Origin of the sequence: Klebsiella sp. (genome assembly GCF_027492335.1) — a bacterium.
Taxonomy (GTDB): domain Bacteria; phylum Pseudomonadota; class Gammaproteobacteria; order Enterobacterales; family Enterobacteriaceae; genus Klebsiella; species Klebsiella huaxiensis.
The window spans coordinates 1-42,080 of sequence record NZ_JAPUEW010000081.1 but is presented as its reverse complement, the minus strand read 5'-3'; the positions used below and the strand labels follow the sequence as shown (position 1 = coordinate 42,080).

Sequence of the window (42,080 nt, the reverse complement as noted above, 5' to 3'; positions counted from 1 at the left end):
CTTTCTGACGGAGTCATCATACAAGCCCGGACAGATGCGCAGCATCGCCTCCGGGGAAAGCATCTGTACAAACAGACCCTCTTTAGCGCAGCGACCACCACTCCCGCAGGCAGGCCTTGCCTTCCGGACAGCTTTTGCAGCTTCCGGAAAGACAGCCATCAGCATCTTCGGTCACTTTTACTGCTTTACCCATCGCCTCCAGGCGGCCCAGCATGGCGTCGATCATCGGCTGAGGCGTACGCAGGCGGGCGCTCAACTGCGCGGCCTCCATCCGCCCTTGCAGGGCCAGCATATCGCGAACCTCAATTAACGACGCCATCATCGCTCCTTAGTGGCAATCGCCAGCCGGACTCTGGCAACAGGACGACGGCGTTTTGCGCGTTGCCAGCAGCGAGACGTCCACCCGGCTACGCGCCCTGCGCAGCAGACCAAAGACCAGAATATTGAACAACACCACCGCCAGAATGCACACCAGGCTATAGCGCGGATGCTGGCTGAAGCTGACGGTCTGGTAATACAGCGTAGAGAGTGAATAGGCGATATTCAGGCCCCACAGGATAGAGAAGGACATCCAACCGCGGCTCGACTCGCGGGCAATCGCCCCCATCACCGAAATGCAGGGAATATAGAGCAGAACGAAAATCAGGTAGCTGTACGCCGCTGCGGCGCTGCCGAATTTGCTGCCCATTACGCCCATCGCGCCGGTTTCCATTTCGCCATCGCCTTTGCTGGCTTCAATGGGGTTCGCCAGTACGCTCAGGCTGAAGGTATCTTTCAGGCTTTGCCAGGTCTCATCCACCGCGGCCAGCAGTTCGTCGCCAAGGTGGAACTCCTGCGGATTAAACGCTTCATTCTGGATATCTTCAGCGGTGTAGAGCGTGTTCAACGTACCAACCACCACCTCTTTCGCCATCGCGCCGGTAAACAGGCCGACGGTCGCCTGCCAGTTATCCTCATGCACGCCAATCGGTTTAAACACCGGGGTAATCACGCGGCTGACTGATGCCAGCGCCGAATCGTTGATGTTATCGACGATCTTCCCGCTCAGCGAGAAGCTGTTCAGCGCGCTGAGGAAGATACTGACGATGACGATCACTTTACCGGCACGCAGCACGAAACCTTTCAGACGCTGCCAGGTCTGGATAATCAGACTCTTAATATGCGGGACGTGGTACACCGGCAGCTCCATCACGAACGGCGAAGCTTCGCCGCGCATAATTGTGTGCTTGAGCATCAGGCCGGTGAGGATCGCCATGACGATACCTAACAGGTATAGCGAGAAGACCGCCAGCGCGCCGTTCTGGCCGAAAAAGGCGGCGGCAAAAACAGCAAAGATTGCCAGCCGCGCGCCGCAGGACATAAACGGCGCCATCATGATGGTCATCAGGCGCTCGCGCGGCGCATCAAGGGTACGTGCGCCCATCACCGACGGCACGTTACAGCCAAAACCAACAATCAACGGCACGAAGGATTTCCCCGGCAGCCCCAGCGCTTGCATCAGGCGGTCCATCACAAACGCCGCCCGCGCCATGTAGCCGGAGTCTTCAAGGAAGGAGAGGAACAGGTACATCATGCCGATTTGCGGCACCAGCGGCAGCACGGTATTAATACCGCCGCCGATTCCCTGGGCGAGGAAAATGGTTAGCCAGTCCGGGAAATGCAGGGTATAGCCGATCCACTGAATGCCGTGGATAAAGATAGCCACAGAACCGCCATCAAAGATTGGCTGCAGTGCACCACCGATGTTGATCGCCAGTAAGAACATCAGGTACATGACGAATAGAAAGACCGGCAGCCCAAGGAAACGGTTGAGGATAATTTTATCCATCGCCGCAGTGAAACGACTTGGCTCGGAGGTCAACGTGTTGCTGACCGCATCACAAATGGCGGCAATGCTTTGGTAACGCGCATCGGCAATATGCAGCGCCGGGTCGTCCAGCTCTTCGCTCAGATGCGCCAGCGCACTGTCCAGCTTGTGGGCGGCGTCACCAGCATAGGCACGGCTGTAAATATCGCCTTCCAGCATCTGCAAACCCAGCCAGCTACGCTGACGTGGCGGGATGTTCTGCGCCATCGCTTGCGCCAGCTTGTCCGCTTCGCGCAGCAGCGGCTGCGGATAGTGCACCAGCTCAATAGATTGGTTTTCCTGATGACGGTCGATAGCCATTTTTAAGGCTTCGATACCGCGTCCACGGGTGGAAACCAGCGGAATAACCGGGCAACCGAGGCGCGCTGCCAGCGCATCGACATCAATACGGATTTTTTGTTTTTCCGCGATATCAAGCATGTTCAACGCGACTACGCAGGGAATGCCTAGTTCCAGCAGTTGCAGGGTCAGGTAGAGGTTACGTTCCAGATTGGATGCATCAACCACGTTAATCAGCATGTCGGCATCACCGCTGAGGATGTAGTGGCAGGCAATTTGCTCATCCAGCGAGGTTTGCGAAGAGATAGTGGTCAGGGAATAGGTGCCAGGAAGGTCGACCAGCGTGACTTGATGATCGGTGGTGTTGAAACCACCCTCTTTACGCTCAACGGTGACTCCGGCCCAGTTGCCCACACGCTGACGCGCGCCGGTGAGTTGGTTGAATAGCGTCGTCTTACCGGAATTAGGATTACCAATTAAACCAATGGTTAATTTTTTCATATTCATGCTCTTAGTGCCGGTCAGGCGTTATTGTGCAACTGCTTCCAGCTCAATTAACGCTAAATCCTTTTTGCGTAATACCAGGCTCACACGTCGGGTTTCAATGTGAATAGGATCGCCAAGCGGCGCCACGCGAACCACATTAAAAGAAGAGCCGGGCAGCATCCCGAGGGACAGAAGTTTCTGCCGATAAGCCGGGCTAATATCGCGGGAGAAACCAGTGATTTTCCACGCACTATCAGGTGTGAATTGCATAGGACCTACTTGTATATCGCTAACTGAAAGAGAGTTTTCCGTATGCGCCGGAGGTGAAGCGCCTGGGACCGTAGCCAACGAAGAATAATAAATACTCACTGAGAATAATGATAATGAGAATAGTTTTTATCATCAATACATATAATGCGATAGATTCTATGTTTAGCCGGAAAATTGAGCTTTTGTTGATATTGAGCAAAGTCGATTTTGTTATCGCCACTGAGATAATAATTATTCTTATTTCTTAATGTTTAATTAAGGTTTCGTTAGTTAACAAAATGAAAATATTAATCTCAGAAATTCAATTCACGCTTATTAAGAAGTTATAAGAAAATACTGATGCTTGTTTGCGCAATATGGCGAATGGCCGAGGAGAAGCGGCCCCTCAGCAAGAGGGGCCGAAAAGGGGGGCTAGCGTTTTTTACCCATTGCTGCGGCCAGCGCGTCCATCATCGCGCTGTTGCCCGCAGGCTGTGCGTCACGACCGCGTGGTGGCTTAGCCGCTTTTGCCGCCGGGCGATTGCCCTGAGGGCGATCGTTATTCCCGCCGCCGCGACGGGCATTGGTTTCGCCAGGCTGTTCGTCCAGGCGCATCGTCAGGGCGATACGCTTACGCTGTAGGTCAACTTCCATCACTTTGACCTTCACGATATCGCCCGCTTTGACCACGGTGTGCGGGTCTTCAACGAACTTATTCGACAGCGAAGAGATGTGCACCAGACCGTCCTGATGCACGCCGATATCAACAAACGCGCCGAAGTTGGTGACGTTGGTGACCGCGCCTTCGAGGATCATCCCCGGCAGCAGGTCGTTCATCGTTTCGACGCCATCGGCGAACTGGGCGGTTTTAAACTCAGGACGCGGGTCGCGACCCGGTTTTTCCAGCTCTTTGATGATGTCGGAAACCGTCGGCACACCGAATTTGTCATCGGTGAAATCAACGGCTCGTAGGTTGCGTAATTCGCTGCTGTTACCCATCAGATCTTGCAGCGCCTGCTGCGTCGCCGCCAGAATTCGCTCAACCACCGGATACGCTTCCGGGTGCACGGTTGAGGCGTCCAGCGGGTTGTCGCCGTGGTTGATACGCAGGAAGCCCGCGCACTGTTCAAACGCTTTTGGCCCCAGACGGCTGACTTTAAGCAGTTGCTGGCGGTTCTGGAACTGACCGTTTTCATCACGCCAGGCGACAACATTTTGCGCCATCATGCGGGTCAGACCGGCAACGCGGGTGAGCAGTGGTACCGATGCCGTGTTGAGGTCCACGCCAACGGCGTTCACGCAGTCTTCAACCACCGCATCCAGCTTACGCGCCAGCTGCGACTGGCTGACATCATGCTGATACTGGCCAACCCCGATGGATTTCGGGTCGATTTTCACCAGTTCGGCAAGCGGATCCTGAAGACGGCGGGCGATAGAAACCGCGCCGCGCAGGGAAACGTCGAGGTCCGGGAACTCCAGCGCCGCCAGTTCTGAGGCGGAATAGACGGAAGCGCCCGCTTCGCTGACGATCACCTTCTGCGCGGTCACTTTCGGGAACTGTTGCTGCACGTCGAGGAAGAAGCGTTCGGTTTCACGCGAGGCGGTACCGTTGCCGATCGCCACCAGTTCAACATTGTGTTTTTCACACAACGCAGCTACCGCCACCGCCGCTTTGGCGGCCTGCCCGGTATGCGGGTAAATGGTATCGGTGGCGACCAGTTTGCCGGTGCCGTCGACAACCGCCACCTTCACGCCGGTACGCAGGCCGGGATCGAGACCCATAGTAGCGCGTAGCCCGGCCGGGGCCGCCATCAGCAGGTCATGCAGGTTGCGGGCGAAAACGTTGATCGCTTCGTCTTCCGCACGTTCGCGCACGGTGCCCATCAGCTCGGTTTCGAGGTGCATCAGCACCTTGATACGCCACGTCCAGCTCACCACGCCTTTACGCCAGCTATCCGCAGGAGCGTTATTCAAGCGCAGGCCGAGATGGTTGATAATAATTTGCTCGCCATGGCTCTCTTTCGGTGGCTCGTCAAACTGCGGATCGGCATTCAGAGAGAGTTGCAGCACGCCTTCGTTGCGGCCGCGGAACATGGCCAGAGCACGATGTGACGGCACGGTAGAAATCGGTTCGTGGTGATCGAAGTAGTCGCGGAATTTCGCCCCTTCCTCTTCTTTCCCACTTACCACGGTCGCGACCAGGTGGGCGTTCTTCCACAGATAATCACGCACTTTAGCCAGCAGCCCGGCATCTTCAGCGAAACGCTCTATCAGGATATAGCGCGCACCATCGAGAGCGGCTTTGCTATCCGCGACGCCTTTATCGGCGTCGATATATTTGACGGCTTCGGTTTCTGGATCGTGGGACGGTTCGTTCCACAGCAGTTCAGCCAGCGGCTCCAGTCCGGCTTCAATGGCGATTTGCCCACGCGTGCGGCGTTTTTGTTTGTACGGCAGATAGAGGTCTTCAAGCTCGGTTTTACTCAACGTACCGTTGATGGCTTTTTCCAGCGCCTCGGTCAGTTTGCCTTGTTCGCCGATGGACTTGAGGATCGTCTGGCGGCGGTCTTCGAGTTCACGCAGATAACCCAGGCGGGTTTCCAGATTACGCAGCTGCGTGTCATCCAGACCGCCGGTGACTTCTTTACGATAGCGTGCGATAAACGGCACGGTGTTCCCTTCATCAAGCAGGCGAACGGCAGCTTCTACCTGTTCAGCCCTGGCCTGAAGTTCACCCGCAATAATGCGGCAGAGCGAATCATTCATCATGGGTTTAATTCATCTTTAGGATCAAAAATCAGGGGGATAGTTATACGGACTGACACAGCAAAATGCCAGCCACGACCAAAGCCTCTCGGAATGTTCCAGGGCTTAGAGCCTATCTCAGTAGGCGTAATTGGCGAAGACAGTTTGAACACGGACAGCGCGGAAGAACCGGAGCGTACACGTAGTACGTGAGGATTCTGAGCACTGCCCAGGTTCAAAATGGCAAGCAAAATAGCCCTAATGGGATAGGCTCTTATTTGACGTATTCAATCTCATTCACGTACCAGGCGGCTTCCCCCGCAGGTGTGTTAACGATAGCCAGGTCGCCGACCTCTTTTTTCAGCAGCGCGCGCGCCATTGGCGAATCAATTGAGATGTAGTCGTTGCGCCCGAAGATTTCATCGTAGCCGACGATGCGAAAGCGCTTGGTATCGCCATCATCGTTTTCAATCTCCACCCACGCGCCGAAGAACACCTTGCCTTCCTGCTGCGGGGAGTAATCCACGATTTTCAGATGCTCAAGGCATTTGGTCAGATAGCGCACCCGGCGGTCGATTTCGCGCAGGCGTTTTTTGTTGTACTGGTAGTCGGCGTTCTCGCTGCGGTCGCCGAGGCTCGCCGCCCAGGTCACTTTTTTTGTGACTTCCGGGCGCTCTTCGCGCCACAGATAATCCATCTCTTTTTTAAGTTTTTCATACCCTTCACGGGTGATCAGCGGCGTTTTCATCGAGAGTCCTGGTTCCTGTTACACATCTTTGTGCGATGGTGCGCACAATTCGTCGCACGTAATAATACCGACAGGATAAATAATGTGTCTTATGCTTAAATGTATACTTAAGCTGCTGTTAAATATGCTTTGTAACAATTTAGCCTGGAATATATACCAGATTTCGCTGGTGAGCGACCCGGGCTTTTTTGAGAATACGCACTGACAAATGCAGTGAACCTTTGGGAGTATAAACAATGCAAGAGAATTATAAGATTCTGGTTGTCGATGACGACATGCGCCTGCGTGCGCTACTCGAACGTTATCTGACCGAGCAGGGCTTCCAGGTTCGTAGCGTGGCGAACGCTGAACAGATGGATCGCCTGCTGACCCGTGAATCCTTCCACCTGATGGTGTTGGATCTCATGCTACCTGGCGAAGATGGCCTGTCCATTTGCCGTCGCCTGCGTAGCCAAAGCAACCCGATGCCGATCATTATGGTGACGGCAAAAGGGGAAGAGGTTGATCGTATCGTTGGCCTGGAAATCGGCGCTGACGACTACATTCCAAAACCGTTTAACCCACGTGAACTGCTGGCCCGTATCCGCGCCGTGCTGCGCCGCCAGGCCAACGAATTGCCGGGTGCGCCGTCACAAGAAGAAGCGGTTATCGCCTTCGGTAAGTTCAAACTGAACCTCGGCACTCGCGAGATGTTCCGTGAAGATGAGCCAATGCCGCTGACCAGCGGTGAATTCGCGGTGCTGAAAGCGCTGGTTAGCCACCCGCGTGAGCCGCTGTCCCGCGATAAGCTGATGAACCTCGCCCGTGGCCGTGAGTACTCGGCAATGGAGCGTTCCATCGACGTACAAATCTCCCGCCTGCGCCGCATGGTGGAAGAAGATCCAGCACATCCACGCTATATCCAGACCGTTTGGGGCCTGGGCTACGTCTTCGTACCGGACGGCGCTAAGGCATGAAACGCGTGCGCTTTTCGCCGCGAAGCTCATTTGCCCGCACCCTGCTACTGATTGTCACCTTGCTGTTCGTCAGTCTGGTGACGACCTATTTAGTGGTGCTGAATTTCGCGATCCTGCCGAGTCTTCAGCAGTTTAATAAGGTTCTGGCCTACGAAGTCCGTATGCTGATGACCGATAAGCTGCAACTGGAAGATGGCACCCAACTGGTGGTGCCGCCGGCGTTTCGGCGCGAGATTTACCGCGAGCTGGGCATTTCGCTTTATTCCAATGAAGCGGCGGAAGACGCAGGCCTGCGCTGGGCGCAGCATTACGAATTCTTAAGTCAGCAGATGGCGCATCAGCTGGGCGGGCCGACCGAGGTGCGGGTTGAGGTGAACAAAAGCTCCCCCGTGGTCTGGCTGAAAACCTGGCTCTCGCCCAATATCTGGGTGCGCGTCCCGCTGACCGAAATCCATCAGGGCGACTTCTCGCCGCTGTTCCGCTATACCCTGGCGATTATGCTGTTGGCGATTGGCGGCGCCTGGCTCTTTATTCGAATTCAGAACCGACCTCTTGTCGACCTGGAGCACGCAGCGCTTCAGGTCGGGCGAGGCATTATTCCTCCACCGTTGCGCGAATACGGCGCATCGGAAGTTCGTTCGGTAACCCGAGCCTTTAACCATATGGCGGCGGGCGTCAAACAGCTAGCGGATGACCGTACGCTGCTGATGGCCGGGGTGAGTCATGATCTGCGTACGCCGCTGACGCGCATCCGTCTGGCGACGGAGATGATGAGCGAAGAGGACGGTTACCTTGCCGAGTCGATTAATAAAGATATTGAAGAGTGCAACGCCATCATCGAGCAGTTTATCGACTACCTGCGCACTGGCCAGGAGATGCCGATGGAGCTGGCGGACCTTAACTCGGTGTTGGGTGAAGTGATTGCGGCCGAAAGCGGCTACGAGCGTGAAATCGCCACCGACCTGCAGGCAGGTGAAATTCCGCTGCGGATACATCCGCTGTCTATCAAGCGCGCGTTGGCCAATATGGTCGTGAACGCCGCCCGCTATGGTAACGGCTGGATTAAAGTCAGCAGCGGGAGCGAAGGTGGTCGGGCATGGTTTCAGGTTGAGGATGACGGTCCGGGCATTAAACCAGAGCAACGCGAGCATCTGTTCCAGCCGTTCGTTCGTGGTGACAGTGCCCGCACCATCAGCGGAACGGGCCTGGGGTTAGCTATCGTTCAGCGTATTGTCGATAACCATAATGGCAAGCTGGAGCTGGGCTCCAGCGAGCGCGGTGGGTTATTGATTCGTGCCTGGTTTCCGGTTCCGGTGAATCGCGCCCTGCCGCCAATAAAACCGACCAAAGAGAGTTAAGTCTGCAACAACCCGGCGCGCCCGGTTTTGTCGCCCGGGCAAATCCGCGCGATATTTCAGTCATAGATATCCCCGGATTGCGGCTGACGCCTTATCCGGGCTACCAGATCGCGGAGGTTCGTGGCTTCCCGGGGGCGGTGCTGCGCACCTGCCCGGGCTACAAAACCCCATGAACCCGTAGCCCGGGCAAGGCGCGTTAAGCGTCGCCCCCGGGAAAGCGCGCACGAAATTTCAGTCAGAGACATCCACGGATTGCCGGGCGTTAGTTTTGCCCGTAATAGGCATTCGCGCCGTGTTTACGCAGATAGTGTTTATCGAGCAGTTCAGACTGCATATCCGGCAACTGCGGGGCCAGCTGGCGTGAGAACAGACCCATATAGGCGCACTCCTCAAGGACCACGGCGTTGTGCACGGCGTCAGCGGCATTTTTACCCCAGGCGAACGGGCCGTGTGAATGAACTAATACCGCCGGGATTTGCGCCGGATCGAGACCGCGCTGTTCAAAGGTTTTAATAATCACCTCGCCGGTCTGATACTCGTACTCGCCGTTAATTTCCTCAACGGTCATCAGTCGGGTACAGGGGATCGCGCCATAGAAATAGTCGGCGTGGGTGGTGCCCCAGGCGGGCAGGTCGAGCCCGGCCTGCGACCAGATCGTCGCATGGCGGGAATGGGTATGCACGATCCCACCGATCTGTGGATAGCGGCGATAGAGCACCAGATGGGTCGCGGTATCGGACGACGGTTTTTTGTTGCCTTCAACGACCTTACCGCTGGCGATCTCTACTACCACCATATCGTCGGCGGTCATCACCTCATATTCAACGCCGGAAGGCTTGATGACCATCAGTTTGCGCGTCTCATCGACCGCGCTGACGTTGCCCCAGGTAAAGGTGACCAGTCCGTGCGCCGGAAGCGCCAGGTTTGCCGCCAGCACCTCGGCTTTCAGTTGCTCTAACATGTGAAACCTCCTTCCTGCATTCGTGATTCAATCCAGCGTCGCGCCTGGATAATTTCCAGCACCGGCTCGCTGGCTTTCTCCGTCCACATCTCAATCAAAAATGAACCGCGATAGTTCAGTTCATGCAGCGTTTTAAAAATGCCGACAAAATCAACACAACCTTCGCCAAACGGCACGTCGCGGAACTGTCCGGGGCTATCGCCGGTCACCGGCAGCGTGTCTTTCAGGTGGATTGCGGCGATACGGTCGATGCCCAGCTTCAGTTCGGCAGTCACGTCGTTTCCCCAGGCGCTGAGGTTGCCGACGTCTGGATAAACGGTGAACCACGGTGACGAAAGCATCTCGTCCCACTTTTTCCACTTACTGATGGAGTTCATAAACGCGGTATCCATGATCTCCACCGCCAGCATCACTTGAGCCGCTGCGGCTTGTTCCACCGCCCAGGCCAGCCCTTCGGCGAAACGTTGCTGGGTGCCTTCGTCGTGTTCTTCGTAATAGACGTCGTAACCTGCCAGCTGGATGGTGCGGATACCGAGATCGCGCGCCAGGCGAATGGCTTTGGCCATGATTTCACGCGCCCGCTCGCGAACCGCTTCATCGCGGCTGCCGAAAGGGAAGCGACGATGGGCGGACAGGCACATGGATGGGATGGCGACGCCGCTTTCCAGCATCGCGCTCACCAGCGATGCACGCTGGGCCGGCGTCCACTCCAGACGAGACAAGCGTTCATCAGTTTCGTCCACCGACATCTCGACAAAATCAAAGCCGCAGCTTTTTGCCAGCACCAGCCGCTCCGGCCAACTGAGGTCTTTCGCCAGTGCTTTCTCGTAAATACCTAATGGATGATTACGCATGCTTTTTTCCCCAGATGGCGTCAATTTGGGCGTGGAATTCGGCGGCGACCTGTGCCGGATGGGCGGCTCCTGCCAGCGCCCGTCCGGCGATAAACGCCTTGACGTTAATGTCGCGGAACAGCGGCAGATCCGCTGGGGTAATACCGCCGGTAATCGATAGTTCAAGGCCGATGTCGGACAACGCTTTCATACGCGTCAGATCCGCTTCGCCCCACAGCTGCCCGCTGGCCTGCGCATCGCGTCCGCGGTGATAAATCGCCTGGCGAACCCCGACGCGATACCAGTCTCGGGCGTCGTCCAGCGTCCAGTTACCGAACAGTTCCATTTGAATTTCACCGCCGCAGGACTTGGCAACGGCGTGGCCTTTCTCGATCGTGGCGAGCGGTGCGGCGCAGATGATAGTCATCCAGTTAGCGCCAGCGCCAAAAGCCTGCTGCGCCAGGGTTTCGCCAGCATCGGCCACCTTCCAGTCGGCAACGATGATTTTTTCCGGGCACTGTGCTCGCAGGGCGTTCACCGCGCTAAGGCCTTCGGTTAAACAAAGGATGGTGCCCGCTTCAACGATATCGACATGGTCCTGTAGCAGGGCAACATCGCGGCTTGCGGCCTCCAGATTGGTGTGGTCGAGCGCCAGTTGCAGTAGGGGTCGGCTCATAATGTGTGCTCCTTAATACGGGCGTGATAGCCCTGTAGTGCTTCAATCAAATCTTGGTATTGGCGGTATTTGCGCTGATAGAGGGTGTGTGCGGTCATGTCAGGTAGCAGCGTGCGCACCGGGTGCTGGAGAGCGCGTTGGGCATCGCTGAAATTGCGATATACGCCGGTGCCGACGCGAGACGCGAGGGCCGCGCCAAAGCAGCCGGTCTCCTCCACCTGCGGCAGCTCAATGCGTAAACCGCTGACGTCCGCCAGCATCTGCATCCAGACGTCGGAGTGCGCCGGGCCGCCGGTGACGCGCAGGGTGTGAACCTCGGTAAAGCGCTCACGCATGCGGTTGAGGTGGGTCATATGGCTGAACACCACGCCTTCATAGAGCGCCTGTAGCAGGTGCGCGCGGGTGTGCAGTGCCTGCATGCCGTAAAAACCGCAGGTCATCTCCAGCCCGGCGTTGCTGCCGTAGAGAAACGGGAGAAAAAAGAGGTCGCTACCGGCTTTCGGCAGGCTGGCAACGGCCTGATTAATTTCATCGAAAGAGATCTCCCCCCACTGGGCGGTGAACCACTCCAGATTGCCGGAAGAGGTCGGGCTGGCTTCGTGAACGATGTACTGCCCGTCATTGACGTAGCGGCCATAGACGTAAGGATGCGCCTCATGGTCGCGCAGACCGTGAGCGATACCGCTGGTGACGGCCCAGGTACCCATTACTGCATTGAGGGTGTATTCATCTTCAATACCGGCGCAGAGTGCGGTGGAAACCACGTCAAACAGGCCGCCGACGACGGGGGTGCCCGCCGCCAGACCAGTGATGGCGGCTGCCTGAGCGGTGATTTCCCCGCATATTTCTGCTGAGCCGACGATGGGGGGCAGTGCGCCGTTGATTTCGCTGATGCCCAGCCATTCGGTCAGGCGAGGGTCGTACTGACCCGTCGCCATGTTGTAGAGATTGGACTCGGAGATATTGCTCTCTTCGCAGCCCTTCATGCCGGTTAAGCACCAGCGCAGATAGTCATGCGTCATCATCACGCAGCCTATCTGCGCGTAGCGCTGCGGCTCATTCTCTTTTACCCAGCGTAAAAGGGAGACCGGATGCCCGGTCCAGAGGGTTTGCCGAGTCAGCGGGTAGAGTTTTTGGGGAATCTCCTCTTTTTGCCAGCGCTGGACGATTTCCATGGCGCGACGATCGGAAGAGAGCATCGCTTTACCTAATGGCCGATCGCTTTTATCTAACAGAAACAGGCCCTTCCCCTGAGCTGAAATACCCAGACCACGGATTTGTGAACCATTCACCCCCGTGTGCGCCAGCAGTTTGCTGATGACCGAAGCGCACTGCTGCCACAACTCGGTCATATCGCGTTCAACCCAGCCTGGCTGCGGGCTTAAAGCGTGCAGCGGCAGGCGTTGCACAGCTACTTCCCGGCCTGCGCCATCGTACAATCCGGCTTTTAGCCAACTCCCACCACAATCTAACCCCAGCCAGTAATTGCTCATGACTTATTGCACCTCATCCACGGCTTTCAGAAGGTCGGCGCCCTGCGGGTTGTCTTTCAGGAACATATCGCGTACCTGCGTACCGAGTGCGTCACTAAAGGCTTTACGGTCGATGTCGGTCAGGACTTCAACGCCAGCTTCTTTCATGCCATCGATAATTTTTTGCTGATCTTCGGCGACCAGTTTTCGCTGGTAGTCACCCGCTTCTTTGGCAGAACTCAGCAGCGCTTGCTGGATATTCGGGCTCAGGGAGTCGAATTTAGATTTATTGATCACGACCAGCAGAGGTGAATATGCGTGATGGGTGAGGGAGAGGTATTTCTGTACCTCATAGAATTTTGCTGACCACACGACGTTGATAGGGTGTTCCTGGGCATCAATCGTACGGGTTTCGAGGCCGGTATAGACTTCGGCAAATGGCATAGGAATGGGATTAGCGCCGAAGATTCTAAATGCGGCAATATTCATTGGGCTGTTGTTGGTCCGGATTTTTAATCCTTTCAAATCAGCCGGCGTTTTCACCGGCGCACGAGAGTTGGTGACATCGCGCCAACCGTTTTCCCAGTAGGCCAGCACTTTTAATCCCTTGGGTTCGAGATCTTTTTTCAGCTCATCACCGACTTTTCCATCAAGCGTTTTGTGCGCGTGCGCGGTATCGCGGAACAGGAAAGGGACGTCCAGCAGATTCATCACCGGAGCCAGACCGGCAAAGTTATTTGAGCCGGACATTTCCATGTCGATCATGCCGCCACGCACGCCGCTGATCATCGCCTGCGCATTACCCAGCGTACTGTCAGGAAAGAGTTTTAAAACCAACTCGCCATTGGTTTTTTCTTTTAAGAGCTCATTGAATTTTTTCGCCGCAATATGCTGCGAGTCTGTTTGTGAGGTTTCATAACCAAAACGTAAGGATTGTGCTGCCTGAGATGACATAGTAAATGTAACCAGACCAGCCATTAATAATGTGTAGGTAACAGAACGTAGTTTCATTATATTTTCCTTTTTAGCTCATCCATTTGAGAGGGGTGGTAATCAACTCTGGAATAAAAATAAATAGACCCAGAAGCATGAACAAAACCATGACGTAAGGCGCAACGCCTTTTACAGCATCATCAAATTTGAGTTTTGCAACGCCGCAGATAACGTTGAGGACGTTACCGACGGGAGGAGTAATAAGAGAAATAGAACAGTTGATAATAAACATGATGCCAAAATAGATAGGGTCTATTCCGGCTTCTCTGACTAGCGGCATTAATACCGGCGTAAGAATTAAAACGGTTGGGGTCAGGTCCATTACGGTACTTATCATCATAATAGCCAGCATAATGACGATAAATAACAGTCGCGGAGAATCCACTAACGGCTGTAGCAAATCAGAGACCATCATTGGAAGTTCTGCGATGGTAATAAGCCATGCGGAAACGGCGGCGGCGGCAACTAAAAACATAACAACAGAAGTGGTTTTAGCGGCACCAACCAGAACACGATAAAGTGTAGCGAAGGTCATTTCGCGGTAGATAACGACGGCAACAAATAGGGCGTAGAAGGCTGCGACAGCACCGGCTTCTGTTGGGGTGAATAAACCTGAACGGAAACCGCCAATAATGATCACGGGTAAGAATAGCGCCCAAATCCCCGATTTTAATGACTGCCAAACTTCCTGCATGGAGGCTTTTGGCTGACGGGGAAGGTTTAGCCGACTGGCCTGCCACCACCAGGTAAGCATTAGCGCCGCGCCCATCATGATGCCCGGCGCTATTCCGGCCATAAACAGCTTACTGATAGACAGGCCGCTGGAAACGCCGAAGATAATTAACGGGATGGATGGCGGGATAATCGCGGCGATAATCCCGCCAGAACCGATAAGCCCCGCGGCGCGGTTTACCGGATAGTTGGCCTGGCGCATCATGGGAATCAGTAGCGCAGCGACGGCGGCGGTATCCGCTACCGCAGAGCCGGAAAGGCTCGCCATGATCATCGCGGCTAATACGCCGACATAGCCCAGACCACCGGCTTTATGTCCAACCAGCTTCATCGGGAGATCGACAATGCGCTGCGACAGGCCGCCTGCATTCATTATCTCGCCGGCCAGTATAAAAAAGGGAATCGCCAGCAGAGAGAAGCTGTCAGCACCGTTGACCAACGTCTGGGCGAGGATTTGTACGTCAAAAATATCCATCCAGAGCATCAGCGCCACGCCGCACAGCAGCAGGGACCACGCAATCGGCACACCAATCGCAATTGAGCCTAACAAGCTGACAAGAAATATCACTACGGTCATTATCAGACTCCTTGCGGCGGCTGCTGGGTTGGGGAGGCGCGCGTTATCAGGCGATATAAATGCCGAATTTCAAGCAGCGCGATAACCAGGCTGGTGGGAAGGGTTGCGGCATACATCAAACCAACCGGTAAACTCAGAATTGGGGAGAGGTCGCTCCAGTCCTGAAGCGTTTTTTTCGTGGTCCCCACAGCAAGCGCAAGGCAGAGGAGTAAGACGAGCGAGTGGGTTAATATCGCCATGCGCCGCTGATTATTCGGCGAGAGCTTTTCGACCAGAAAGGAAACCTGCACATGGCTGCCATCCATAAAGGCCACTATCGCACCAATAAAGGTCAGCCAGACGAACAGAAAACGAGATAATTCATCTACTGATAATATGCTGGTGTGAAAGCCATAGCGTAAAATTATATTAATAAAAACAATGCATGATAGCACTGCAATTATGAGTGCGAGAATGGCTTCGAGTATTCTCTTCATTAGCGTTCCTTCAGACTATATTTCTGTTAATGAAAATGTGCATTAAAGTTTTTAGATGGCAAAGTTAAGAGCTCTCTTGATATGCTTTTTCCATTAAAGAAATACCATCGCGTAATATCTCTATACGATGCTGGATATCAGCATTAGCATCTATTTCCAACAGCTTAATACCGGAAAAATGTAATGCGGATGGCGGCGCTATATTCAATAATTCTTTAACATGGTCGAGCGTCATGATGCTTTCCGGGCAGAAAGGGGCAAAGGGAGCATGAAGATCTTGCCATTCACCGTAATCCCCCGTTTGCGTGGTACCGGAGAACATCAGGCCACGCAATTTACCTGCGCGTTGGGCGCTTAATGCATGCTGTCGCGGCAGCGATGTATTCCGGCCTTCAATCGCTGAACGCGCCCAGTTAATACAGACGCCGATGTCATAGTCAGCGATGACTTCCAGCACGTTTTCTAATGGCAGGAATCCCTTACGGGGAGTGGTGCCGGTCATGGCATCGCAATGTTCCAGCACCAGATCGCAGGACCAGTCCCAACCGGCAATCTCTTTCAGTGAACGGGCAAAGGCATCGGTGGCCTGAGCCACGTTCGGATTACCTGCCAGCGGTGCGGCATGCAGTTCAAGGGCGATGACCTTCCCGGCGCTGTTGGCATTGAGCTTATTAATCTTCTGATACAGGTGGCGATAGTAATCGACACAGGTTTTACGCTGGGTTTCATCGCTGGAGGCAAGGCCAAAACTGCCGTTTTCGCCGCGACGGCGCATGGTTTCCATAATCGCAGTCACCACAATTTGCCATTCAGCCGGGGTGTGGCGTAATAACCACTCATCACCGTAGGGGTGAAGATTTTCCAGGCACGGCTGTTCCAGGCCGCGGATATGCGGCGTGTCAGCAAGCTGTCGCCAGAATTCCATCTCCAGCTTTTCATTTTGTTGGTGAAATGAGGGCGCACAGGGGTACGCACCGATTATAAAACCGGTATGATTCATTTTCATTTACCGCTCCTGAATAGAAGTTGTATTAACTCAGCGCAGTTAGCGCTATTTTGACCACAACTTTCCTTATTTCCGTTGCTTCTTTTTTATTACACCCTGGGCGATGCACATCTTGTGGAAAAAAGATGGCATAGCTGCCCGGTATCATTTCAAAAAATGATTCATGTTCACTGTCGTGGTAGTAAATAATGTCGCGTTGTTCCAGCAGCGACTCGCTAATTTCGTTATTCCCGGTATCGATAGCCAGCCCGATCTTTTCCTCACCCCACGCCATAAATTGAACATCCAGATATCGGCGATGTACTTCAGGCAATATTTCCGTATAGGGCCGGGTGGTGAGATCGAGTATTTGCGCGTAAATAGTCCTTCCTTCAATTTCAACCACTCCAGGTTCCAGCGTTTGAAAGTCGGTGGTACGCAGGAAGTCGAGTGCTTTTTCAATCGCTGCCGGAAGTCGGCAGGGATTCGGTTGTGAAATATGACCAAAAATCATAATGTTTCCCTCTACAATGATTTGATCTTCGCCCATACGCTGTCATCAACGGTGATACCGTTGCGGCGATTCTCCTCTAACAAGCGAGTGAACTCATGGCCTGGGAGGCGGACTGCGACGTTTTCATCTGCGCGTTCGGCAGTGGTGATAAAGTCCATGATGCGTTGTAGCTTGGCGTCGCGGGTCGCGCCGTCAATTAACTTATCAACTTCGATAGCGATGAAAATCTGCGAGATGCCGTATTCATCGCTGTTATCTTCGGTAACCTCAGCAACCGATGCGCCATCGGAGAGCAGCGTCGCTATCATGTCCAGCACGATGGACATACCGGAGCCTTTCCAGTATCCCATTGGCAGAATGCGCCTGTTTTTTTCAATTACGCCAGGTTCTTTGGTTAAGTTGCCATCGTCATCAAAGCCCCCGTCAACCGGAAGTTTACGACCAGCGAGACGGTTAACTTCCAGCATGCCGTAGGAGAACATCGACATCGACATATCAACCATGGTGATTGGCGTTGACGGGATGGCAACGATCAGCGGGTTGGTACCGATGCGACACTCTTTCGCTCCCCACGGTGGCATCACCGCAATGGAGTTGGTCCAGCAAATGCCAATGTAGCCTTTTTCTGCCGCCTGCCAGCCATAGCTGCCGCCGCGCATCCAGTGGTTGGCATTGCGTACCGCGACCAGCCCAATACCGTGGCTGGAGGCCAGTTCGATGGCTCTGTCCATCATCTTTTGGGCGGTGAGGTTACCGATCGAACGCTGGGCATCCCACTGTTCTATCGCGCCCAGCGTGGTGATGCGTTCTGGCTGCGCGTCAGGAATAATATCGCCGTTTTCCAGTTGCTGAATAAAGCGCGGGAAGCGGTTTACGCCATGGGAATAGACGCCTGACTCGGTGGTGCGTGCGAACATCTCCGCGCAGGCGTCAGCGGTTTCGGCTGCTACGCCCCGGGCCGTCAGGACGCGGGCAAACTCATTCTTCAGGTCTGCAAAGCTAAGTAACATACGTCGTCTCCGTTGGGTTTTGTTTGTTTCACATAGTGAAATCTGGTTCCAAAAATATTATTCAGGGGCAAAAAAAAGCTGACAGAAGCGCTGTCGGCATGCATTTTGCTGATTTATTACCGTGCTTTAGCTGCGTTGATCGCTACGCGATAGAGCGATGTGGTCGCCGTAATGTACAGCTCACTATTGTCCTTTCCACCAAAAGTGCAGTTTGATACGCGCTCTGGAATGGCGATTTTTTCCAGCAGAGATCCTTGTGCTGAAAGGATAAGAACGCCATTTTCACAACTGCAGTAGATATTGCCCGCCCGGTCGACACAAAAACCGTCCGGAATACCGGGGGCAATCTGGGCGACAACGTGTGAAAACAGGGCGTTATCACCCGTCAGCCTATAAGCTCGTATCTCGCGGCGACCCTGCTGCGGGAAATCAATCACCGACATATCAGCGATATAAAGCCAGCGGTCATCAGGCGAAAAGGCTATCCCGTTTGGTCGCTGTGTGTCGCAAATGGCGATGGCAACCTGCCCGCAGTCCGGATCAAATCGGTACACATAACAGCCAATGACCTGACTCTCAGCGCGATACCCCTCTTCGTTGCTGGTAATGCCGTAGGGGGGATCGGTGAACCAAATCGAGCCATCCTGACGGATAGCGACATCGTTGGGGGAATTAAACCGACGCCCTTCGATTTTATCGACCAGCATCGAGCAGGTGCCGTCGGCGTCAGTACGGCTGATACCGCGGCGACCATGCTCACAGGTAATGATTCTTCCTTGCCCATCAAGCGCGTTCCCATTGGCAAAATGGGACTCGGCGCGAAACAGACTGACGCCATGTCGGTCATCCCAACTGAACATCCGGTTGCCTTTAACATCGCTGAAAATCAGACGCTGCTGCGTTGGAAGCCAGACCGGTCCTTCAGCCCAGATGGCGGGAGAGCAGAGGCGCTCCACGCTATCTGGGGTGTGGAAGGTATACGCCGTCATTTATTTCACGCCCCATATTGCTTTGTAATGCGTGCGGTAATCATTGCCCGGGTCAAATTCGTTTTTCTGGCCACCGTCGGCATTTATATTCTCTTTGGTGACCAGATGCGCTGGGGTGATATAGCCTGAGGGCTTTTCCCCGGCAAATGCACGGTTGAACTCATCCAGTAATTGCCAACCATGCAGTTTTAATGGCTCGGGTACGGTAGCAATCTGGCTTCTGTCATCCCGCACGCGCTGGTAAGCGGTAACTGAGCCATCCCCGGCAGAGATGTTGAACGGTGGCGTGCCCTTGCTGCCTTTGTTGGTGCTTTGCAGTGCCGGGACCATAAAGTCAAAATAGAGGTCGTTTATTGCCAGTGAATACTGAAAATCATCGCCATATTTTTGTATCAGGCTATAGGTCATACCGGGCATACGATTTGACGTATCGGCAAGCGGCGTATCAATAAACTCCACGACTTTACAGCCCTGGCACTGGTTGATGACCTCTTTCATGGCATTCGCCTTATCCAGCGCGATTTGGTAGAGAGAATCCGTGAAGATCAGCACTTTTGCCGTGCCGTTTGATTGCGCAACGGCATACAAAGCAGCCATGCGCGACACTTCGTTAGAATCAGAAGTGACATTATAAAAAATGTTGTACGAAGGCACCGGACCGGGGGCAGGTACGGCGTGCCAGGCGGTAAGAATAATGCCTTCTCTTACGGCTTTCTTCAGCGGAATTTTTGCTACGTTAGGGTTCCATCCGCCGATGACGATGCCATCAGGTTTACGGGCAATGGCCTGATTTAATGCCGCCAACTGGTCTTTAACTGAGCCCGCACCATCCAGAACATCCAGCGACCAGCCTGCGGCACTGGCGGCTTCGGCTAAGCCCTCTTTCACACCAAGTACGCCGCCATTTTTCATGTCCGAAGCAATAAAAATGATCTTTTTATTTGCCTGCAATTTCGGCCCCTGCGTCGGCCCGTCCCACTCAGTGACCGGAGAGGTTGCTTTGGCAATAGCGGCTTTGGCCTGCTCAACGAAGGCGTCTTCAGCAAGCGTTGCGCCGGAGGTGATTAACAGACCCGTAGCCAGGAGATAAGAAACTATTTTTTTGTTCATTTTCAGTTCCTTCAGTGTGTGATTTTTTCGCCAACTGTGGACTCAGGGTCCGGTTGTGGTCGCTGGATTAATTTTTTGCTCTGAGCACGGCGGCGCTGCGCATAACCTGCCAGGGTGATGGAGAAGAGTAGCGTTGCGCCGTTAAACAGCGGCTCGACCCAGAATGCGCCGCCAAATTGCTGAATACCGGCAATACCGATCGCCAGCACGGCAATCCCCACCACCGTTCCCCAGACGTTAACGCGTCCAGGACGAATCGTGGTGCTGCCAAGGAAGGCGCCGACCAGAGCAGGAAGCAGATAGTCCATTCCGACGCTGGCCTGTCCAACACCCTGTTCGGCAGCGATGATCACGCCGGTGAACCCGGTGAGCGTGCTGGAGGCGATGAATGCCCCGATGGTGTAGCGGTTAACGGCAATTCCATTGAGCGCTGCTGCGACAGGGTTACCGCCTACGGCGTACATGCATCGCCCGATCGGGGTGTGTTCCGTGACTATCCACAACACAATGGCAGCGAATAGCACATAAAACGCGACAATGGGGATACCAAACACATCTGTGTGATGAAGGGCAATAAACGCATCCGGAAGATCACCGACGATTTGCCGTCCGCCGGAGTGCCAAAGCGCAATGGCGTAAAGCACCGTCCCGGATCCGAGCGTTGCGACAAAACTGTCGATATCCGCCAGCGCAACCAGAATGCCGTTCAGTAAGCCATAGAGTGCGGAAAGGACCAGCACGATGAGCACCGCCATCGGCCAGGAAAAACCGTATTCCACTTGCAGCGTGATCGCGAGGATATGCCAGAGCACGATTCCGAAGCCGACATTCAGGTCTATTTTGCCCACAATCATGGGGATTGTGGCGGCCAGCGCGAGCAGGGCTATTTTGGATTTACTGTCGAGAATAGCCTGAAGCGTTAATAACGACGCGAAGGAGGGCGTTGTCAGAGAAAACAGGGCAATCAGTAAAATACAAATCACCGGTAGTCCGTAACGGGTTGAGAACTGACCCAGCCACGGTAAAAAGCCGTGCTCTTGTAATGAGACGCGAGATTCAAGCGCCGTTGATTTCATTGATGTTTTAGCCATGATTCACACCCTGGTTAATGTGCTGTGCCGCTGCCGGAGGCAAGCTCCAGTAATTTTGCGAAGGTGACATCCTGATTAATGAGTTCACCGACAATTTTGCCGCGATTAAATACCAGCGCGCGGTTACAGATATGGGCCACTTCTTCCAGGTCGTTAGAGATAACCAGGATAGCGACGCCTTTTTCTAAGGCTGCATTAAGTAAATCGTAGATTTCAGCGCGAGCACCAACGTCAACCCCGGCTGAGGGATCTTCCAGAATCAGTAGCGGCGCATTTAATGACAGCCAGCGTGCCATAACGACCTTCTGCTGATTCCCGCCTGACAGGGCGCTAATCTCAATATTGATTTGTGCCGGGCGCACATCGAACTGAGCTATTTTTTCCCAACTTAGCGGCGCTTCTCGTTGTTCGTTATAGCGAGACCAGGATGAATGCCCGTGTTTGCAGGGATTAAGAAACAAGTTTTCGCGCACCATCATGCCGGGGACCAGGCTTTCGCCAAGACGATCGCCCGCCACGAAGGAGACGCCTGCCGACATCGCTTCTCCTGGCGTTGATGCGTGGTATGGCGTATTGCAGAGTTCAATTGTGCCCTGGCTTGCAGTGCGGCAGGCAAAGAGTAAGCGACCGATTTCTTCCTGGCCTGCGCCGCGTAATCCCGCTAAAGCGACCATTTCACCTGCGCGCAGGGAAAAGGACACCGGGCCGGTATCGCCGACGCAGACGTTTTCCAGTTTCAACAGCGTCGGGGCCGTGCTGTCAGGCAGAGGTAAACGCTGCTTATCACGTAATGCTTCGCCAACAATCAGTTCCACCAGGCTGCGCAATGTGTAATGGGCAATGTCTCCACCGCCGGCATAGCAACCATCGCGCATGGCACAGACGCTATCGGCCATCTCCATGACTTCATCCAGACGGTGGGTGATGTAAATCATACCGACCTGCTTTTCCCGCAGTACGTTCATGACGCGAAAAAGGTGACGAACATCATCGGCAGGCAGTGATGCAGTGGGTTCATCGAGGACTAAGACGGAGGCTTCAACGGCAACCGCACGTGCAATTGCCAGCAGCGATTTCTCCGTGCGTGATAGGTCGAATACGCGATCGTCAGGATCAAGATCGATACCGATCCCTTCCAGCGCCGCTTTGGCCTGCTCACGCGTTTTTTGCCAGTCGATCAAGCCAAAGCGGCGCGGAAAGCCCATCACCATGGCCATGTTTTCGGCGACGGTCATCCACTCAACCAGCCCTAAATCCTGGTGAATAAAGGCGATCGGCTGTTGATTGCCTTTTTTAATTGCGGCGGCAGAGTCGATAGGCGCGCCGTTAAATTTAATTTCGCCGCTGTCGCGTGAGTAGACTCCGGCCAGAATTTTGATAAACGTTGATTTCCCCGCACCGTTTTCACCTAACAAGGCAACGACCTGGCCTGGGTAGATGTCCAGGCTGACATCATTAACGGCGACATTACCGCCAAAGCGTTTGACGATATGGCGCATAGATAACAGGGGCGGTATGGCCGTTTTTTCCATCATCATAATGAGCTCCCGGCACGTTCTTGGAGTACTTATTGAACTTTAAATTTCAATATACGAAATCTGATTTCAAATATAACGATAGGTTTTTCACAAAGCAATCTGTCCATTGATTTAAAAAATATTATAAAATCAAATGATTATAAATTATCTGTCGAGATCGTGAACTGAAACACACTTTGCGTTACCATCAGAGCGCGACGAAAAAGTGGAGCGGAAGCGATGGTCACAAAAGAGTGCGAAATGACGCAAGATAAAGAGAGGCCTGCGGGAAGTCAGAGTCTGTTCCGCGGGTTGATGCTGATTGAGATCCTCAGTAATTACCCGAATGGTTGCCCGCTGGCGCACCTGTCGGAGTTGGCAGGGTTGAACAAAAGTACTGTCCATCGTTTATTGCAGGGGCTGCAATCTTGCGGATACGTGACGCCGGCCCCGGCTGCTGGGAGCTATCGCCTGACAACGAAGTTTATTGCTGTCGGTCAGAAGGCCTTGTCATCGCTCAATATCATCCACGTCGCGGCACCACACCTTGAGTCGCTCAACCTGGCGACCGGTGAGACGGTGAACTTTTCCAGCCGTGAAGATGACCATGCGATTTTGATTTATAAGCTGGAACCGACGACCGGTATGCTGCGCACTCGCGCCTACATTGGTCAGCACATGCCGTTGTACTGCTCGGCGATGGGCAAGATCTACATGGCATTTGGTCATCCTGATTATGTTGAGAGCTATTGGAATACTCATCAGGACATTATTCAGCCGTTGACCCGCAATACCATTACCGGCTTGCCTGCGATGCATGATGAACTGGCGCAGATCCGCGAGCGTAATATGGCAATGGACAGGGAAGAGAATGAGTTAGGCGTTTCCTGCCTGGCGGTGCCGGTTTTCGATATTCATCGACGGGTGCCTTACGCTATCTCCATTTCTCTATCGACATCGCGCCTTAAGCAGGTGGGGGAAAAAAATTTACTCAAACCGCTGCGCGATACGGCAGAGGCTATTTCCCGTGAGTTGGGGTTTACCGTGCGCGAAAACTAAGGCAAATGCCCAGATCGTTGCGGATATTTGATAAAAAAGCCGCTGACTCCATTCAGGATCAAGGCGCGAGACCGGCTTTTTCTGGCAACCTGCATTTTTATCCCCAATGGAGCAAGGATGAACCGGTTTATTATCGCAGATGCGCAAAAATGCATTGGCTGCCGTACCTGTGAAGTCGCCTGCGTGGTGTCCCATCAGCAGGACCAGGACTGTTCTGGCGTCTCCGCCACGCGCTTTGCGCCGCGGATCCGCGTGGTGAAAAATGACGATATCTCGACGGCAACGCTGTGCCGCCAGTGCGAGGATGCACCCTGCGCGAATGTTTGTCCTGAAGGCGCTATCCGCCGTGAAAACTCAGTCTGGCGTGTGGATCAGCGGCGCTGCATCGGATGCAAAAGCTGCATGATAGCGTGTCCCTACGGCGCAATGACCGTGATGCTGGTGGATGATAGCGTACAGGCGTTGAAGTGCGATTTGTGCAGCCATCGCGAAGAGGGGCCTGCCTGCGTGGCGGCGTGCCCGACTCAGGCGCTGCATTGCATGGAGCCGGTGGAACTGGAAAGAATAAGCGCCGAGCGCCGTCGACGGACGGCGTTGGCGATGTAGCGTGTTCCCCGGAGGCGGTGCTGGCGCACCTGCCCGGGCTACCGAACCACAAACCGCACGGTCCCGCCCGGACTCGTAGCCCGGGCAAGGCGCATCAAGCGCCGCCCCCGGGGAATATCCCTCAATGTCGGGTCGCCTGACGCGTCATTACGCGTCCTGCTCACCCCAGGCGCGTTCAACTTCTTCGGCAAGAATCTTCACGCCGGCTTCAATTTTCTCCGGGTCCGGAACGTAATTCATGCGCATGCATTGATGCGTGTGTGGCCAGGGTTTATCCAGCCCAGGGAAGAAGTAATCGCCCGGCACCATCAGAACGCCGCGCTTTTTCAGGCGCTGGTACAGCAGCTCGGTGGAAATCGGCAGATCCTTAAACCACAGCCAGAGGAAAATCGCCCCTTCCGGCTTGTGGATCAGGCAGCGCTCTTCCGGCAGGTAGCGGCGAATAATGGCGATAGTTTCCTGTACGCGCTGGAAATAGAACGGTTTAATCACGGTTTCCGACAGGCGCAGCAGGTCGTTGCGTTTAATCATCTCACACATCATGGCTGGCCCCATCCCGCCTGGGGCGAGGCTGATAATGCCGTTCATATTGCTGATGGCGGTGATGATTTTCTCGTTGGCGATGATAATCCCGCAGCGGCTGCCCGGCAGGCCGAGCTTGGAGAGGCTCATGCACAGGACGATATTCGGATTCCACAGCGGTCTGGCGTCACTGAAAATAATCCCCGGGAACGGAACGCCGTAGGCATTATCAATAACCAGAGGGATGCCATGCTGATTGGCCAGCGCATCCAGCTTGATTAGCTCGTCGTCGGTAATAACGTTGCCGGTCGGGTTGGTGGGGCGAGAAACGCAGATCATCCCCGTCTCTTCCGTTACCTGCAAATGCTCGAAATCCACGTGATACTTAAACTGGCCTTCCGGTAGCAACTCAATGTTTGGACGTGTGGCGACAAACAGATCTTCTTCGAGGCCGGAATCGGCATAGCCGATGTACTCAGGCGTCAACGGAAACAGCACCTTACGGGTAGTTCCATCCGCACGACGGCCTGCGAAGAGGTTAAACAAGTAGAAAAACGCGCTCTGACTGCCATTTGTCAGTGCAATATTCTGTGGCTCGATCTCCCAGCCCAGTTCATCACGTAGCATTTTCGCCAGCAGGACCAGCAGCTCGCTTTTACCCTGCGGGCCGTCATAATTACAAAGCGCATCAAGGGCTTTGCCGCTATTCAGCATGTCGGCTAGCAGGCTATGGAAGTAATCATTCATTTCCGGAATCTGTGCGGGATTACCGCCGCCCAGCATGATGGCGCCCGGCGTGCGCAGGCCGTCATTAAGGTCTTCCATCAAGCGGGTGATGCCCGAATGACGGGTAAATTTGTCGCCAAAAAGTGAAAATGTCATCGCGATTAATCTGTCGGTATCCCAGGAAAGTGGGTAACCATAACGCCAGCGCAGACAGGGTGCAAATCGAGGGACTGGAAGGATATTTCTGTTTTGTGCTGCCAGAGAAGTCTTTTTTGGATATTTATCCTGAAAACGCTCCCCTGATAATCAGGGGAGCGTGCTGTTATGTGATTACTGCTGGCCCGCCCACACCACCATCACCTTGTCGTCGCCGCTCTCGCGGATAAAAGCGTAGCCTTTTGGCATCGATAGCGTGGTTTGTTTGCCCATGCCAATCGCCGGATGGCGGGCGCGGAACTGGCCCAGTTTCTCCCAGTGGGTGACGCTGCGTGCGGCTTTACCGCTGACATCCTGCCAGTTCATATCCGAACGCGTGCCTTGCAATGGGTCTGACCCGGTTGGACCAAACGGCCGTGAGGATTCATCACCGTAGAATATTTGCACGGCTCCTGGCGCGAGCAGCAGCAGCTCTGCCGCCGTACTGCCGCCTTCACGGAACAGACTGGTATCGTGCGAGGAGAGATAGCTTAAAACGTTGAAGCCTTGAAGTTTCTCTGCCATTTGTTGCCAGGTCAGATCCATAGTGGACATACAGCTTGCCGCTTTCGACGCCTGATCCTGATAATCGAAGTTCAGCATCGCGTCAAAACCGTGGCGATAGTAATCGCTCTGCATTACGCCGTGGCCCCACGCCTCGCCGGTCATCCAGAATGGCGCGTTATCCAGCGCTTTTTCCGGGTTGGCCTTTTTCCATTCTGCCAGCGCTTGCGTGGCCTGAGTTTTTAACTGCTGCCAGGCGGCTTGTTCAACGTGTTTGGCGGTATCGACGCGGAAACCATCAATACCGTAATCACGCACCCATTGGCTCAGCCAGTGGGTCAGATAATCGCGTGGCGTGTAGCCAGGGATCTCTTTGGCTGCGGTATCTGGTTTATGGCGATAGAAGTTTGGCAGGCCGGAAGGCTCCGTGGATTCGGTTTTCAGGTCCGGCAGGAAAGCCAGCGACATGGTGAGATCGTCAAACCCGGGGTTGTCGTAGTCGCCGATATCGGTGCGGATCCATTTTTTACCCCACCATTTCTCCCATCCGGCTTTATCGCTGAAGTTGATGTAGTCGTTAAAGCTGTGCCAGCTCTGGCCTGCTCGAGGTTTCCAGTCGGTCCAGCGCTCGCCTAAAGTTTTTTTCAGTTCGTCACCCTGGATGTACAGCGAGCCAAACTGGAACTCCTGCATATCGGCCAGAGTGGCATAGCCAGTATGGTTCATCACCACGTCGAACAGGATGCGGATCCCACGCTTGTGGGCCTCATCAACCAGGCGGCGCAGATCGTCTTCTGTCCCCATATTGGCATCGAGCTTCGTCCAGTCCTGGGTGTAATAACCGTGATAGGCGTAATGCGGGAAATCGCCCTTAGTGCCGCCGCCAACCCAGCCGTGGATTTGCTCCAGCGGTGAGCTGATCCACAGCGCGTTGACGCCGAGCTGCTGGAGATAATCAAGTTTACTGGTCAAGCCTTGCAGGTCGCCGCCGTGGAAGGTACCGATTTCTTGCATACCGTCTTTGTGGCGGCCATAGCTATTGTCGTTGGCCGGATTGCCGTTGACAAAGCGGTCGGTGAGGACGAAATAGACGGTGGCGTTGTGCCAGTTAAATGGTGCGGCAGCTTGAGTCTCCGCACGTTCAAGCAACAGCAGACCATTGCTGTTAAACGCCGGCTGTAGGGTGATTTTGCCGCTGCTGACGGTGGCGATATTGCCGCTGTAGAAGTCGCGAACTTTACTGCCTTCGGCGAAGGATTTGCTGACGTCGATGGTCAACGGTTTGCCATCCCATTTCGGACACTGCTTCAGCTGCGGCGCAGTGGCGGCGGCAGTCTGTTTCTCCTCCAGGGAAACCATCAGGGTTGGCGTACCCGAGCGGGTATCGACTTCCAGGGTATAGCGACCATCGCGGAATATGCGCCACTGCGCAGCCGGGTCACGGCAGGGCTCCATGGAAAGCATCTGGTTGAGTTTGATGATGCCAGCGGGCTGCCAGCACTGTTGGTCAAAATTAATTCGCAGAGGGCGCGTACCCTTTGCTACCTCGTTTTGACTGATAAATCTGCCGGTGCCTTCTTCGGTAAAGGCGGGGAAATCTGCGGTGGTCCAGGCGGCGAAGGCCATCCCAGGCAACAGCAGCGACGCAAGCGCAGCGAGTTTCATTCCGGAGTCCTGTGTGCGGTGTTTTGTTCAGTTTGCGCGTCTGCTTATCTAATGAACTCATCCCGTCTGTGCTTTTCCAGGGAGGATGGATAAGGGTGAGTGATCGCGCTCAAAAAATGGACAAAAAATGAGATGACACTCGCATTTTCACCTCTTTGTGATGGTGCGGAAACCGATTTTAGATGACAGCTTTTAGGAATTGGACTATTTCTGTGGGTGCGTCATCTGGGTATTTTTGATACTATTCGCGATTCAACTATCGATTTTTTGTGAAAAACAAGGCGTTGGAATGATTGCATCCGACCAGGAGACCTAATGATATCGACTCCCATGCGACGATATGGGGCTGCGATACTCATGTTACTTACCTGTTTATTTTCAGGTAGTGTGCTGGCAACAACACACACAGCAACAACGAGTCATAAAGCCTCAGAAGTTAAGAAGAAAAGTACGGTTAAAGTAAGCAAGGTAAGCAGTAAACAAGAGTATTCTCGCAATAGTGTAAAGAGCAGTTCACTTCCTGATTTGCGAAAATACCCTTCCGGGACACCAAGGAAAAAAGCGTTTCTCCGGACGGTAATGCCTTATATTACGAAACAGAATCAGGTGATTACCGCCGATCGTAACTGGCTTGTAACTAAGCAGTACGATGCACGCTGGTCGCCGAGCGAGCGTGCGCGCCTGAAAGAGATTGCCTCACGCTATAAAGTGAAATGGTCTGGCAATACTCGCCATATTCCATGGAATTCGCTGCTTGAGCGCGTCGACATTATCCCGAACAGCATGGTGGCTACTATGGCGGCGGCGGAAAGCGGCTGGGGAACCTCGAAACTGGCGCGGGTGAACAACAATCTGTTTGGTATGAAGTGTGGCGGTGGAAACTGTCGCGGCGCGGTGAAAGGCTACTCACAGTTTGATTCTGTGGAAGAGTCCGTTCAGGCTTACGTAAGAAACCTGAATACGCATCCGGCTTATTCATCGTTCCGTAAATCGCGTGCGCAGATGCGCAAGGCCGATCAGGAACTGACCGCCAGCACGATGATTCACAAGCTGAAGGGCTATTCGACCAAAGGGTCGAGCTATAACAACTATCTCTTCGCGATGTATCAGGATAACCAGCGGTTAATTGCCGCACACATGTAATTGCTCATACATGTCGTCTAATGCCCGGTGCGCAAGCCCGGGCATTTTTCTTTGCCTTCTACATCATCACTTCACTGTGCCGGTCGCGGTACTCCTTCGGCGTCACGTCGTACTCTTTCTTAAATACTGAGTAGAAATATTGCAGCGACGGATAGCCGCACATCTGAGATATTTCGTTAATCGACAGCGTCGTCGACACTAGCAGACTGCGCGCTTTTTCTAGCTTCTCGCTGTGGATCACCGTGTGAATCGTCTCACCCACTTCCTCTTTGAAGCGCTTTTCAAGGTTGGAGCGCGAGATGCCGACGGCGTCCAGTACCTGTTCGACCTTAATCCCTTTGCAGGCGTTATTGCGGATATAGTGCATCGCCTGAATCACTGATGGGTCGGTTAGCGAGCGGTAGTCGGTGGAACGGCGTTCTACCACGCGCATCGGAGGGATAAGCTGACGCTGAAGCGGTAGGTCTTCATTTTCCAGCAGACGATGCAGCAGCTTTGCTGCCTGGTAGCCCATTTGACGGGTCCCCTGGGCCACGGACGATAGCGCCACGCGCGACAGGTAGCGTGTAAGCTCTTCGTTATCAATGCCGATAACGCACAGCTTTTCCGGCACCGGGATATGTAGCCGTTCGCAGGCCTGTAATACGTGGCGCGCGCGCGCATCGGTGACGGCGATAATACCGGTTTGCGGCGGTAGGGTTTGCAGCCAGTCAGCGAGGCGATTTTGCGCATGCTGCCAGTTCTCCGGGGCCGTTTCGAGGCCCTGATACACCACGCCGCGATATTTCTCCCTGGCGACAAGCTGGCAAAACGCATGTTCACGCTCGGCTGCCCAGCCTTTGCAACTGGTTGTGGGCAGGCCGTAAAAAGCGAAGCGATTGATGCCTTTTTCCTTCAGATGAAGGAAGGCGCTTTCAACCAGCGCAGCGTTGTCGGTGGCGATATAGTGAACCGGCGGATAGCATTCCGGGCGATGAAAAGAGCCGCCGACGCCGACGATAGGGACGTCAACGTCGATCAGCAGATTTTCAATTTCCGGGTCGTCGTAATCGGCAATAACGCCGTCGCCTAACCACTCCTTAATGTTTTCAATTCGCGCCCGGAAATCTTCTTCAATGAAGATGTCCCATTCCAATTGCGATGCCTGTAAATATTCGCCAACGCCTTCAACAACCTGGCGGTCGTAGGCTTTGTTGGCGTTGAATAACAGCGTAATACGGTGACGCTTTTCAAACATAGTGTTGTTCCTGGTCTCTTTCGCTGGCCGTACAATACCGACCAATGCCCGAATTATTTCAAGCTACTTGTGCCTAAGTTTGGCGGTAGCGCAAATAATTCGAGCATATTTGTTTTCAATACCATCAGCTTCGACGTTTAGTTGCTGAATCCATCCGCACCGCCAGCAGTAAAATGATGCCTTAAGTTCAGCAATCTTCCCGACTGAAGAGGAACCTACGTTCCAGAAGTGAGTTGAGAATCAGTCCGGTGAGGGCTGCCATCGGCATGCTGTCTTTAGGTACCATAGCACGCTGGCCAGCCCGACAATCAATCGTTATCTGATGACTGTATCGACTCTGTTTTGAGCCTGCACTTCATCGAATTTCTCGTTAGTTAGATGAAATATAAAAATTAGCTCCAGCGTTATCGTTCAGATGGTCGTTAGCGTAAACTGTCATTCCTTCTCATTATGCCCATTTAATATTGTTATCGTTATATGGAATAATAACCAGAATGTCGATGCGGCGATTTTTTCTGTTTTCAGTTTGTGATATTTGCGTTTCTTCATTTCCATTAGCTGACTGGATAAATATATTTACACCTGGTGATTCAGCTTTATTAACAAAAATATCGTTATCTTTTTTCCATCGTTCGAGTCGCAGGGCATCAATAGCCATACCTATTTTAACGTCCTTCTCGATACCCGGCAGGCTGGTCAGGAGGCATGAGGCGCAGAACGTGAGGCAAAGGTTTTTTATCTTCATAATAATAACACCTTTTTTTTAAAGTGAAGGATAAGAAGTGCGATGAAAATAAACGACCTGATACATAGAAGATTTTTAACTCGGAAACGGGCGATAGCAATTATCTATGCTTATTTTACGGTTATGAAATTTTGTTTATTTGTGAATTTATGACCGCGATCGTACTTTAATAATCAATTATCATCGTATTTCATTGATCTCTCATCATGTAAGCAGCGAAATTAGGTGTTTTACGTATTATTTTTGCGACCTGGCGCACGTTTGTGAATTCTCTCAATTGCGGTGTGAAATAACGTAATTGAGGAAAGTAAAAGGAGAATTCTATATTGGATTATGACTTATTACTCGCCGCACCCCTGAATATGGAGTTCATTATGCAGACCTATTTCGATCAACTTGATCGCGTTCGTTATGAAGGCCCGAAATCCGCTAACCCATTGGCTTTCCGTCATTACAATCCGGATGAGCTGGTGCTGGGCAAACGCATGGAAGATCACCTGCGCTTTGCGGCCTGCTACTGGCACACCTTCTGCTGGAATGGTGCTGACATGTTCGGTGTGGGTTCCTTTAATCGTCCCTGGCAGCAGCCGGGCGAAGCACTGGAAATGGCGAAGCGTAAAGCCGATGTTGCTTTTGAATTTTTCCACAAGCTGAACGTGCCTTATTACTGCTTCCACGATATCGACGTCTCTCCGGAAGGCGCGTCCCTGAAAGAATATGCCAATAACTTCGCGCAGATGGTTGATGTGCTGGCAGAAAAACAGCAGCAGAGCGGTGTCAAGCTGCTGTGGGGCACGGCGAACTGCTTTACTAACCCACGTTACGGCGCAGGTGCGGCAACGAATCCGGATCCGGAAGTATTCAGTTGGGCGGCGACTCAGGTGGTTACTGCGATGGATGCGACCCATAAACTGGGCGGCGAAAACTACGTTCTGTGGGGCGGTCGTGAAGGTTATGAAACCTTACTGAATACCGACCTGCGCCAGGAACGCGAGCAGATTGGCCGCTTTATGCAGCTGGTCGTTGAGCACAAACACAAAATTGGCTTCCAGGGCACGCTGTTGATCGAGCCAAAACCGCAGGAGCCGACAAAGCATCAGTACGATTACGACGCGTCTACCGTGTACGGTTTCCTCAAGCAGTTCGGTCTGGAAAAAGAGATTAAGCTGAACATCGAAGCGAACCACGCAACTCTCGCTGGCCACACTTTCCATCACGAAATTGCTACCGCCATCGCTCTTGGCCTGTTTGGCTCCGTTGATGCTAACCGTGGTGACCCGCAGCTGGGTTGGGATACCGACCAGTTCCCGAATAGCGTTGAAGAAAACGCGCTGGTGATGTACGAAATCCTTAAAGCGGGCGGCTTCACCACCGGTGGGCTGAACTTTGATGCCAAAGTCCGTCGTCAAAGCACAGACAAATACGATCTGTTCTACGGCCACATTGGCGCGATGGACACTATGGCGCTGGCCTTAAAAGTGGCAGCACGTATGATTGAAGGCGGTGACCTGGATAAACGCGTTGCCAAACGTTATGCCGGTTGGAACGGTGAACTGGGCCAGCAAATCCTGAAAGGGCAGATGAATCTGACTGAAATCGCTCAGTATGCGACTCAACATAACCTGGCTCCGCAGCATCAAAGCGGCCATCAGGAGCTGCTGGAAAACGTTGTTAATCGCTATCTGTTTGATAATTAATGATGATGCCCGGCTAGCCCGGGCATTGGCTATAGCAGATGCTTATTCGCGCCAGTAAGGAGAGACTGTATGTATATCGGGATTGATCTGGGCACCTCGGGTGTTAAGGCCATTTTGCTCAACGAGCAGGGCGAGGTCGTGGCTTCACATACCGAAAAGCTCGACGTATCGCGTCCGCACCCTCTATGGTCTGAACAAGATCCTGAACACTGGTGGCAGGCAACGGACTGCGCAATGAAAGCGCTGGGCGCGCAACACTCTCTGCGCGAGGTCAAAGCCTTAGGCATTGCCGGGCAGATGCACGGTGCAACGCTGCTGGATAAACAACAGCGCGTTCTGCGCCCGGCGATTTTATGGAATGACGGACGCTGTGGCGAAGAGTGCGCGCTGCTGGAAGAGAAAGTCAGCCGTTCGCGGGAGATAACCGGCAATCTGATGATGCCTGGATTTACCGCACCGAAGCTGTTGTGGGTTCAGCGCCACGAATCTGAAGTCTTCCGCCAGGTTGATAAAGTTTTACTGCCAAAAGATTATTTACGTTTACGTATGACCGGTGAGTTTGCCAGCGATATGTCTGATGCTGCTGGTACGATGTGGATGGACGTGGCACGACGCGACTGGAGTGATGAAATGCTCACGGCTTGCGGGCTGAGCCGCGACAGCATGCCTGCTCTGTTCGAAGGTTGTGAAGTTACCGGCGCGCTTCGCCCGGCTATCGCCCAATCCTGGAATATGCCGGAAGCGCTGGTGGTGGCCGGTGGTGGCGATAACGCGGCGGGGGCCGTTGGCGTGGGCATGGCGGATGCCGGTCAGGCGATGCTGTCGCTGGGAACATCGGGCGTCTATTTTGCCGTCAGCGACGGTTTTCTTAGCAAACCGGAAAGCGCCGTTCACAGTTTCTGTCACGCGCTACCCGGACGCTGGCATCTGATGTCGGTGATGCTGAGCGCGGCGTCTTGCCTCGATTGGGCGGCGAAATTAACCGGTCTCGGTACGGTTCCTGCGCTGATTACAGCGGCGGAATCGGCTAACGACGATGTCGATCCGGTCTGGTTTTTGCCCTACTTATCCGGAGAACGTACGCCGCATAACAATCCGCAGGCGAAAGGCGTCTTTTTCGGCCTGACTCATCAGCACGGCCCGGCCGAACTGGCTCGAGCGGTATTGGAGGGCGTCGGTTACGCTCTGGCGGATGGTATGGATGTGGTTCACGCCTGCGGCGTTAAGCCAGAGAGCGTGACGCTGATTGGCGGCGGCGCGCGCAGCGCGTACTGGCGTCAAATGCTGGCGGATATTAGCGGTCAGCAGCTTGATTTCCGCACTGGTGGCGATGTCGGACCGGCGCTCGGCGCGGCGAGACTGGCTCAGCTGGCGCTGCATAAAAATGTCGCATTCTCTGATCTACTCCCGCAACTCCCGTTGGAACAGGCTCATCGTCCGGATGCCGAACGTTTTGCCCGTTATGCCCCTCGTCGGGAAACCTTCCGGCAGATTTATCAGCAGCTTTTACCGTTGATGTCCTGATAAATTCGCCCCAGTTGATGGGGCGAATCCATTCTTTGAATATGTCCTGATTTATTCATTCGTTATGTGTATTTATATATTCCGAATTTGTCGTTTCGGATGCGAAAAGTACCGATAATCACGTTTCATCAGTACATACTGGGGACTGTTTTTTGCCGTGGAGTCCCTATGAAAAATAATATTATTCCAAGGCTATTAATGGCCATTGGGGCGCTGATTTATCTGGTGGGTATCTGGCGTACCTGTCCGTTATTTAGCGGTAAAGGTTACTTCCTCGGGGTTCTGGTCATGGGCATGTTTGCCATGTTGGCCCACCAACGTACGATGCGAGAAGAACGCAAGAATGACGATGGTTTTGCTTCGCTATGTCGCCTGGTGCTTCTGCTATCAGTCGGTTTATTAATGGTCGGAGCCATGTTTGTGCCTGCCGCCTGGAATGAGAAGGCAATCTACGTGGTAGCATGGTTTGTTTGCATTTATGGCGCATCAGCAGTTCCATGCAAAACTGCACCATCGCGTGAAACGCAGCAAGGTCCCATTGAGTAAACTCAGCTCACTAAACGGCGAGAGTCAAATCGCTGAACCAGAACCGATAGCAGTAAACTCCCCAGTAGCGCCGCGCTGAATATCCAGGCAATATCCAATAGCGGCCAGCGGGCTAGCTCCAGCCCGCTGGCGCGCAGCGCATGGATGATCAGCGCATGAAAACCGTATATCCCTAATGAATGGCGCGCGATCGGCGCAATAAGCGGTATCTGGCGCGTATTGAGCGTATTTTTTGCCAGCGTCAGCAGGGCTATCGCGCAGACAAAAGCCGCCGGGCCACAGTATAAATACCAGGTATCGCCAAAGTCGCCGCGCCAGCGCAGTTCGTGCAGCGTCCCGCGTGATATCACCCATACTCCGGCGATGAAAAGCGTGGCACAAAGCGGGGTCAACCATTTTTTATCGGTATCCATCATGCCGATGGCTCGTCCCAGCACGCCATATATCACATAGTAGAACGTATCACCGTTGATATAGAGATTAACCGGTAGCCACTCTATGCCTCCCGCTTTCACTGCTACCATATTGGGATTCGCCATAATGCCAATTACCAGCATCAGCGCCAGCAGCATCTTGCCGCTCACTTGTTTAACTTGGATCAGCGGTGAAAGCAGGTAAATGACGACGATAGCGAAGAAAAACCACAGATGGTAGAAAACCGGTTTTTGCAGCACATTCTTTAGCGACAGTTCGACGTTGATATGGGTGAACAGGGTGATATAGAGCAGAGATAGCGCGCTGTAAAAGAGGATGCACAGGCCAATGCGCAGAAAATGCCGGGGCTGGGCGCTACGCTCACCGAAAAACAGATAGCCTGAAATCATGAAAAATAGCGGTACGCTGACGCGGGATGTAGAGTTAAGGAAATTAGCAATGTCCCAATCCAGCAGGCTGATAGTATGCGGGTGAGTGATGTACCAGGTGGTGCTATGAATCATCACCACCATCAGGCAAGCAATACCGCGCAAATTGGTAATCCAGTTAATTTTTTCCTGCATCAGTGCCTCAATTACGCCCTCTTAGAAAAGGTCTGACTTCGATTATTCGCCGGTATCTCAGTGGAATAATCTGAGTTTATCGTCATAGACTTGTCGTGACATGGACTGATTTGCACAATGGCTGGGTTAATTTACTCAATCTGCACAATAACAATTTACCCACAAGGCGGTCGAGAAAAGTGGTGATGAAATATGTATTTTCTGGACTGCTGTTGCTTCTGCTGGCGGGCTGTAGCCAGACGCCGCCTCAGCCAGCACAGAAGGCGCAGAAAGCGCGGATAACGCCGCAGGTAACCCTCAACATGGAGCAACTGTGCAAGGATAATGCTGCCGAGCGATACAGTACAGGCGTCCGGCAGGTTGATGTCAGCCACTTCGAGCAGTTCCAGGGAAGCTACGAGCTTTCGGGGATGACTTCGCGGAATGAACGCTTTATCTGTTCTTTTGACCCGGACGGGCAGTTTTTACATCTTTCTATGCGCTAAATGAGGCTCAGGTGCTACGTGATGGCGCTAATTTCCGCAATTTTCCCTAAACAATCCGGTTTCATACTGTATATCTCGCAGCCAGCGGGTATACTGGCTCCTTCCTTTAAATCCACACGTATCCAGCACGAAATCATATGCAAAAGTTTGATACCAGGACCTTCCAGGGCCTGATCCTGACCTTACAGGATTACTGGGCTCGCCAGGGCTGCACCATTGTTCAACCACTGGACATGGAAGTCGGCGCAGGCACCTCTCATCCCATGACCTGCTTACGCGCGTTGGGCCCGGAGCCGATGGCGACTGCCTACGTGCAGCCTTCTCGTCGTCCGACCGACGGCCGCTACGGTGAAAACCCGAACCGTTTACAGCACTACTATCAGTTCCAGGTAGTGATTAAACCTTCCCCGGATAACATCCAGGAGCTGTACCTTGGGTCGCTGAAAGAGCTGGGTATGGATCCGACCATCCACGACATTCGTTTTGTGGAAGACAACTGGGAAAACCCAACGCTGGGTGCCTGGGGTCTGGGTTGGGAAGTGTGGCTGAATGGTATGGAAGTCACGCAGTTCACCTACTTCCAGCAGGTTGGCGGTCTGGAGTGTAAACCGGTAACCGGCGAGATCACCTACGGTCTGGAGCGCCTGGCGATGTACATTCAGGGCGTAGACAGCGTTTACGACCTGGTCTGGAGCGACGGCCCGCTGGGTAAAACCACCTACGGCGACGTGTTCCATCAGAACGAAGTCGAGCAATCGACTTACAACTTCGAATACGCGGACGTTGACTTCCTGTTCTCCTGCTTCGAGCAGTACGAGAAAGAAGCCCAGCAGCTGCTGGCGCTGGAAAACCCGCTGCCGCTGCCTGCCTACGAGCGTATTCTGAAGGCCGCCCATAGCTTTAACCTGCTGGACGCCCGCAAAGCCATCTCCGTGACTGAACGTCAGCGCTACATTCTGCGTATTCGTACCCTGACCAAAGCCGTTGCAGAAGCTTACTATGCGTCCCGTGAAGCCCTTGGCTTCCCGATGTGCAACAAGAATAAATAAGAGGCGGCCATGTCTGAAAAAACTTTCCTGGTGGAAATCGGCACTGAAGAGCTGCCACCAAAAGCACTGCGCAGCCTGGCTGAATCCTTTGCTGCGAACGTGACCGCAGAGCTGGATAACGCTGGCCTCGCGCACGGTAAAGTTGAATGGTTTGCTGCCCCGCGCCGTCTGGCGCTGAAAGTGGCGAATCTGGTGGCTGCGCAAGCAGATCGCGAAGTCGAAAAACGCGGCCCGGCGATTGCCCAGGCGTTCGATGCCGAAGGCAAAGCGAGCAAAGCGGCCGAAGGTTGGGCGCGTGGCTGCGGTATCACCGTCGATCAGGCTGAGCGTTTGACCACCGACAAAGGCGAATGGCTGCTGTATCGCGCACACGTGAAGGGCGAAAGCACCGAAGCGCTGCTGCCGAACATGATTGCCACATCGTTGGCGAAGCTGCCAATCCCGAAGCTGATGCGCTGGGGCGCGTCAGACGTGCACTTTGTGCGCCCGGTCCACACTGTGACCCTGCTGCTGGGCGAGACCGTCATTCCGGCAACGATTCTGGGCATTCAGTCCGATCGCGTGATCCGCGGCCACCGCTTTATGGGCGAGCCGGAGTTCACCATCGACAATGCCGACCAGTATCCTGAAATCCTGCGCCAGCGCGGCAAAGTGATTGCCGATTACGCCGAGCGTAAAGCGAAAATCAAAGCCGATGCTGAAGAAGCTGCGCGTAAAATTGGCGGTAATGCCGACCTGAGCGAAAGCTTGCTGGAAGAAGTCACCTCTCTGGTCGAATGGCCAGTGGTGCTGACCGCGAAGTTCGAAGAGAAGTTCCTGGCCGTGCCTGCTGAAGCACTGGTTCACACCATGAAGGGTGACCAGAAGTACTTCCCGGTTTACGCCAACGACGGCAAGCTGCTGCCGAACTTTATCTTCGTCGCTAATATCGAATCGAAAGATCCGATTCAGATTATTTCCGGCAACGAGAAGGTTGTGCGCCCACGTCTGGCGGATGCCGAATTCTTCTTTAATACCGACCGTAAAAAACGTCTGGAAGACCATCTGCCGCGTCTGCAAACCGTGCTATTCCAGCAGCAGCTGGGTACGTTGCGCGACAAGACTGACCGTATTCAGGCGCTGGCGGGCTGGATTGCCGAGCAGATTGGTGCTGACGTTAATCACGCCACCCGCGCGGGCCTGTTGTCCAAGTGCGACCTGATGACCAACATGGTCTTTGAGTTCACCGACACTCAGGGCGTGATGGGTATGCACTACGCGCGTCACGATGGCGAAGCGGAAGATGTGGCTGTCGCGCTGAACGAGCAGTATCAGCCGCGCTTTGCCGGTGATGACCTGCCGTCCAACCCGGTTGCCTGTGCGGTCGCGATTGCTGATAAGATGGACACCCTGGCGGGTATCTTTGGTATCGGTCAGCATCCGAAAGGCGATAAAGACCCGTTTGCGCTGCGTCGTGCCGCTCTGGGCGTGCTGCGTATTATCGTCGAGAAGAACCTGAATCTGGATCTGCAAACGCTGACTGAAGAAGCGGTGCGTCTGTACGGTGACAAGTTGACCAACGCGAACGTGGTGGATGACGTCATCGACTTTATGCTGGGCCGTTTCCGCGCCTGGTATCAGGACGAAGGTTACACGGTCGATACCATTCAGGCAGTGCTGGCGCGCCGTCCGACCCGTCCGGCAGACTTTGATGCGCGTATGAAAGCGGTTTCGCACTTCCGTACCCTCGAAGAGTCTGCTGCGCTGGCGGCAGCGAACAAGCGAGTCTCCAACATTCTGGCGAAATCAGACGTAACGCTGAACGATATCGTTCATGCTTCCGTACTGAAAGACGCGGCAGAAATTAAGCTGGCAGGCCATTTAGTCGTGCTGCGCGATAAACTGCAACCGTACTTCGCCGAGGGCCGTTATCAGGAAGCTCTGATTGAGCTGGCCTCTCTGCGTGAACCGGTAGATGAATTCTTCGAGAACGTTATGGTTAACGCTGAAGATCAGAACGTGCGCGTAAACCGCCTGACGCTGTTGTCTAAGCTGCGCGATCTGTTCTTGCAGGTAGCGGATATTTCTCTGCTGCAGTAAGCGAATCGGTAATAATAAAAAAACCTGCCTCAGGGCAGGTTTTTTATGTCTGAAATATAAATAAGTGAACCGTTAATAATTTTATAATTAATGCTTTTATTAATTTCATTCAGCAGTAGAGAATTTTTTAGGAATATATCAACGCCGTCTTGTTGGATATTTAAGGTAGAATGCTTGCGGGTGCTTGAGACTGTTTGTCTCAGGTATTCTGCAGGAGACAGACAGAGAAAAGCCCCACCTGATGGTAATCAAAGTGAGGCTCCCCCTATGCATGAACACCATAAGAGTAGCCTCTTACCTGTTGAAAATCAACACTGGAGGCGAGGAATGCCGCAAAAGTATCTGTTGTTTGGCTTAATAGTGATTTGCTTCACTGTTTTATTATTTACCTGGATGGTTCGCGATTCACTGTGTGAATTACAACTCAGGCAGGGAAATATTGAGCTGGTGGCATTCTTAGCCTGTGAAATTAAACAGTAAGAGTGTCTGGTGGGGAGCTATCCCCACCATTCTTTTGGTGTTAAGCATTCTCAATGCACCCTTTCATTTTTCATCAAATAAATGTTTTGCCTCCTGATATCAGGAGGCCTTTTTCTTTTTGCACGATCGTTTAATAAAACAGGCTTGAAATCCCTGCCGCGATGTGGCTATCCTATGTCCCGACGAATCCCTCGTCTTACTGGAGAGCACGCAACAAATGAACAAACACGACTGATGAATTTCGCTCCTTGCTTAGCGCTATTTGCGGGCAGGGGAGGTATTAATTTCATTCAGGAGTGCTTATGGCTCATTGTGCCCAGTCCCCTTCTTTTATCTTGCATCAGGTCACCTGTCAGTTTGCGACAGGTGATACGCTTTTTGGTCCGCTGAATTTATCGCTCGAAGGCTCCCTCTGTGGCCTGGTTGGGCGCAATGGCGTCGGAAAAACCAGGCTTCTGCGTTTGCTGGCGGAGGTTGACTCACCGTCTGGCGGAAGTATCGAGCGTATTGCTTCAGTTAGCTACGTGCCGCAGCAGCATGCGATGAGCCCAAATACTACGCTGGCTGAGTTATTAGGCCTTGAATCCGTTTTCACCGCGCTGGCTCGCCTGAATCGAGGTGAAGGACGTGCTGACGATCTTGAACATCTTGATGGTTTTTGGGATCTTCCGGATCGCCTGAGTGCAGGATTTATGGATGCTGGTTTAGGTAAATTCTCCCCTAAACGATCGGCCTCTTCGCTGAGCGGTGGTGAGCGCGTGAAAGCGCTGTTATGCAGAGCATTTCTCAGTGGTGCGGACTATTTGCTGCTTGATGAACCCACCAACCATCTGGACCGACAGGGCCGCGAGTGGCTGTATCAGCAGCTTGAACGCTGGCGTGGCGGGGCACTGATTGCCAGCCATGACCGGGAATTGCTGGCCAGAATGCCGCGCATCCTTGAGCTGACGCCTGCGGCTCTGCGCTGCTATGGCGGAAACTACGCGGATTATCAGCAGCAGCGTGAGCTGGAACAACAGGCGGCTCGTGCCGCGCTGGAATATGCCGCTACTGAGCGAAGACGTACCCGCGCACGTATGCAAAAAGAGCATGATGCCTGCCAGCGGCGTTCTGCGCAGACGTTACGGACTATCGACACGCTAAATATCGCCTCATTCGAACGGGTGGCTTACAAAGGGGCGGCGAAAGAGCGCCCCGGCACCCTTAAGCGCCAGCATCGTGAACAAAATAACGTGCTCAACGATGCGGTAGTACAGGCGCGTGAGCGGGTAGAGGAGGACAGTCCGGTGATGTTTACTTTGCCCGGTAGCCAGGTTGCTGCGGGAAAACAGGTGCTGGAGCTGGAAGCGTTGCAGTTGGCGCATGCGCATATGCTGCCGCTGAGCTGGCGGCTTGATGGGCCGATGCGGGTGGCGCTGCGTGGCCCCAATGGTTGCGGTAAGACGACGCTGCTTAAAACGCTGCTGGGGCTGGAACCTGCTCAGTCAGGAGTCAGTCGCTTATCGGTTCACGCAGCGTATTTAGATCAGCACCTGAGCCAGTTAGATTTGTCGCTATCGGTGATGATGCATCTGAATCTCGGCGATACGCCATTAGAAGAAGGGGCACTACGCAGCCAATTGGCGCATTTACAGCTGGGGGCGGAAAAAGTCCATCTACCATTATCGGCCTTAAGCGGAGGAGAGCGGCTGAAGGCGGCACTGGCTTGTATGCTCTGGCGGCGAAAAGCTACGCAACTACTGCTACTTGATGAACCCACGAATCATCTCGACCTGGCGTCCACTCAGGCGATTGAAAAAGCGCTAGAACAGTTTCCCGGCGCGATGCTGATTGTGTCGCATGATGAAGCTTTTCTACAGGCGCTGAATCTGACCCACTTTCTTGAGTGGCGGGAAAGCGGCTGGTTTGCTGGCATGTATTGAATAGAGATATACCCGTCATACTTCAAGTTGCTTGTGCGTTGGCTTTCCTCGCTCACCCCAGTCACTTACTAGAGTAAGCTCCTGGGGATTCACTCCCTTGCCGCGTTACTCGGCCTATGGCCTCGCCCCTTCGGGGCCAGCGCAAGCGCTGTTCAAGGCACAAGTGCCTTGTCCTGCAACTCGAATTATTTAGGGTATAGATGGATTCTCGATTGAGCCAATTATTTTTTGAGAATCCATTTATATTAGTCTTATAGAAATGGTGGTTATTATT

General features: G+C 53.6%; 36 protein-coding genes and 1 pseudogene. 13 read left to right on the top strand and 24 right to left on the bottom strand.

What is annotated here, in order from left to right:
• Positions 1–82: 82 nt before the first annotated feature.
• The 5 genes from feoC to greB all read right to left on the bottom strand — a co-directional run bounded on the left by feoC (position 83) and on the right by greB (position 6,374).
• Positions 83–319 carry a [Fe-S]-dependent transcriptional repressor FeoC gene (gene feoC, locus QVF11_RS24240; protein WP_110276282.1) on the bottom strand — a complete coding sequence of 79 codons (237 nt, stop codon included), beginning with the start codon at positions 317–319 and terminating at the stop codon, positions 83–85.
• Between the two features lie 9 nt (positions 320–328).
• On the bottom strand, positions 329–2,647 hold the full coding sequence (feoB, locus tag QVF11_RS24235; protein ID WP_112216011.1) for a Fe(2+) transporter permease subunit FeoB: 2,319 nt from the start codon (positions 2,645–2,647) through the stop codon (positions 329–331).
• 27 nt (positions 2,648–2,674) lie between these two features.
• Positions 2,675–2,902, bottom strand: a complete 228-nt coding sequence (gene feoA, locus QVF11_RS24230) for a ferrous iron transporter A (protein WP_004126281.1) — start codon at positions 2,900–2,902, stop codon at positions 2,675–2,677.
• Positions 2,903–3,313: 411 nt separating this feature from the next.
• Complete coding sequence (locus QVF11_RS24225; RefSeq protein ID WP_287859885.1) at positions 3,314–5,650, bottom strand: Tex family protein; 2,337 nt, start codon at positions 5,648–5,650, stop codon at positions 3,314–3,316.
• 250 nt (positions 5,651–5,900) lie between these two features.
• A complete protein-coding gene (gene greB, locus QVF11_RS24220; RefSeq protein ID WP_110276279.1) occupies positions 5,901–6,374 on the bottom strand; it encodes a transcription elongation factor GreB in 474 nt (157 codons plus the stop codon).
• Between the two features lie 236 nt (positions 6,375–6,610).
• Between greB and ompR the strand changes: the two genes are divergently transcribed.
• Both ompR and envZ read left to right on the top strand, forming a co-directional pair.
• Entirely contained in the window at positions 6,611–7,330 is a 720-nt protein-coding gene (gene ompR, locus QVF11_RS24215; RefSeq protein WP_006177890.1) for an osmolarity response regulator transcription factor OmpR, read from the top strand.
• Entirely contained in the window at positions 7,327–8,688 is a 1,362-nt protein-coding gene (gene envZ / locus QVF11_RS24210) for a two-component system sensor histidine kinase EnvZ (RefSeq protein ID WP_142513425.1), read from the top strand. Before ompR ends, envZ begins: the two co-directional genes overlap by 4 nt.
• A gap of 262 nt (positions 8,689–8,950) precedes the next feature.
• Here the strand turns inward: envZ and araD are convergent, their stop codons facing one another.
• From araD to QVF11_RS24140, 14 genes are all read right to left on the bottom strand, one after another.
• Positions 8,951–9,649 (bottom strand): L-ribulose-5-phosphate 4-epimerase, encoded by a 699-nt coding sequence (araD, locus tag QVF11_RS24205; RefSeq protein ID WP_287859879.1) that lies wholly within the window; start codon positions 9,647–9,649, stop codon positions 8,951–8,953.
• Complete coding sequence (locus QVF11_RS24200) at positions 9,643–10,503, bottom strand: L-ribulose-5-phosphate 3-epimerase (protein WP_287859876.1); 861 nt, start codon at positions 10,501–10,503, stop codon at positions 9,643–9,645. Before QVF11_RS24200 ends, araD begins: the two co-directional genes overlap by 7 nt.
• Positions 10,496–11,158 carry a 3-keto-L-gulonate-6-phosphate decarboxylase UlaD gene (ulaD, locus tag QVF11_RS24195; RefSeq protein WP_287859874.1) on the bottom strand — a complete coding sequence of 221 codons (663 nt, stop codon included), beginning with the start codon at positions 11,156–11,158 and terminating at the stop codon, positions 10,496–10,498. Before ulaD ends, QVF11_RS24200 begins: the two co-directional genes overlap by 8 nt.
• Positions 11,155–12,651: an FGGY-family carbohydrate kinase gene (locus QVF11_RS24190; protein WP_287859872.1), complete on the bottom strand. Its 1,497-nt coding sequence runs from the start codon at positions 12,649–12,651 to the stop codon at positions 11,155–11,157. Before QVF11_RS24190 ends, ulaD begins: the two co-directional genes overlap by 4 nt.
• A 3-nt stretch (positions 12,652–12,654) precedes the next feature.
• Positions 12,655–13,641 carry a 2,3-diketo-L-gulonate TRAP transporter substrate-binding protein YiaO gene (gene yiaO, locus QVF11_RS24185; RefSeq protein WP_287859870.1) on the bottom strand — a complete coding sequence of 329 codons (987 nt, stop codon included), beginning with the start codon at positions 13,639–13,641 and terminating at the stop codon, positions 12,655–12,657.
• A 13-nt stretch (positions 13,642–13,654) separates the two neighbouring features.
• Complete coding sequence (yiaN, locus tag QVF11_RS24180) at positions 13,655–14,932, bottom strand: 2,3-diketo-L-gulonate TRAP transporter large permease YiaN (RefSeq protein WP_287859868.1); 1,278 nt, start codon at positions 14,930–14,932, stop codon at positions 13,655–13,657.
• A gap of 2 nt (positions 14,933–14,934) precedes the next feature.
• Positions 14,935–15,408, bottom strand: coding sequence for a 2,3-diketo-L-gulonate TRAP transporter small permease YiaM (gene yiaM, locus QVF11_RS24175; protein ID WP_112215955.1), 474 nt, complete (start codon positions 15,406–15,408; stop codon positions 14,935–14,937).
• Positions 15,409–15,472: 64 nt separating this feature from the next.
• The gene (locus tag QVF11_RS24170; protein WP_376767886.1) at positions 15,473–16,408 is read right to left on the bottom strand and encodes a DUF4862 family protein; all 936 of its coding nucleotides are present in this window, start codon (positions 16,406–16,408) and stop codon (positions 15,473–15,475) included.
• A gap of 31 nt (positions 16,409–16,439) precedes the next feature.
• Positions 16,440–16,907 carry a YhcH/YjgK/YiaL family protein gene (locus QVF11_RS24165; protein WP_287859891.1) on the bottom strand — a complete coding sequence of 156 codons (468 nt, stop codon included), beginning with the start codon at positions 16,905–16,907 and terminating at the stop codon, positions 16,440–16,442.
• An 11-nt stretch (positions 16,908–16,918) separates the two neighbouring features.
• Entirely contained in the window at positions 16,919–17,917 is a 999-nt protein-coding gene (gene yiaK, locus QVF11_RS24160) for a 3-dehydro-L-gulonate 2-dehydrogenase (RefSeq protein ID WP_112215958.1), read from the bottom strand.
• A 116-nt stretch (positions 17,918–18,033) separates the two neighbouring features.
• A complete protein-coding gene (locus QVF11_RS24155) occupies positions 18,034–18,906 on the bottom strand; it encodes an SMP-30/gluconolactonase/LRE family protein (RefSeq protein ID WP_112215959.1) in 873 nt (290 codons plus the stop codon).
• Positions 18,907–20,016 (bottom strand): ABC transporter substrate-binding protein, encoded by a 1,110-nt coding sequence (locus tag QVF11_RS24150; RefSeq protein ID WP_287859864.1) that lies wholly within the window; start codon positions 20,014–20,016, stop codon positions 18,907–18,909.
• Between the two features lie 11 nt (positions 20,017–20,027).
• On the bottom strand, positions 20,028–21,107 hold the full coding sequence (locus tag QVF11_RS24145) for an ABC transporter permease (RefSeq protein ID WP_287859861.1): 1,080 nt from the start codon (positions 21,105–21,107) through the stop codon (positions 20,028–20,030).
• Between the two features lie 14 nt (positions 21,108–21,121).
• Positions 21,122–22,642: a sugar ABC transporter ATP-binding protein gene (locus QVF11_RS24140; RefSeq protein WP_287859889.1), complete on the bottom strand. Its 1,521-nt coding sequence runs from the start codon at positions 22,640–22,642 to the stop codon at positions 21,122–21,124.
• 222 nt (positions 22,643–22,864) lie between these two features.
• Here QVF11_RS24140 and yiaJ point away from each other — a divergent pair, with 222 nt between their 5' ends.
• Both yiaJ and QVF11_RS24130 read left to right on the top strand, forming a co-directional pair.
• Positions 22,865–23,683 carry an IclR family transcriptional regulator YiaJ gene (gene yiaJ, locus QVF11_RS24135; RefSeq protein WP_110276266.1) on the top strand — a complete coding sequence of 273 codons (819 nt, stop codon included), beginning with the start codon at positions 22,865–22,867 and terminating at the stop codon, positions 23,681–23,683.
• A 117-nt stretch (positions 23,684–23,800) separates the two neighbouring features.
• On the top strand, positions 23,801–24,289 hold the full coding sequence (locus QVF11_RS24130) for a 4Fe-4S binding protein (protein WP_142513421.1): 489 nt from the start codon (positions 23,801–23,803) through the stop codon (positions 24,287–24,289).
• A 147-nt stretch (positions 24,290–24,436) separates the two neighbouring features.
• Here QVF11_RS24130 and avtA read toward each other — a convergent pair whose 3' ends face one another.
• Both avtA and QVF11_RS24120 read right to left on the bottom strand, forming a co-directional pair.
• A complete protein-coding gene (gene avtA, locus QVF11_RS24125; RefSeq protein WP_287859855.1) occupies positions 24,437–25,693 on the bottom strand; it encodes a valine--pyruvate transaminase in 1,257 nt (418 codons plus the stop codon).
• Positions 25,694–25,867: 174 nt separating this feature from the next.
• A complete protein-coding gene (locus QVF11_RS24120; RefSeq protein ID WP_287859853.1) occupies positions 25,868–27,901 on the bottom strand; it encodes an alpha-amylase in 2,034 nt (677 codons plus the stop codon).
• Between the two features lie 315 nt (positions 27,902–28,216).
• On the opposite strand from QVF11_RS24120, the gene QVF11_RS24115 reads away from it, so the two are divergent.
• Complete coding sequence (locus QVF11_RS24115; protein WP_287859850.1) at positions 28,217–29,044, top strand: protein bax; 828 nt, start codon at positions 28,217–28,219, stop codon at positions 29,042–29,044.
• Positions 29,045–29,102: 58 nt separating this feature from the next.
• Here the strand turns inward: QVF11_RS24115 and xylR are convergent, their stop codons facing one another.
• Together xylR and QVF11_RS24105 are read right to left on the bottom strand one after the other, a co-directional pair.
• Positions 29,103–30,281 carry a D-xylose utilization transcriptional activator XylR gene (gene xylR, locus QVF11_RS24110; protein WP_287859847.1) on the bottom strand — a complete coding sequence of 393 codons (1,179 nt, stop codon included), beginning with the start codon at positions 30,279–30,281 and terminating at the stop codon, positions 29,103–29,105.
• Positions 30,282–30,605: 324 nt separating this feature from the next.
• Positions 30,606–31,026, bottom strand: a pseudogene (locus QVF11_RS24105) (type 1 periplasmic-binding domain-containing protein); the annotation flags it as partial.
• Between the two features lie 374 nt (positions 31,027–31,400).
• Here QVF11_RS24105 and xylA point away from each other — a divergent pair.
• The 3 genes from xylA (at position 31,401) to yiaB (ending at position 34,793) form a co-directional block, all read left to right on the top strand.
• Positions 31,401–32,723 carry a xylose isomerase gene (xylA, locus tag QVF11_RS24100; RefSeq protein WP_110276288.1) on the top strand — a complete coding sequence of 441 codons (1,323 nt, stop codon included), beginning with the start codon at positions 31,401–31,403 and terminating at the stop codon, positions 32,721–32,723.
• Positions 32,724–32,792: 69 nt separating this feature from the next.
• Complete coding sequence (gene xylB, locus QVF11_RS24095; RefSeq protein ID WP_287859842.1) at positions 32,793–34,247, top strand: xylulokinase; 1,455 nt, start codon at positions 32,793–32,795, stop codon at positions 34,245–34,247.
• A gap of 168 nt (positions 34,248–34,415) precedes the next feature.
• Entirely contained in the window at positions 34,416–34,793 is a 378-nt protein-coding gene (gene yiaB / locus QVF11_RS24090; protein ID WP_112215970.1) for an inner membrane protein YiaB, read from the top strand.
• Positions 34,794–34,795: 2 nt separating this feature from the next.
• Here yiaB and QVF11_RS24085 read toward each other — a convergent pair whose 3' ends face one another.
• Positions 34,796–35,791 (bottom strand): acyltransferase, encoded by a 996-nt coding sequence (locus tag QVF11_RS24085; RefSeq protein WP_112215971.1) that lies wholly within the window; start codon positions 35,789–35,791, stop codon positions 34,796–34,798.
• Between the two features lie 185 nt (positions 35,792–35,976).
• Between QVF11_RS24085 and QVF11_RS24080 the strand changes: the two genes are divergently transcribed.
• From QVF11_RS24080 to QVF11_RS24060, 5 genes are all read left to right on the top strand, one after another.
• Positions 35,977–36,276: a YsaB family lipoprotein gene (locus QVF11_RS24080; protein ID WP_260611230.1), complete on the top strand. Its 300-nt coding sequence runs from the start codon at positions 35,977–35,979 to the stop codon at positions 36,274–36,276.
• Positions 36,277–36,413: 137 nt separating this feature from the next.
• Positions 36,414–37,325 (top strand): glycine--tRNA ligase subunit alpha, encoded by a 912-nt coding sequence (gene glyQ / locus QVF11_RS24075; protein WP_004126458.1) that lies wholly within the window; start codon positions 36,414–36,416, stop codon positions 37,323–37,325.
• A gap of 9 nt (positions 37,326–37,334) precedes the next feature.
• Positions 37,335–39,404 carry a glycine--tRNA ligase subunit beta gene (glyS, locus tag QVF11_RS24070; protein WP_287859837.1) on the top strand — a complete coding sequence of 690 codons (2,070 nt, stop codon included), beginning with the start codon at positions 37,335–37,337 and terminating at the stop codon, positions 39,402–39,404.
• A gap of 327 nt (positions 39,405–39,731) precedes the next feature.
• Positions 39,732–39,884, top strand: coding sequence for a type I toxin-antitoxin system toxin HokA (hokA, locus tag QVF11_RS24065; protein ID WP_110276253.1), 153 nt, complete (start codon positions 39,732–39,734; stop codon positions 39,882–39,884).
• Between the two features lie 302 nt (positions 39,885–40,186).
• Entirely contained in the window at positions 40,187–41,806 is a 1,620-nt protein-coding gene (locus QVF11_RS24060; RefSeq protein WP_287859834.1) for an ATP-binding cassette domain-containing protein, read from the top strand.
• The last annotated feature ends 274 nt before the right edge of the window (positions 41,807–42,080 follow it).

What these genes read in the sequence shown, in the direction of transcription:
- feoB (WP_112216011.1), bottom strand. Translation starts at nt 2,647, where the DNA reads ATGAAAAAATTAACCATTGGTTTAATTGGTAATCCTAATTCCGGTAAG.
- QVF11_RS24155 (WP_112215959.1), bottom strand. Translation starts at nt 18,906, where the DNA reads ATGACGGCGTATACCTTCCACACCCCAGATAGCGTGGAGCGCCTCTGC.
- QVF11_RS24115 (WP_287859850.1), top strand. Translation starts at nt 28,217, where the DNA reads ATGATATCGACTCCCATGCGACGATATGGGGCTGCGATACTCATGTTA.
- QVF11_RS24085 (WP_112215971.1), bottom strand. Translation starts at nt 35,791, where the DNA reads ATGCAGGAAAAAATTAACTGGATTACCAATTTGCGCGGTATTGCTTGC.
- araD (WP_287859879.1), bottom strand. Translation starts at nt 9,649, where the DNA reads ATGTTAGAGCAACTGAAAGCCGAGGTGCTGGCGGCAAACCTGGCGCTT.
- QVF11_RS24190 (WP_287859872.1), bottom strand. Translation starts at nt 12,651, where the DNA reads ATGAGCAATTACTGGCTGGGGTTAGATTGTGGTGGGAGTTGGCTAAAA.
- avtA (WP_287859855.1), bottom strand. Translation starts at nt 25,693, where the DNA reads ATGACATTTTCACTTTTTGGCGACAAATTTACCCGTCATTCGGGCATC.
- QVF11_RS24200 (WP_287859876.1), bottom strand. Translation starts at nt 10,503, where the DNA reads ATGCGTAATCATCCATTAGGTATTTACGAGAAAGCACTGGCGAAAGAC.
- feoC (WP_110276282.1), bottom strand. Translation starts at nt 319, where the DNA reads ATGGCGTCGTTAATTGAGGTTCGCGATATGCTGGCCCTGCAAGGGCGG.
- yiaK (WP_112215958.1), bottom strand. Translation starts at nt 17,917, where the DNA reads ATGTTACTTAGCTTTGCAGACCTGAAGAATGAGTTTGCCCGCGTCCTG.
- QVF11_RS24120 (WP_287859853.1), bottom strand. Translation starts at nt 27,901, where the DNA reads ATGAAACTCGCTGCGCTTGCGTCGCTGCTGTTGCCTGGGATGGCCTTC.
- QVF11_RS24145 (WP_287859861.1), bottom strand. Translation starts at nt 21,107, where the DNA reads ATGGCTAAAACATCAATGAAATCAACGGCGCTTGAATCTCGCGTCTCA.
- xylB (WP_287859842.1), top strand. Translation starts at nt 32,793, where the DNA reads ATGTATATCGGGATTGATCTGGGCACCTCGGGTGTTAAGGCCATTTTG.
- yiaB (WP_112215970.1), top strand. Translation starts at nt 34,416, where the DNA reads ATGAAAAATAATATTATTCCAAGGCTATTAATGGCCATTGGGGCGCTG.
- greB (WP_110276279.1), bottom strand. Translation starts at nt 6,374, where the DNA reads ATGAAAACGCCGCTGATCACCCGTGAAGGGTATGAAAAACTTAAAAAA.
- QVF11_RS24130 (WP_142513421.1), top strand. Translation starts at nt 23,801, where the DNA reads ATGAACCGGTTTATTATCGCAGATGCGCAAAAATGCATTGGCTGCCGT.
- QVF11_RS24140 (WP_287859889.1), bottom strand. Translation starts at nt 22,642, where the DNA reads ATGATGGAAAAAACGGCCATACCGCCCCTGTTATCTATGCGCCATATC.
- xylR (WP_287859847.1), bottom strand. Translation starts at nt 30,281, where the DNA reads ATGTTTGAAAAGCGTCACCGTATTACGCTGTTATTCAACGCCAACAAA.
- ompR (WP_006177890.1), top strand. Translation starts at nt 6,611, where the DNA reads ATGCAAGAGAATTATAAGATTCTGGTTGTCGATGACGACATGCGCCTG.
- hokA (WP_110276253.1), top strand. Translation starts at nt 39,732, where the DNA reads ATGCCGCAAAAGTATCTGTTGTTTGGCTTAATAGTGATTTGCTTCACT.
- QVF11_RS24150 (WP_287859864.1), bottom strand. Translation starts at nt 20,016, where the DNA reads ATGAACAAAAAAATAGTTTCTTATCTCCTGGCTACGGGTCTGTTAATC.
- ulaD (WP_287859874.1), bottom strand. Translation starts at nt 11,158, where the DNA reads ATGAGCCGACCCCTACTGCAACTGGCGCTCGACCACACCAATCTGGAG.
- QVF11_RS24080 (WP_260611230.1), top strand. Translation starts at nt 35,977, where the DNA reads ATGAAATATGTATTTTCTGGACTGCTGTTGCTTCTGCTGGCGGGCTGT.
- glyS (WP_287859837.1), top strand. Translation starts at nt 37,335, where the DNA reads ATGTCTGAAAAAACTTTCCTGGTGGAAATCGGCACTGAAGAGCTGCCA.
- yiaM (WP_112215955.1), bottom strand. Translation starts at nt 15,408, where the DNA reads ATGAAGAGAATACTCGAAGCCATTCTCGCACTCATAATTGCAGTGCTA.
- yiaJ (WP_110276266.1), top strand. Translation starts at nt 22,865, where the DNA reads ATGGTCACAAAAGAGTGCGAAATGACGCAAGATAAAGAGAGGCCTGCG.
- xylA (WP_110276288.1), top strand. Translation starts at nt 31,401, where the DNA reads ATGCAGACCTATTTCGATCAACTTGATCGCGTTCGTTATGAAGGCCCG.
- yiaN (WP_287859868.1), bottom strand. Translation starts at nt 14,932, where the DNA reads ATGACCGTAGTGATATTTCTTGTCAGCTTGTTAGGCTCAATTGCGATT.
- glyQ (WP_004126458.1), top strand. Translation starts at nt 36,414, where the DNA reads ATGCAAAAGTTTGATACCAGGACCTTCCAGGGCCTGATCCTGACCTTA.
- QVF11_RS24225 (WP_287859885.1), bottom strand. Translation starts at nt 5,650, where the DNA reads ATGATGAATGATTCGCTCTGCCGCATTATTGCGGGTGAACTTCAGGCC.
- envZ (WP_142513425.1), top strand. Translation starts at nt 7,327, where the DNA reads ATGAAACGCGTGCGCTTTTCGCCGCGAAGCTCATTTGCCCGCACCCTG.
- QVF11_RS24060 (WP_287859834.1), top strand. Translation starts at nt 40,187, where the DNA reads ATGGCTCATTGTGCCCAGTCCCCTTCTTTTATCTTGCATCAGGTCACC.
- QVF11_RS24165 (WP_287859891.1), bottom strand. Translation starts at nt 16,907, where the DNA reads ATGATTTTTGGTCATATTTCACAACCGAATCCCTGCCGACTTCCGGCA.
- QVF11_RS24170 (WP_376767886.1), bottom strand. Translation starts at nt 16,408, where the DNA reads ATGAATCATACCGGTTTTATAATCGGTGCGTACCCCTGTGCGCCCTCA.
- feoA (WP_004126281.1), bottom strand. Translation starts at nt 2,902, where the DNA reads ATGCAATTCACACCTGATAGTGCGTGGAAAATCACTGGTTTCTCCCGC.
- yiaO (WP_287859870.1), bottom strand. Translation starts at nt 13,641, where the DNA reads ATGAAACTACGTTCTGTTACCTACACATTATTAATGGCTGGTCTGGTT.